The following is a 53457-nucleotide window of genomic DNA, read 5'->3' as shown; positions in this document are numbered from 1 at the left end:
TCTGATCAACCTATTCCTCATTAGTTGCTCCTCAGCAGAGCTAATTTCCGCTTCAGTTGATAACAACAAATGTAAAACTATTTTAGGACTAAAATTTAAATGTAAATTTGTACAAGGACTATCAATAAATAAAAGTTAAATCTGTAAACTTTTTTTAGGACGGGTCAAACTCTGCCACAGGAAAAATCTGGATGGACAGAAATTTAGGCGCCACCCAAGTCGCAACAAGTTCTTCAGACGCAGCGTCTTTCGGTGACCTATATCAATGGGGTCGCCTTGCGGATGGGCATCAGGTGAGAACTTTCGCAGTTATAACTACTTTGAGTAGCACAGATGTTCCGGGAAATGCAAATTTTATTGGTACTAGTGTTTCACCTTTAGATTGGCATTCACCTCAGAACGATAATCTGTGGCAAGGCGTTAACGGCATTAATAATCCTTGTCTAACTGGGTTTCGTATTCCTACGCAAGCAGAGTTTAATGCTGAAGCAGCATTGTTCACTTCCCAAAACCAAGCAGGCGCATTTGCCTCACCTCTTAAGATACCTGCTGCTGGTAGTAGAAGGTACGATAATGGTACTAATATAGCAACAAATTACTAGTGGACGAGTACTAAAACAAGCACATACTCAGTAGTCTACAATTTAATTAATATTAATACCTCTGCAGCCCATAGCTTTGGAATGGCTGTCCGGTGTATTAAGGATTAAAAGATGTACTATGCGCTTTGAATAAAAATATAGCGGTTCAGAGATGAGCCGGTTTTTTCGGAAATTGCTTTAGAGATAAGGCAGAAGAAAGCCACTTCAAAATAAATTGAAGTGGCTTTTTCTACGATTAAAGTCAAATTAATTCTTCAAAAAATCAATCAGAATTTTATTTAATTCATCTGCATGCGTAACATTTAAACCATGTGGCGCATCTTTTATTATTTTGAAAATATTATTTAAAATTCCTTCTGCAGCTTGTTTTCCCGCAGTTTCAATAGGAACAATTTGATCTGCGTCTCCATGAATGATCAAAGTTTTTACAGTTACATTGTTTAATTCTGGTCTAAAATCTGTTCCTGACCAACTTTCAGCAGTTTTTACCGTTGCAAGTGGAGATGCATGAGAGGAAATACTCCAATCGTAATGCAATTGCTGCTCGCTTACAGAATGTTTCAACAAGCCAAAATTGTAGAAGTTTTTATGAAAACCTGCCAGAAAGGTCACCCGATCTTTTTTCACCTGCTCCAAAATTCCCATCAGATCCTTTTCCGGAACACCTTCTGCATTATCATCTGTCTGTTTCACAATGGGAATAATTGAAGAAATTAAAGCCACTTTATCTACATTGTCCGATCCGTAATTTGTTAGATAACGCACAACTTCACCACCACCCATGGAGAAACCGAAAAGAATTACGTTTTTAAGTTGAAGCTCAGTGATGATTTCATGCAAGTCTGCAGTTAAGCCGTCGTAATCGTAACCCTTGTTTGAAACTGACGATTTGCCGAACCCTTTTCTGTCGTAAGCAAGGACTCTAAAGCCTGCTTCCACAAGTACAGGAATTTGTAATTCCCAGGATTTTCCACTTAATGGCCAACCGTGAATTAAAATGATCGGCTGTCCTGAACCGAAGTCTTCATAATAAAATTGTTGATTGGTTTCACTTTTTGATTGAATGTATGGCATTTTTTAAATTTTTATTGCTAATATTACAATCAAGATTTACGCCACCAGATTTTTACTTGCGATCTTACAGAATTTTATTGATTTCGTATCAGTAATTGTCTGATTCCTTCTATTATAATTTCTTTTATCAAGCAAATAGTCGTACATTTGCAGTCCTGTTTGAAGCCAATTATCATATTATCTATTGAAAATCAATAACTTACTCTTTTATTCATTTAAAAGGGTTTTGTCGTTTTCTCACTAGATATTTATAATTCTCTTCTTTCAGAAAAAATATTTTGCACTACCCCGTGAAAAGATATACCGGTGTTGCAGTTAGAGCTCAGATTAGAGACTAACAGATAATAGATAATAGACTGATATATTGCAATATAGAAAATACGGTGCTTCAAACGCTTATTCAACTTCTATTCCGCACGTTATCATCGTTACTCTTTTTGTCTTTACTCTTTTTTCTCCTCTGATATTTTTTAAACAAAATATTTTTTAACCCTTCATTCTTAAAAATTTTTATGAGTAAATCTAAAGCAGTCGCTAAAACTCAGGGAACCGAAAGAATCAACTTTTCCGTAGCTAAAGGAAAAATTGAAACTCCTGACTTTTTGGACATTCAGATCCAATCTTTCAAAGGTTTTTTCCAGTTGGATACCCTTCCGGAGCAGAGATTAAACGAATCTCTTTACAAAACCTTTCAAGAAAATTTTCCAATCACCGATTCTCGAAACAATTTCGTTTTAGAATTTTTGGATTATTTGGTAGATTCCCCACGTTACTCTATCGACGAGTGTGTGGAAAGAGGTTTAACTTATTCAGTTCCTCTGAAAGCTAGACTTAAATTGTATTGTACTGACCCTGAACATGAAGATTTTCAGACCGTTGTACAAGACGTATATTTAGGTCCGATTCCTTATATGACGCCTTCAGGATCATTTATTATTAATGGTGCCGAACGTGTTATTGTAACCCAGTTGCACAGATCTCCGGGGGTGTTTTTTGGTCAAACTTACCACGCCAACGGAACGAAATTGTATTATTCCAGAATTATCCCTTTCAAAGGATCTTGGATGGAATTTACAACCGATATCAACAACGTAATGTACGCTTACATTGACCGTAAGAAAAAATTACCGTTGACAACCTTATTAAGAGCAATCGGATATGAATCCGATAAAGATATCCTTCAGATTTTTGACCTTGCCGAAGAAGTGAAAGTTTCTAAAGCAGCGTTGAAAAAAGTGGAAGGGCGTACTTTGGCTGCGAGAGTTTTGAACACTTGGTTTGAAGATTTCGTTGACGAAGATACTGGTGAAGTAGTTTCTATTGAAAGAAATGAAATCATCTTAGATAGAGAAACTGTTCTTGAAAAAGAACATTTAGACCTTATTCTTGATGCTGGTGTGAAATCTATTTTGATCCACAAAGAAAACAGCCACGAATTCTCTATTATTCAGAATACTTTACAAAAAGATCCAACCAACTCTGAAAAAGAAGCGGTTGAATATATTTATCGTCAGTTGCGTAATGCAGATCCACCCGATGAAGAAACAGCAAGAGGAATTATCGAAAAATTATTCTTCTCTGAGCAACGTTATTCACTAGGAGAAGTTGGTCGTTACAGATTGAACAAAAAATTAGGATTAAATATTCCTGCGAAAACTGAAGTTTTAACCAAAGAAGATATCATCTCGATCGTAAGACATTTGATCGAATTGGTAAACGCTAAAGCGGAAGTTGATGATATTGATCACTTGTCAAACAGACGTATTAAAACTGTTGGTGAGCAATTATCAGGACAGTTTGGAGTAGGTCTTTCCAGAATTGCAAGAACAATCCGTGAGAGAATGAACGTTAGAGATAACGAAATCTTTACTCCGATTGACTTGGTAAACGCAAAAACTTTAACCTCTGTAATTAATTCATTCTTCGGAACGAATCAATTATCTCAGTTCATGGATCAAACCAATCCATTATCAGAAATCACGCACAAGCGTAGACTTTCTGCTCTAGGACCTGGTGGACTTTCAAGAGAAAGAGCAGGTTTTGAGGTACGTGACGTTCACCATACGCACTACGGAAGAATTTGCCCGATAGAAACTCCAGAGGGACCAAACATTGGTTTGATTTCTTCTCTAGGAATTTATGCAAAAATTAATACTTTAGGTTTTATCGAAACGCCTTATAGAAAAGTAAACAACGGTAAAGTTGATCTTAAAACTGCTGCTATTTTCTTGAATGCTGAAGATGAAGAAGATAAAGTAATTGCACAGGCAAACGTTGAGATGCTTGATGATGGTACTATTTCTACAGATAGAGTAATTGCTCGTTTAGACGGTGATTATCCAGTAGTTGAACCACAACAGGTTGACTTGATTGATGTTGCACCAAATCAGATTTCTGGTATTTCTGCTTCATTGATTCCTTTCCTGGAACATGATGATGCGAATAGAGCGTTGATGGGATCGAATATGATGCGTCAAGCAGTTCCATTGTTGAAACCAGAAGCTCCGATTGTTGGAACAGGTTTAGAAAAACAAGTTGCGAGTGACTCCAGAATTTTAATTAATGCTGAAGGAAACGGAACAGTAGAATACGTTGATGCGGTAAAAATTACCATTAAATATGAAAGAAGTGAAGATGCTGATTTAGTATCATTCGATACCGCTACGAAATCATATAAATTAACCAAATTCCGTAAGACCAATCAGGGAACGACCATTACTTTAAGACCAAACGTAAGAGTAGGTGATAAAGTAGTAAAAGGACAGGTTCTTTGTGATGGTTATGCAACTGAAAACGGAGAATTGGCACTTGGACGTAACTTAGTTGTTGCCTTCATGCCTTGGAAAGGGTACAACTTTGAGGATGCGATCGTTATTAACGAAAAAGTAGTTCGCGAAGACTGGTTTACTTCGATCCATGTTGATGAATATTCTCTGGAAGTTCGGGATACCAAATTAGGTATGGAAGAATTGACAGCAGATATTCCAAACGTTTCAGAAGAAGCAACCAAAGATTTAGATGAAAACGGAATGATCAGAATTGGAGCCGACGTAAAACCTGGTGACATTATGATTGGTAAGATTACTCCAAAAGGAGAATCAGATCCGACTCCGGAAGAGAAATTATTGAGAGCGATTTTTGGAGACAAAGCCGGAGACGTAAAAGATGCTTCATTGAAAGCAGATTCATCGTTGAGAGGAGTTGTAATCAATAAAAAATTATTCTCAAGAAATATCAAAGATAAAAAGAAAAGATCGGAAGAGAAATTGAAATTAGAAGAAATCGAAAATACCTACAAAGGGAAAAATGATGACCTTCGAAATCTGCTTCTTGAAAAATTAGGAACACTTGTAAACGGTAAAACGTCTCAGGGTGTAAATAATGATCTTGATGAAGAAATCATCGGAAAAGGCGTGAAATTTACTACAAAATTACTTCAATCTGTTGAAGATTATGTGAATGTAAGTGGAGCAGACTGGACGGTTGATGCTGAAAGAAATGAGTTGATCAAGCAATTGATCCACAACTTCAAAATTAAGTCTAATGACTTAAATGGTGTTAAAAACCGTGAGAAGTTTGCTATCTCTATCGGAGATGAATTACCTGCAGGAATCATCAAATTAGCGAAAGTATATGTTGCTAAAAAACGTAAACTGAACGTTGGTGATAAAATGGCGGGTCGTCACGGTAACAAAGGTATTGTATCAAGAATTGTACGTGAAGAAGATATGCCGTTCCTTGAAGATGGAACTCCGGTTGATATCGTATTGAATCCACTGGGTGTACCTTCTCGTATGAACATTGGTCAGATCTACGAAACCGTTTTAGGATGGGCTGGTAAAAAATTAGGTTTAAAATTCGCAACGCCGATTTTCGATGGTGCTAATATTGACCAAATTACAGAATATACCAAGCAAGCAAATCTTCCGGAATTTGGTAGTACTTATCTTTATGATGGTGGTACTGGTGAAAGATTCTCTCAACCTGCAACCGTTGGAATCATTTACATGTTGAAATTAGGACACATGGTTGATGATAAAATGCACGCACGTTCTATCGGACCTTATTCATTGATTACGCAGCAACCTTTGGGTGGTAAAGCGCAGTTTGGTGGACAAAGATTTGGTGAGATGGAGGTTTGGGCGTTGGAAGCATTTGGTGCTTCGAATATCCTTAGAGAAATCTTAACTGTGAAATCCGATGACGTGATTGGTAGAGCTAAAACTTACGAAGCAATTGCAAAAGGAGAAGCAATGCCTGAACCAGGTATTCCGGAATCCTTCAATGTATTGTTACATGAGTTGCAAGGACTTGGTCTTGATGTAAGACTGGAAGAATAATTTTAAGTTTTAAATTAAAAGTTTTGAATGTTTATTCAGAAAAAAATCTAAAATCTAAAATCTTAATCTAAAATCTAACAAATGTCAAATAAAAATAAAACAAGTAATTTTACTAAAATTACGATCGGTCTTGCTTCTCCGGAAAACATCCTACAGGATTCCCGTGGTGAAGTTCTAAAGCCCGAAACAATTAATTACCGTACGCACAAGCCGGAAAGAGATGGTCTTTTCTGCGAGAAAATTTTCGGTCCTGTTAAGGATTACGAATGTGCGTGTGGGAAATACAAAAGAATCCGATACAAAGGAATCGTTTGTGACCGTTGTGGAGTAGAAGTTACTGAGAAAAAAGTGCGTAGAGAAAGAATCGGACATATTGGTTTGGTTGTTCCTGTAGCTCACATTTGGTACTTCCGTTCTTTACCAAACAAAATTGGTTACATGTTAGGATTGCCTTCCAAGAAACTCGACATGATCATTTATTATGAAAGATATGTCGTGATTCAGCAAGGTATCGCAAAAAGAGCCGATGGTGCTGATTTCGATGATAAAGAATTTTTAACAGAAGAAGAATATCTTGATATTTTAGAAACACTTCCTGCTGAAAATCAATATCTTGATGATTCCGATCCGAACAAATTCATCGCCAAAATGGGTGCTGAAGCGGTTGAGCAATTATTAAGCAGAATCGATCTTGATGCATTGTCTTTCGATCTACGTCACAAAGCACACAACGAATCTTCGAAACAAAGAAGAACAGAAGCATTAAAGAGACTAAACGTGGTAGAAGCAATCAGAGGTGCAAATACCAGAATGGTTAACCGTCCGGAATGGATGATCATGCGTGTTCTTCCTGTAATTCCACCAGAATTGAGACCATTGGTTCCATTGGATGGAGGTCGTTTTGCAACTTCAGATTTAAATGATCTTTACCGTCGTGTAATCATCAGAAACAACCGTTTGAAAAGACTTTTGGAAATTAAAGCTCCGGAAGTAATTTTAAGAAACGAAAAAAGAATGTTGCAGGAATCTGTAGATTCATTATTCGATAACACAAGAAAATCATCAGCGGTAAAATCTGAATCAAACAGACCATTGAAATCACTTTCAGATTCATTGAAAGGTAAGCAAGGTCGTTTCCGTCAGAATTTACTTGGAAAGCGTGTGGATTATTCAGCACGTTCCGTAATTGTTGTAGGACCAAACTTGAAATTACACGAATGTGGAATTCCAAAAGATATGGCGGCAGAATTATACAAACCATTCATCATTAGAAAACTAATTGAAAGAGGAATTGTAAAAACTGTAAAATCTGCAAAAAGAATCATCGACCGGAAAGAACCTGTTGTTTATGATATCTTAGAAGGTATTATGAAAGGTCACCCTGTACTTTTGAACAGAGCACCTACTTTACACAGATTAGGAATCCAGGCATTCCAGCCAAAAATGATCGAAGGAAAAGCAATTCAACTTCACCCATTGGTTACCACTGCATTTAATGCGGATTTTGATGGGGATCAAATGGCGGTGCATTTACCTTTAGGACCGGAAGCTATTTTGGAAGCACAACTTCTAATGTTAGGTTCTCAGAATATCTTGAATCCTGCAAATGGATCTCCGATTACCGTTCCTTCTCAGGATATGGTTTTGGGTCTATATTTCATGACCAAAGAATTGGCTTCAACAGAAGATAAGAAAGTATTAGGTGAAGGCTTAACTTTCTATTCTCCGGAAGAAGTTGAGATCGCTTATGCTGAAGGAATGGTAGCATTGAACGCAAAAGTTAGATGTAGATTACCAATCAAGACAGAAGAAGGAATCGTTACTCAACTAACGGAAACGGTTGTAGGTAGAATTTTATTCAACCAGATCGTACCGAAAGAATCAGGTTACGTTAATGAACTTTTAACGAAGAAATCATTAAGAAACGTAATTGGACGCGTTTTAGCAGACACCGATTTCCCAACAACTGTGCGTTTCTTGGATGATATGAAGGATCTTGGATATGCAAATGCATTCAAAGGTGGACTTTCATTTAGTTTAGGAGATATCGCAATTCCTGCTGAAAAGAAAGGAATGATTGCAACTGCAGTAGAGAATGTAGACGAAATCAAGGCCAACTATAACATGGGTCTTATTACAGATACTGAAAGATATAACCAGGTAATTGACGTTTGGACCAATACCAACGCAGGATTAACTGAGATGATCATGAGCAGAATGAAAACCGATCAAGGTGGGTTTAATTCAGTTTATATGATGCTTGATTCCGGAGCAAGGGGTTCCAAAGAGCAGATTCGTCAGCTTTCAGGAATGCGTGGATTGATGGCAAAACCTCAAAAAGCGGGTTCTACAGGAGCTGAGATTATTGAAAATCCAATTGTGGCCAACTTTAAAGAAGGTCTATCAATTTTGGAATACTTTATCTCGACTCACGGTGCTCGTAAAGGACTTGCGGATACCGCTCTAAAAACTGCCGATGCTGGTTATTTGACCCGTAGATTGGTAGATGTTGCACAGGATGTGATCATTACAGAAAACGACTGTGGAACATTAAGAGGTACTGAAATTACGCCATTGAAGAAAAATGATGAGATCGTTGAAAGAATCTCTGAGCGTATTTTAGGTAGAGTTTCTCTTCACAATATTTATGACCCGGAAACGGATGAAATTATTGTTGAAGCAGATCAGTTGATTAACGAAGCATTGGCTAAATTAGTTGAAGCAGCAGGAATCGATATGGTTGAAGCTCGTTCACCGCTAGTTTGTGAAGCGAAAAAAGGAATCTGTGCGAAATGTTACGGACGTAACCTAGCAACAGGTAAACCAATTCACATGGGTGAAGCAGTAGGAGTTATTGCAGCACAATCCATTGGGGAACCAGGAACTCAGTTAACATTGAGAACTTTCCACCAAGGGGGAACTGCAAGTAATATTACCGAGAATCCATCAATTGTTGCAAGACGTGATGGTATCGTTGAAATGGATGAGGTTAGAACTGTAACTTCAGAAAACGAAGAAGGTAAAAAAGCTGAGATCTTAGTTTCACGTTCAACAGAATTCCGTTTGGTAGCAGACAATGCAGCACGAACACCTTTAATGGTTGCCGTGGTACCTTATGGTTCTGAATTATTAGTGAAACCAGGTGATAAAGTGAAAAAAGGAGATACCATTGCGAAATGGGATCCATATAATGCGGTAATTATTGCAGAATCTGCTGGTAAAGTAGAGTATGAAGATATTATTCAGGGTATTTCATTCCAGTTGGAAATCGATGAGCAGACAGGTTTCGAGGAGAAAGTAATTTCTGAATCCAGAAACAAGAAAGCTGTACCAACGTTAAAAGTTGTTGATTCCAAAGGAGTAGAACAAAAAGCTTATAACCTTCCAGTCGGAGCCCACCTTATGGTAAACGACGGGGAGAAAATTAAGTCCGGTAAGGTAATGATCAAGATTCCACGTAAATCTGCAAAATCTGGAGATATTACAGGGGGTCTGCCAAGAGTTACCGAATTGTTCGAAGCGAGAAATCCTTCAAACCCAGCGGTCGTTACAGAAATCGATGGTGTTGTATCTTACGGAAAAATCAAAAGAGGTAACCGTGAGTTGATCGTTGAAGCAAAAACTGGAGAGATCTCTAAGTATTTGGTGAAACTATCTAACCAGATCTTAGTACAGGAAAATGACTTCGTAAGAGCAGGTTCCCCACTTTCTGACGGATCAATTACGCCGGATGATATCTTGAAAATTAAAGGACCAACTGCAGTTCAGGAATATATCGTTAACGAAATTCAGGAGGTTTACAGACTTCAGGGGGTGAAAATTGATGATAAACATTTCGAAATTATTGTTCGTCAGATGATGACCAAAGTTTCAATTGTTGATGGTGGAGATACTCATTTCTTAGAAGGAGCTTTAGAGCACAAATATGATTTCTTATTAGAAAACAACAGGGTGTTCGGCTTGAAAGTAGTTGTAGAAGCAGGTGATTCGAAAGATTTCAAACCTGGTCAAATGATTACGACCAAAGAATTAAGAGACGAAAATTCTAAACTGAAACGTGAAGATCAAGCGTTAGTAGAAGTTCGCGAAGCATTATCTGCAACGGCAACACCGGTATTGCAAGGTATTACAAGAGCGGCACTACAAACTAAATCCTTCATGTCAGCAGCATCGTTCCAGGAAACTACCAAAGTTTTGAACGAAGCAGCAGTTTCAGGAAAAGTCGATTACTTAAGCGGTCTGAAAGAAAACGTAATTGTAGGACACAGAATCCCTGCAGGAACGGGTCTTAAAGATTACCAAAACGTGATCGTCGGTTCTAAAAAAGAATTCGAAGACATTAATTAATACAGACACAAGATAATAGACCGATAGATAATAGATTTTAAAATGCTTTTTAAGGCACCGTCTATTATCTATTCGTCTATCATCTATTATCTAAAATTTATAATTTAAAAATATTTCAAAAAAATGGACAACAATCAAAATCAAAATCAGGATCCAAACAACATCAACATTCAACTAAATGAAATGATTGCTCAGGGAGTTTATTGCAACCTTGCATTGGTTAATCATTCCCCTTCAGAATTCGTTGTAGATTTTATCCAAATGATGCCGGGAGTTCAACAGGCGAACGTAAGATCAAGAGTAATTCTTGCTCCACTTCACGCAAAAAGAGTAATGGCTGCATTGCAACAGAACTTAGCAAATTACGAACAACAATACGGCGAAATCAAAGAAATCGAGCCTTTCGTATTAGGACAAAATAACGTACAAGCGTAAATTGATCACTTTGTCAAAGTTTAAATCTTTGACAAAGTTTTTCAAACAGAAATCCCGATTCATTCATTTGAATCGGGATTTTTTATTTTTCGGATGGTAACGTTTTGCGTATTGGCGATGGTGCGGATTTAACGCCGAAACTTTCTTATTATAAATTAATTTTCTAAATATCTAAAATGGTTAAACTTGCGATTCCTCCGCACTATTGCCAATACGCTGTTATCTGTAGGCATCTTTATTTAAATAAGGATTTGGTATATAATTTATTCACGACTTTATCTCGAAGATCTGCTTTGTTTGTAAAGTTTCGAGTAATATTCTTAATTATTTCACTATAATTGTCTTTTTCATCATCAATCTGTCTGTAAAATGGTTTTATCGATGCACAATTTTTGTTCTCGAATAATGTATTTAGTAGTGTTCGATCTGAAATCCCGCAAGAATGTCCAAATACAAATATTTGATAATCATCAGAATTGATAAATTCAAGTAAAGATTTATAAGAATTGCTTTCTAAATATTTTATTGATTTTATATTTTCAAGATAATGATTGTCATTCAAATCTTCAATCGTTTTGTAGTTGTTGTCAATTTCATCTCCGAATCCAAAAATAATTTTATTATTTCTTTTATTACCAAGTATGCCGTGGATATGAATAGTCAATGTAGATATTCTTTTACCGGTCTCGTAATCATTAGGCGCTTGGTTATATTCGTATTCACTTTGTGTATAGTTAAAGTTTAAGAATAATATTAGTTTGGGTTGAAAGCGAAAATAGTTCGGAGCGGTTTGTGAAACTAATAACTCTCTTATTTTTTTTCTTTTATTGACTGTATTTGTAAGAGACGCAATTAACCTCTGCTCTCTTTCATTATCTTGAAATTCTTCTAATGTAATAAGATCTTCTTCGATACCTTTTACATGAGGTAAAACTCTTTGAAATTCTTCTTCGGTCAATTTGTTAATTGAGGCTTCTGAAAAATCTCTGATTTGAAAATCAGAATAAATCTCTTCATAAATATTCCTTTTTAGATCTCGATCATATGAAGTAGATGGAAAATTATCGATAAAATCCTTTTCTATATTTTTTAAATAATCTTCCAAAAGTTTTTTAATATCTAAAAATTCTTCATTAAGAGTTTTTATTGAGTAGTTTTCTGTAGGATTTTGAAAACACTTTTTTAAAAATATATAATAATCACTTTCTATATCTACCCAATTCAGATCTTCATTGCTTTTACTTAAATTTTCAAGAAATTTATTTTTAAATCTTAAAGTTGTTTTAGAATTATTTAAAGAATCTTTAATTGTCTTAAATCCTTTTCCAACATTCCAATTTGTTGGAACCTTATCAATAATTATAAAATCATCTTCATACTTTTCTTCATAAAAAATTTCATCTTGAATTTTTACCTGTAATTCTTCCCAGAAATAGTTGAGGAAATCACGATAACTAGTTTTCATTCTATGTGCTAAATCAAAACCGTTACCCATCAATATAATTCGATTCATATATGTAATTTTTTGGTGCTTGCAGATAACTTATATATATGTCCTACTTCGTCAGACAAATACAACATGTTTCGTAGGGATTCGTCTGTTTTTCGTAAAACATATTTCTAAGCACTAAGATATATTTTTTTATTTATAAATAATCACAGCAAGATGTATGAACATCATTTATGTACCGATGGTAATCCTTATTTCTTACTGCAAAAAAATCCCAACTCATTTGAATTGGGATTTTTATTAAGGTGAAAATGGTTAGAATAATTTTTTAAATAACCGGCACTTCCGCAGGCATTCCACTTGGGGTATCGTAGATCACATAATCATTGTACTTCGCTTCATTGATCTCATAGAAAATATCCTGACCAATTCCTGCATATTTTGTCAACAAACCGTACAGCGCATTTAAGGTTTCTATACGACTTTCGGTCGATATATCACGGTCAGTAATTCCTTTTGCCATCGCATCTATGCTGTCATCCAGCACTATTCCCTGTGCGGTAAGATTGTCGATCATGGCTTGCGAAAGTCCCTCATCACCCAGTACAGCTAAATATTGATTTGCTGCGGTCACCATAACTTTGTACGTTCGCGCCAATTCGGCATCGGGTTTTCTGCTGATGTCTGCCTCGCCAAATGCACGGTATTGTGCAGATTGGGAACCGAAATGATTCGATGCCATATTAAAAATAGTGCGCATCGATTTTTCCAGCGCGCTACGTGCTGCATCTTTGTTTGCGGTCAGTTCCATTTTCAGGGCTTCCAAAGTTTCGTCAGTCGGAAAAGTATCTACGGAATCCCGTGCATTTTCGAAATTGGTTTTTGCGGCTGCATTATATCCACGTTCGGTAAATTCTACAGTATCGCGGTCGAGAAGATTGATAAATTCATCTGCCTTTTGCTTCAGTACTGCATCTGCTAAGTTGTAATTGCGTGTTACGGTTAATTTTTTCATGGTATATGTTTTTAAATTTGTTTTAATTACCCTACTAAATTATAATTTTTTCTCCCCAAAACATTCATCGAATAGAAAAATGGGTTAAAACACCCAAGTGCTTACTACGACTGGTCAAATTTCACTTCAAAGAGCCCACTAAGTGAATCATAGAGGTCACTAAGTGAATCAAAGCCTCCACTAAGTTCTTCACAGCCTCCTCTAAGTTCTTCACAGACCTCCCGAAGTTCTTCAAACTGTTAACGGAAGTCTTCGTCAAACCAAAAAAATTCTTCAAACACCAATAGTACAACTTCCTCGGAGCAACTGACTGATTTTTGAGGAATTTCAACTTTTTCAAAGTTCAGCACTTTGACAAAGTTTAATCGGTTTACACTAAACAAACAATTCCGGCGATAGAAAATAAAACTTCTAATTGTCCCTTATGCAACCTCGGTCATGATGCCAATAAAACAAAGATTTATAAATTAGCAGAAATGGATGCAGATCATGTCGCCGCCTGGAGCAAAGGTGGCGCAACAGATTTGAAAAACTGCGAAATGCTTTGCAGAACCCATAATCGCGCGAAGGGGAATAGGTAGTTGTTCTTTGATCAAAATTTAATTTTCATAAAAAAAACCTTACTTATTCAAGTAAGGTTTTTGATGTTTTAAAATTTTCTTGTTTAATAAGAGCATTATCACTTATTAAATTCGAAATAAATTTACTTTCATCATTTGTGTTAGAGTGCAAATTTAAGATAAAATATCATGCCATTTTTGTACAATAGTGTACAAAAATATCAAGATTATGACTATATTTGATAATGATTTAATACTATGAATAAAGAAAATACAATCGTCGGTCAACTTCAAAAAAATGTAGTAAGACATTACGGAAAACAAATAAATAACGCCACAGATTGTATCAACTTAGCCAGTTTACTTACAGAGAAATTTAATACAAACATCAGTGCGCAAACGCTGAGGCGCTTTTTCGGTTTGATAAAATCTACTTCAGGATCTGGTCATTTTACATTAGATCTTCTTTCCAAATTTTGTGGCTACAAAGATTTTAAGCACTTTAGTCATTCTTACAGCAATACCGAACTCGAACTGTTCTTTGGAAATATAGAAAATACAAATCAAAATTACTGGGAAAAAAGTGAACAACTTTGTAAACAGATCGCCAATTCGCCAGGACTTTTGGTGACCACGCACCGTCGTCTCATGTCATTTCCAATGGCCAGAAAATATTTTATTGAAAATCATCCTTTGCGCGATATGCTTGGGACGGTTTATTCCCAATATTTCTCAGCTTATCTGAAATTCAGTACAAGCAATGAAGCAAAAATTTTTGCGTACGGATTTCTTTTCAAAAGTGCATTCCTTCTTCAGAATAAAGAATTGATGGAATTATATATCAAAAAAGTGCGGGATACTGAAATTACTGATGACGTGTACTTAATTCCCGCAGGTTTAAAATATGGGGTGCAACTGCTTTATGCTGATTTTACAGGCAACGAATATCTTTTCAGAAAGTATTTTGCTGAAATGAAAAAAGTAAGATTACAGTATATCGAAGCTTCAGAAAAATCGGTCTGCAGTTTTGAATATACCGTTTTAGAGTCTCTCATTTTCACGAACCGAACCAAAGAAATGAAATTTTTGATAGAGAATAATACGGTTCAAAAAGATAGCGATAAAGATTTTATCCCAGCAAAAAGAAAGAAAATACATGATGAAGTTTGGAAAATTCTTTGTGCTACAGCGTATCAGAAAATGGATGATCAAAAGAATAGTGATTTGTATTTGAGTCGTGTGAATTTAGAAAATTTAGGGATCGGCTGGGAAAAATACTATTCGATGATGTATTATTTTGTGCAGTTAAAGAGTACCGATCAACATGAACGATTAAATATTATTTCAAAAATTAAAATATTAATTGATGATACGTATTTCAGTTATTACGAGGATTTACTAAGCGATTATCTCAATGTTTCAGAGAAAGAACTAGTACTAGTAAGTAAAAAATAATAAATAAAATCTTCCTTTAATTTAGAAATCTTGATTCATTAGTTTGAAACGGGATTTTTTTAAAGTTTATAAATTGAAGAGTATCGATACCAGAAAACCGAGAATTGGAGTTATTTGGAGTGAATCTTGTGAATTTGCCAAAAGCAACATTTTAATTAGATAAAATCAATTAAACATTCAAAAATTGTTGGTTTAATAGTTCTAAATTTATCATTAATAATATTAAACTCATTCAAATTTAAAATAAATATGAAAGCAATTTGGAACGGAAAAATTATAGCAGAAAGCAATAAAACGATTGTGGTAGAAAACAATCATTATTTCCCGGAAGACAGTATTGACAAAGAATATTTTATTCTAACCAATCACCACACTTCCTGTCCCTGGAAAGGTCAGGCTTCATACTACAATATTGAAGTTGACGACAAAAAGAACGAGAATGCCGCGTGGTTCTATCCAAGTCCAAAAGATGCGGCGATGAATATTAAAAATTATGTTGCGTTCTGGAAAGGTGTTGAGTTGAAAGATTAACTTTCAAGCATACGTGTCTTTTAAAATATAGAAATCCCGATTCATTAGTTTGAATTGGGGTTTTTTTATTTGAAAAATCTTTTTGTATGAAGAATTTTAAGTACAGTAATCATATTTTCATCCACTACGTAATGGATTCCGAAAGGAAATATTTCGGTGAAAGCGATTCGAACTTCCTTATATCGATTCTGATAATGCAGAGGATTTGCCTTGATCAGATCTACAGTCTTCCAAAATTCGGTATGGAATTTTTCAGCTAAACTATCCGATATCTTTTCATAATAAGCAATTCCCTCCAAAAAATCAGTTAAAGAGTCTTCCTCAAATTTGATATTGTATTTCATTTCCGAGCGCTTGATTTGCGAAAATCATCTTCAGAAATATACTGCGATTCACCACCGTAATGTTTCTCGAGTTTTGCATCAATCATTATTTTGTATTCACTTGTCAGTTCAAAATCATTGGCTTTTTCTTTTAGAATATACTCTAAATAATTTTTAAGCTTTCTGCCTTCTTTTTCTGCCTGAATTTGCAAAATAGCAATAGTTTGATCATCCAAACTTATTTCTTTTCTATTTTTTGTAGGTATCATTTATCTAAAGTTTCGATAAAGATACGTATAACTTACGAAATTATTTTTTTTAATCTCAATTTATCTATTGGATATTCATTTTCCTTGTTAATTAATGTTTCCGTGTAATCTGATAAAATTTAAAGTCTTTCATCTATTATCTTTTCTCTACTCAAAAAATCTATTTTTTAAAATTAAAATGATTCAGCAACAACCGAATTTCATTAAATTCAAATTCGTTCGGCAGAACTCTTTTCCAGTCATTTAAGGTTTCATGCGACGTTTTTTTGAATTCCTTTTCGAAGGTTTTAATTTTTTCTTTGTCAAAAATTCTTTTAATATCAAGCAAACCCTGTTCGGCGAATTTGGCTAAATGTCCGTAAATGGTTTCCGTGACCAATCCTCTTTCCTTTGCAATTTCTGGAATTGTTTTTCCGTCTTCGAATAACTGAAACGTCAAAATATGCGACGGAATTTTAGCAATTTTTGAAGTTACCGGAACGTCGATCGTTTTGTCGAAAAGTGGCGTTTCTAAAAGGTGAACGGTTTTAAGATCATTCAGATAATCTTCCAGATCATCCAGAAATACACGGAAATCTTCGTTATACTGCTTCAAACCTTTTACACCTTTGCTTTCGGCATAAAACTCTTTTAATGGGCTAAAAACTTTTTCATTGATATTGCTGAAAAAGAAATTGACCGCACCTTTCGCTTTGGTTTCAATTTCACTCCATTCTTCCTTGCCGTCGATGAATTTATGTGTTTTCTGTTGAATGATCTTATCGAATTTTTCAAAAATCTGACCAAATTTTGCAACATCTGGTTTCAAACTTCCATACACGAATTTGGCTTTATCCTGATCCAAAAATTTGCTGAATTTTGCACTGTTATACCACATTTCCAGGGAAGCTGTAATCCATTTGCAATCTAAACGACTCGCAATTTTTTTGATGCTGTAATCATATTTCTCTGTCTGAAGAATTTCTTCAACGCGATCATTTGCGTGGGTTTCATCTTGAAATTTTGAAACTCTTTTATCAGAGAAAATAACTTCGGGCGTAATTTTAGATTTCAAAACAATTCCTTCCAAAGTTCGGCACCGCGAAAGTGCTACATAAACCTGTCCGGAAGCGAAAGATTTCCCGGCATCAATAATGAGACGGTCGAAAGTTAGACCCTGCGATTTATGAATCGTAACCGCCCAAGCCAAACGAATAGGGAATTGTTTAAAACTTCCCAAAACTTCTTCCTGAATACTTTTATCATCGCCCAAGGAATATCGTTTTTGATCCCACGTTTCTTTTTTAAGGTGAAAAAGTTCATCTTCACCATCAATGATTACAGAGATTTCTTTCTCCCCAACTTCAATGACTTCAGCTAGTTTTCCATTAAAATATCTTTTCTCGCCACTTGCATCATTTCGCAGAAACATAATTTGACAACCCTGTTTCAATTCTAAAACTTCCTCGTTAGGATATTGATTTTCATTAAAGTTACCAGTGATCTCCGCTTTATAGAAATAAGATTTTCCCTTAAGTTCTTTTAATTTCTTCAGATTAATTTCGTCCGCCATTTTGTTGTGCGAAGTCAGATAAACATAAGGTTCATCGGTCGGTTCAAAATCTGGAATATGTCTTTCGTTCAGCGTTTCAAAATCAATATCTGAAACTGCACCGTCTCTGATTTCATTCAAGATCTCTAGAAATTTTTCATCTTTCTGGCGATAAACCGTCGTTAATTCTAAAGTGATCAAAGGCAATTCCTTTAAAGCATAACTGTCGAAAAAGAAAGGCGAATTGTAATATTGTTTGAGAACATATTCGTCACGAACAACTGGCGGTAACTGATATAAATCTCCGATAAATAACATTTGAACACCGCCGAATTTCTGCTGATTCCTTCTTACCGAACGCAAAGAAAAATCCATCATATCGAGAACATCGGCTCGAAGCATAGAAACTTCATCGATGATGATAATTTCGATTTCCCGAAGCAGTTTTAGTTTGTCTTTTCGGTATTTAAAATGATGCATCAAATCAGCTATATTATTCGCCGTATCGCTGTCAACTCTTTCTGTCGTTGGTAGAAAAGTTCTCAACGGAAGTCCAAACATCGAATGAATCGTAACGCCTCCCGCATTGATCGCCGCAATTCCGGTTGGTGCAACAACGATATGTTTCTTGTTGGTTTTGCTCACAAAATCATTCAGGAAAGTCGTTTTTCCAGTCCCGGCTTTTCCGGTAAGAAAAATACTGCGGTTCGTATGTTCGGCTAAATTGAAGAGAGATTCATTCATTGTTCAAATTTAGGGATTTTGGTTTGAATGAAAAGTGGGAAATTGTGCTCGGTTTAATTGATTTGGGAGATTTATTTTCAAGTAAGTTTTAGTATTTTTATCTGATGAAAAGTAAATTAAAAGAAATAGATGTGGATTTTATCGGTGACCGAAGACCGCTCACAAAGAAAGAAGAAGCTAAAATAAGTGCGTTTATTCGTGAACTAAAAGCAAAGGAAGCCATTTTAAAAAGCATAAATATATACAAAACCTTAATACTAATCTTGATTGTAGTTTTTACCTTGATTGTAATGTATGTTTTTAAATTTAATAATTAAATCTCAACCAGATAGTTGGGCTGACTTTGTAAGTTATTTTGAAGGTCTATTAAATCCGATATTGACAATAATTAATATTGTAATATTCATTAAATTAACTTTATCAATACAAAAAGCGAGTGAAAATAAATCATGGGTTGAAAAAACTGAAAGTTTAACCTTCGATTACATACATTCATTCTCTGATTTTGCTTCTGAAATTATGTTTGTTGCAGAAGAAATGGAACAGAAAATACTAAGTAATCAACAACAAGAACAATTAAATGCGGAATTAAATAAGAATAAGAGCGAAAAAAAGCGAGAAATTTTCAAAAAGCATTTCGCCTTAAGAATTTATGCTGAAAGTAATTTGTTCTCAACTTGCAGTTCGAGAAACAATTTCATAACTAAGAGTCATCATTTAATTAAATCAATGAATTCTTTTTTAAATTTACTTGATGGAGAAAGTGAAGTAAATAAAATGGATATAATTACTGAAAAATACAGAAATTTTGAAAATGAGTTAAAGGAATTTATAGAATTGGGGAAAAAATTCTCTGATGAAATCTACAAATTATAAATGCCCCAAGAACTTAATTTTAATGCAAAAATTAAGTTAAAAACCTAAAGATAACCCATATACAAAAACAAAAAAAACTCTACTTCATCACTTAGGAGTGGCTTTTTTTATAAGTGAACAATTCCTTTTCTTCAAAAAAGTATTTTCATGCAATAAAATATTACTCCGAACATATATTGTATCACTTTAATGAAGCAACGTATCATCCCAAACACTTATCGTATCATTTAGAACATCCATGATATTATTTCGAACAGGCAACGTATCATTCCGAACATATAACTTCAATGAATCTGTTGTAATAATATTGATCAATAAGGTGTTTTAACCCAATTTTTAGGCTTTTGATGAATATTTTAGACAATTACAATAATTTTGTTTCTCCATTAAAACACATTTTTCCATGAGAAAGCCAAAACTTGTTCGAAATAATAACCTTACCGATGCAGTACTGAAACAAAAAGCAGATGAATTGATCAATCTTCTGGATCGGGATTTTGTGAATTTTGCAGAACGCGGATATGATGCCGCAGCGAAAACTCAATTTGTAGAAAAACGGGATGCCGTGGATGTTTTTCTGTCCGACGAAATTTTGGAAGCCGAGAAAATGATTGCTACCGAAAAGAAAGAGGCGGCAAGAAGCGCACTGGAGAAAACCATGCGCACGATTCTGAATATGGCGGCGAACTATTTTGGGTCACAATCTGCACAATACCGCGCTTTTGGACCGAGCGATCTCACCCGACAGCGAGAGTCTGACTTGGCGCGGAATTACAAAATTATGGTTGTCGCAACTACGCGAAATTTGGCAGAGATGGTGGAAGAAGGTTTAAGCCAAACCTTGATCGACCGACTTATTTTGCAGGGTGAAACATTTGATAAGGGTATCGATGAAGTTACAGAAGCCATTATTAATCGGGATATTTCTACAGAAAAACGAATCGAAGCGCTGAATGCTTTGTACCGATTGGTTGCAAAATATGCCGGAATTGGGAAGGATATTTTCTATGATACGAACGAGGCAAAATACAATGATTACGTTATTTACGACACCCCAAGCGAAACGCCGGAGGAAATTACTGTCTGATTATCGATCATTTCTGCTTAATACAGTTCAGACCACATAAATTTACTGTTTACAATGTTCGAAGTTTCCTTTTTCAGGAATTCTAAATACGCAGCAGAAACTAAGGTTTGCTTTTTGCCTTTCAACCAAATTAAACTCCAGGTTGTTTTGATGGGCAATTCTTTGATTGGAATAATTTGTAATTCTTTGTTTTGCAATTCATTTTTAATCCCGATCAAAGGCATAATAGAATAACCCAAACCCGCTAATAGAGATTGTTTCACGGCTTCATTGGAAGAAAGTTCCATTCTTTTGAGCACGGAAATATTATTGTCAGCAAAAAATTTCTCCATCGTTTGTCGCGTTCCGGAACCTTTTTCCCGAAAGATAAGTGGAAGATTTTCGAAGATTTCTTTTGTGGAACTTCTTTTTTTAATGTCCAAATTGCTGCTTCCGACCAGGTATAATTTATTTTGAAGCAGATCTAACTTTTCAATATTTTGAGTCGTCGGTAAAATAGAAACGAGGGCAAAATCAACCGTATTATTTTCCAGACTTTCCAGAACCTGGTATTTATTGGTGACATCCATATTCAGTTCGACACCGGTGTGTTCTTTCATAAATTCCGACAGAAAATAAGGCATCACATATTTTCCAGTTGACACGACCGAAATTTTTAGTTTACCTGTTAACCGACCTTTATAAGCTAAAGTTTTGTAATTAATAGCATGAACTTGATTGATGATATTTTCTGCAGCTTCTGCAATTTCTTTTCCAAAATCGGTGATATAAATTTTTCTTCCAACAACTTCGGTCAAAGGAATATCAAACTGATCCTGAAAATTTTTCAGCTGTATGGAAACTGCAGGTTGTGTCAAATAAAGTTCTTCCGAAGCTTTGGTGACGCTTTCGGTTTGCACAACTTTTAAAAAAATCTTCAATTGATTTAAAGTGTAATTCATTAAATATATTTATGGATAGTATTACAAATATAAATAAAAATATATGAATTAGAAACTCCAAATTTGTCCCATCAAAAAAAATAAAATGACAAGAATTACAGTAGCAAAAGGAGACGGCATTGGACCAGAAATTATGGATGCCACTTTGAAAATTATCATGGCGGCAGGAGCTCAAATTGAAATCGATGAAATCGCCGTGGGTGAAAAAGTGTATTTAGCCGGAAATAACAATGGAATTGCCGCTGACTCATGGGACACCATCAGAACAAACAAAGTTTTTTTGAAAGCGCCGATCACTACTCCTCAAGGTGGTGGTTATAAAAGTTTGAATGTAACGACCCGAAAATTTCTGGGATTGTATTCTAACGTAAGACCTTGTATGAGCTTGTATCCTTTTGTTGAAACGAAACATCACGAAATGGATATTGTAATTATCCGCGAAAATGAAGAGGATCTTTATGGTGGAATTGAGCACCAACAAACCGATGAAGTAGTACAATGTTTAAAATTAATTAGCCGCCCTGGTTGTGAAAAAATCATTCGATATGCCTTTGAATATGCTAAAGTTTATGGCAGAAAAAAAGTGACCTGTTTCACCAAAGACAATATCATGAAACAAACCGATGGATTATTCCACAAGGTTTTTGATGAGATCGCTTTAGAATATCCGGAGATTGAAAACGAACACTGGATCATTGATATCGGTGCTGCAAAAATGGCAGATACGCCGGAAATTTTTGATGTAATCGTTACTTTAAATCTTTATGGAGATGTGATTTCAGATATTGCGGCACAAATCGCAGGTTCTGTTGGTTTAGCGGGTTCTGCAAATATCGGAGAAGAATGTGCGATGTTTGAAGCGATTCACGGTTCTGCACCAAGACGTGCGGGACAAAATATGGCGAATCCTTCAGGTTTATTGCAAGGAGCGATCATGATGTTAAACCATATCGGACAAACTGAAGTGGCAGAAAAAGTTCAGAATGCCTGGTTGAAAACGATCGAAGATGGAATTCATACTTATGATATTTTTAAAGAAGGAGTTAGTAAAGAAAAAGTTGGAACAAGTGAATTCGCAGATGCGGTCGTCAAAAATTTAGGTCATGAACCTTCTGTTTTGAAACCCGTGAAATTTGTGAAAGATGCGGTACTCAATTTACCAAAATATGTGAAGAAACCTGCAATGAATAAACAATTGGTTGGCGTTGATTTATTTGTAGACTGGAGAGGAACTGATCCGAATGAACTGGCAGAAAAATTACAGAGCATTAATACGGAGAATAAGCATTTAACCATGATCACCAATAGAGGAATTAAAGTTTGGCCCAATGGATTTTCGGAAACTTTCTGCACCGATCACTGGAGATGCAGATATGAACATAATGAAGGAAAAACACTCTACAAAAATAATATCATCACGCTTTTAGCCAAAGCTTTAGATGCGAAAATTGATGTGGTAAAAACTGAAAACCTCTATGAATTTGATGGTAAAGCAGCGTATTCATTAGGTCAAGGACAGTAATTTCAAGTTTTAAATAATTGAATATTAATAAAGTCCGATCGTGTATTGGACTTTATTTTTAAAACCTAAAACTGCTTTGTCTCCTCAAAAAAATCTTCAATTCAAAATTATCATTAATGGATCATCAAAATACTTTTACCTTAATTGAGGGTGAATTTTTAGCCAAAGAAAGCCGTGAAATATTGTTCAGTATTTACAAAAGCAAAATGCGTTTTCACCGGATGAAAAATTTCAGCTCCCAAGAACGTTTCGGAAAGGAAGATGAAGCGGCATTAAAAAGAATTGCACAATTAAAAGAAACTTTGGAGGCGATTTCAAAGGTGATTGACTTAGCAGAGAAAGAGGGTAAGATTTTAGAAATAAAGTCGAAAATATCTTTAAGTTTTGTTGAGGAAGATTAAAATTTAATTGAGATAAACTTTAATCATTAAATGTTGATGGTAAAATTAAATCTAAATAAAATGTTTTGTAATGTTAATTATAATTTTTACTTTCTAATCGCGTCTTTTCTAAAAGGTCTTATTTTTGCAGCTAAGTTTTAAAATAATTCAAAATGAGAACTGTTCTAACTCTTGTAATTGCCACTTTATCTTTGTTCGCCTGCAAATCAAAAAATACGGTAGAAAATGCCGAAAATCTCCCAAAAGATATTACTTTAAAACCTGAAAATAATTTGACACAACAGGCAGATCAGCAACAGTTAAGTTCGCTCATCAAAGAAATTGATTCGATGGCTCAAAGAGAAACTTGCGACGGTTCAGCCAACTTCGCTTTTGCCGCAATTGGAGCAAAACCTTGTGGCGGACCGAGCTCTTACATCGCTTATCCAAAAAAAATAGAATCAGAAATTTTACCTCAAATACAAAAATTCACCGCAATGCAGTCTGCGTTCAACAAAAAATATAATTTAATGTCGGATTGTGCAATCGTCCCTGAACCTACGGAAATAAAATGTGAAGGTGGAAAAGCGGTTTTGGTGAATGGTAATTCTTCAGTCGCTCAAGCGCAATAAATAAATATAATAACAATTTAATAATACTTTGTCGAGGATTTTACATTTCATAAAGTAAATTTACTATTCACCATTCATTTTATTTATACCAACTCGAATATTTCACATAATTATTGGCGATCCGATTCACTTCGCCTTCCAATAATTCAGAAGAAATATCTTTAATTTTACGAGCAGGTATTCCGGCCCAGACTTCTCCAGATTTAATGTGAGTTCCTTGAATTACAACTGATCCTGCACCAACAATTGAGTTGCTTTCTACCAAACAATCATCCATCACAATTGCACCCATCCCGATTAAAACATTATCGTGGATCGTGCAACCATGAACAATTGCATTGTGACCTATGGAAACATTGTCTCCTATGATTAGCGGAAATTTTTCAAAAGTACAGTGTAACATCGCATTGTCCTGCACATTTACTTTGTCGCCCATCGTGATATAATTCACATCTCCCCGAATTACAGCATTGTACCAAATGCTGCATTCTTTTCCCATCTTCACATCTCCAATAATTGTTGCCGTTTCCGCTAAAAAAGTATCTGCTCCGATTTGAGGAGTTTTTCCTAAAAGTTCTTTTATTAATGCCATGTTGATTGTTTTAAGTTGATAATTGATTCTCGAAAAATCAATTCTGTATATTTCTAAATTAATTTTGGATAAAGTTTTCAATTTGTACTAATATGACTCATTGATAAGGTCTAAAACGTCACTAATAAAATCTAAATTCTTATCCGTATTTTTGTACTCAAATTTAAGGAAATAAAATGAGACCAATTATTATAGAGCCTACCGAAAACCCAAAAGTGATGAAGTTTGTCGCAGATTACAACTTGATGCCGGGTTCTTTGGAAATAGACCGAACTTCTGATATTTCAGAAATTCCTTTGGCAAAAAAGCTTTTTGTTTATCCTTTTGTTGAAAGAATTTTTATCACGGCTAATTTTATTGCTGTTGCAAAACAAGATGGTGTCGATTGGGAAAATGTGGTTGAGCCTTTAAAAGGAATTATCGAAGAGGAATTAGAAGCGAATCCAAGAGTTTATATGCAGAAGAAAGCAGAAGTGGAGCAGATTTTTGCAGAAATGACTCCAAATCCAATGGTGATGAAATTTGTTTCAACCAAAGTATTGATGGATGGTTTTGTGGAAGTTAAAAGTAAAGAAGATGCAGAAGAAGTTCCTTTAGCAAAAGCGATTTTTGATCAATTTGATTTTACCAAAGAAGTATTTATTTCAGATAATTTCGTGGCGGTTACCAAAAATGTTTCGGTAGAATGGCATGAAGTAATGATTGCAATGCGAACTTTCATTACTGAATATTTACAAAATGGAGGTAAAATTTCTAATGCAACACCGCAGAAACATGAAAGTCCCGTTGAAAATTTAATCAACAGAGAATATACGGAAACCGAACAGAAAATTTCTGATATCTTAACCGAATATGTTGCACCGGCTGTAGAAGCTGATGGTGGAAAAATTTCATTAATGGAATACATTCCTGAAACCAAAACTGCAAAAATGTTATTGCAAGGCGCTTGCTCAGGTTGTCCCAGTTCGACGGCGACTTTAAAAGGGGGTATTGAAAATCTTTTGAAACAGTTCGTTCCAGAACTGGTTGAGAAAGTGGAAGCGGTGAATGGTTAATTAATTAACCACAAAAGTCACAAAAGGTAAATTTCTAAAGATCTTATAAAGCTTTTTAAAGTGCAAATAATGATAACGCAATCTTATCTAACCGATTTGACCTATAAAATTAATGGAGCTTGTATTGAAGTTCATAAAATTTTGGGACCTGGTTTGTTGGAAAAAGTTTATCATGAAGCCTTGAAGGAAGAATTTACTTTAAGGAAAATTAATTTTCAGTCGGAACTTAATGTAGAAATTTCTTATAAAGGCAAAAGATTAAATTGTGATTATAAATGTGACTTTTTAATTGAGGAAGCAATTGTTTTAGAAATAAAAGCTGTAAAAAGTTTTGACGATATTCATCGGGCAAAACTTTTGAATTATATGGGTATTTTAAAAATTCCGAAAGGAATCTTGATCAATTTTAATGTAAAAAACATCTACCACGAAGGACAGGAAACTCTTGTAAATCAATATTATAGTCAATTAATGTAATTATTTGAACTTTAAGCAGTATTGAATTCAACTTAAAACAAGCTGCTTTTGTGACTTTTGTGGTTTAAAAATATTATATGGCAAAGAAAGGAATTTTATTAGTGAACCTCGGTTCGCCACGATCGACGAAAGTAGCAGATGTAAAAGAATATCTGGATGAGTTTTTAATGGATGAAAAAGTTATCGATTTTCGATGGTTTTTCCGTGCTTTACTGGTGCGTGGAATTATTTTGAATACGCGTCCGAAAAAATCTGCTGCGGCTTACGAAACTGTTTGGACGGATGAAGGTTCACCTTTAATTTTCATCACCGAACGAATTAAGAAAAAGCTGCAGAAAATCGTTGATGTTCCTGTAGAAATTGGGATGCGTTATGCCGAACCAAGCATTGAAACCGGAATGCGAAAACTAAGGGAGCAAGGTGTTACCGAAATTGTTCTGTTTCCCCTTTATCCGCAATATGCGATGAGCACTACGGAAACGGTGATTGAAAAAGCCGACGAAGTTCGTAAAAAACATTTTCCTGATATTAAAGTCAATTATATTCAGCCTTTTTATAATCGTGAAATTTATATTGATTGTTTAGCAGAAAGTATTCGGGAGAAATTACCAGAAAATTTTGATGCCCTACAATTCTCTTATCACGGTGTTCCGGAAAGACATATCTACAAAACGGATCCTACAAATACCTGTAATCTAAACGATTGCTGTTCGAGAGATGAAAATCCAAGTCATCAGTTTTGTTACCGTCATCAGTGTTTCAAAGTGACCGAAAAAGTGATTGAAAAATTGGGGTTACCGAAAGAAAAAGTCATGGTTACTTTCCAGTCCAGGTTAGGAAGTGACAAATGGATGGAACCTTATACCGATGAGACTTTAGAAGGTTTAGGCAAAAAAGGAATTAAAAATCTGGCAATTGTTTGTCCTGCTTTTGTGTCTGACTGTTTAGAAACTTTAGAGGAAATCTCTGTGGAAGGTAAAGAGCAGTTCGAACATGGCGGCGGAGAAAACTTCCATTATATTCCTTGCTTGAATGATGAAGACCGTTGGATTGAAGTAGTTAAAACTTTGTGTGAAGAGAAGTTACACGAGTTTTATTTGGTTTAGAAAAATTCAGGAGATGGAATTCCGGTATGCGAGACACACCCAGAATATTGAAAGTGTAATTGATTTTTACACTTCTGTTCTAAGCTTTGATATTCTCGGTCGATTTAATGCTCATGATGGTTATGACGGCGTTTTTCTGGGATTTGAAGGAGAAAACTGGCATTTGGAATTCACGCAAAATAGCGAAAAACCTCAGTCTAAATTTGATGAAGATGACGCCTTAGTTTTTTACCCAGAAAATCAAAAAGACGTTGACGAAATTTTAGAGAATTTGAAAACACTTAAAATTCCTTTAATTGAAACAAAAAATCCTTACTGGAATAATAAAGCCTTTTGTTTTGAAGATTGCGACCACTATAAAGTTATTATTTCTACTGAAAAAATACAGAAATAATTTACCGGACCGGAGTTCTAAATTCTCCGTAACCAATTAAGCCATCGTAATTTCTACCGAATGGTTGGTAATATAAAAAAGCTTGGTATAAATTTTCTGTCTGCCAAAAACTTCCGTTAATTTCTCCAAAATTTAAAGTTCCATCGGTGTTTTTTGTGGCCAGAATATAATTGTAGAATCCCTGTTTCAAGTAAATTTTTGCGATAAATCTTTTTGATTTTTCATCATAAGTCATTTGGTTTTCTTTGCTTGGGATAAAGTCATTAAAACCGCCCAAAACATAAATTTCCTGACTGGTTTTTTCAGATTCTAAAGAGAAATAGACCCAGGAATAATCACCTTCTTTATCGGCAATACGCTCAATTCCTAAATCATTTCTTCTGAAATAAAAGGCTCCATTCACATCGGGCTGGAATTGATAATTTAACGGAAAAGCCCAAACCGGATACAGATACGTATAATTCACCCCGTCCGAAGTTTCTGCCTGTGCAACCATATCGAATGGTTGATTCATATTTTTATTATCGAAATAATAAAACTCATTATTTCCCGGAAAAGATAAATTCAGTTGTTGAAAAAGTAATTTGTTTCCTAGCGTTGAACTTGGTTTTTGGTTATTAACTGCAACATTCCAGTTATTATTTTGAACCACATTTAAACTGGTTGAATTTGCATTTTGGATCAACGAAGAATTATTTCCCACGACCTGCACTTCAACTCTCTGATTGATATTGGGATTTCTGGCGTCGGAAGTTCTGCTAATATTTAAAGCCACATTTGCAGCATCTTCAACCACACAAAATCTTTTCGTGAAAAGAGGTGTGCTCGGAGAATCCAGATAAACGACAATTTCAAAATTACCCGAAATCTTGGGTTGAATTTTACTATTTGGAAAAGTCAAAGTGTAATTGGTGTAAGCTTGCAAAGTGTTGAACGAATATTGATACTGGTCAATGAGTGCATTCAAACTTCCATTCGCAAACTCTGTAAAAAACAAACCGTCATCTTGCCAGTTCCGGTCAAAATGTTTCAACGTATAGCGATAAACGGTACTCGAGTTAGAGAGGTCATCAAATTTTAGAATAAGTTGCTCATTGAAACCGATCACCGCAGTTTCATCGTTTGTTTTTGGGTTAAAAAGCTGAATGCTTCGAATATCCTGACCGAATAAAATAGCGGTAAAAAACAGGAGTAAAAATTGTAAGTTTTTCATTGAGACGAAGATAATGAATTTTGATGTTGCTTGTTCTATTGATTTGAAAATACCAATTTAGTCTTCGTAACTTAATATGATTATCATTATTGCTTCCTTTAAATTTTTTAATTAAAAATTAGATTCTAAATTTGTAAAAAATTAGATGATGCTCCAAATCAAATCCTTCGCTTTCAACCCTTTTTCTGAAAATACTTACATCGTTTTTAATGATCATAAAAATGCATTTATTATTGATCCGGGAAATTTTAGTGATGAAGAAACAGAAATTTTAGAAAAATTTATTTCAGATAATGATCTGAAGGTTCAGAATATTCTTTTAACGCATGCTCACATCGATCATGTTTTGGGTTTGCAAAAAGCCTTTGACAAATACAAAGTTCCGGTTTTAATGCATGAACTCGAAAAAGAAATGCTCGACAGAAATCCGATGGATGCGAATAGATTCGGTTTTTTCTTTAAACCTTTTGAGGGCGACATTTCTTATTTAAAGGAAAATGAAATCATTAGTTTAGACGAAGATGAGTTTAAAATCCTGCACGTTCCGGGACATTCGCCGGGACATATTGCTGTTCACAATGAACCGCAAAAATTGATGATCTCCGGCGACGTTTTATTTGAAGGAAGCATCGGCAGAACCGATTTGTACAAAGGCAACTCTGAAGAACTTCTTAAAAGTATCAGAGAAAAACTATTTGTCTTAGATGATGAAACCAAAGTGTACAACGGCCATGGAAATCCGACGACAATTGGATTTGAGAAAAATCATAATCCTTTCTTTTAAAGAAAAAAAGAGCCCGGAATTAACCTGGCTCTTTTTACTTTTTACTTTGCTCTTATTTAAGCTTTCCACTTAATATTACAACCCATACTTGGTAACTGCATTTCTTCCTGCGGTTCACCTGCCAGTAAATTTTCGAAAGCGATAATCAGATCTTCTCCCGTAATTTCTTTAGTGTTTCCCGGTCTGGAATCATCCATTTGTCCACGATAAATTAGATCTAATTTTTCATCAAAGAAGAAGAAATCTGGCGTGCAGGCTGCATTATACGCTTTTGCGATCGCCTGACTTTCATCGTATAAATAAGGGAAATCGAATTTTTTTTCTACCTGAAATTCAGCCATTTTTGCTGGCGAATCTGCGGGATATTTTTCCGCGTCATTTGCATTGATGGCGATAAATTCGATACCGCTGTTCTGATAATCTTCGTACAATTCTGCCAGTTTATCGATGATATGAAGGACAAACGGACAATGATTGCACATGAAAATAACAAGCGTTCCTTTTTCGCCTTTTAAATCTTCCAAAGATTGCATTTCATTGCTTTGTGATGGATTTGGAAGTTCAAAGAAAGGTGCTTTTGTTCCAAGCTCGAGCATATTTGAAGGAGTATTTGCCATAATTTTTAAGGAGTTAATTTGATGAGGTGAAGATTTGATAATTATTGATGCAAATATAATGATAAACTAATTCATTGAAAAAAATCAAATTTTCGTATTTAAAAGTGATAGTGATTCTTCTACCGAATTTTCAAAATTTACCCAATTGATATTTTCTTCTTTCCGATACCATGTTAATTGTCGTTTTGCAAATCTGCGGGAGTTTTTTTTGATTTCTTCGATGGCAAAATCCAACGTCCATTCCTGATCAAAATATTTGAAAAGTTCGGAATAACCAACTGTTTGTAAGGCCAGATTATTTTTAAAGGGAATTAAAGATTCAGCTTCCTGAAGCAAACCATTTTCCAGCATCAAATCCACTCGCTGATTGATCCTGTTGTAAATAATTTCCCGCGGTGCCTGAATACCAATTCTGATCACTTCGAAATCACGTTTTTTTACCTGATCTTTAATGTTTTCGGTATAGGTTTTTCCAGTTTGCCAGATGATATCGATCGCGCGAAAAAGCCGTCGTGGATTGTCTTTATCAACGAATTCAAAATATTGCGGATCTAAATTCTGCAGGATTTTCTGTAAATTTTCGATGCCTTCTTCCTCAAAAATTCTTTCTAATTCTTTTTGGTTTTTTTCGTCGGCTTCGGGTAAATCATTGAGGCCTTCAAGAACTGCTTTTTCGTACATCATGCTTCCACCGACCATAACCACAATATCGTGAGTCTTGAAAAGTTCCTCAATTTTTTGGATGGCTTCTTTCTCGAACTGACCGATGGAATAATAATTTTCTACGGACAGCTGACCAATAAAATGATGTGGAACTGCAGCGAGTTCTGCAGAAGATGGAGTAGCAGTACCGATTTTCATTTCTTCGAAAAACTGTCGGGAATCACAGGAAATAATCTCGGTGTCGAAATGTTTCGCAATTTCGATGGCGAGTTTTGTTTTACCGATTCCGGTCGTTCCGATGATGGAGATGAGTTTTTTCACAGCGCAAATTTCCTCATTTTTTTTGAATTAATGGGAAGTGATTTAGTTTTTAGTTGTTATGCGGAATTCCGAGCTCTTGGAATGAATTTTTTTAATAATTATTGCAAAGTAAGTTTTGGCTAAAGGCGGCTTGGAATTTTTCTTTTTTAAACGGGCTAAAGCCCGTTCCTATTGATGGATATTTTTCGGGAAATTATATTTGAAATTGCATTTGAAATTATATGTAACACTAATGATCAAGGAGGAATTAATAGGATAAAATTTCCTTCGAAAAAAGTAAATATGGGTAATGTTTGTGTTTTGGAGAAACCTTGTCAAGGTTTGTAACCTTGACAAGGTTAATTGCAGTGAAATTTTCTGTAGCAGATTTGGGAGATAATGCAGATTAAAAATTCAATTTGGATGACAAAATACCTGAAATTCTAGCCCCGATTGCAATGAAAATCCTTTTACGGAACGATGTGGAGTAAAAGATTGTAGTGGAAAGCGGGAACAATCTTGTGATAAGCTAAAATCTCGTTGCTCCCAATAAAAAAACCACTCAATTTCTTGAATGGTTTTCTAATTTTTAAAGTTTATCCGACAATTTCGGCTTCTGTTACTCTCAGATCAGTTGATTTCATTGAAACTTCCCATTCTATGAATTTTTCTGCCTCTGCAATCAACATCGGCATTGCCAATGCGAGCAGCGCCAGATCGTCTAAAACGCCGATAACGGGGATCCAATCTGGAATGATGTCTAATGGCGAAATTAAATAAACCAGCACCAATGCGGGTAAAATTACGTTTTTGAATTCAGGTTTGTAACCGCCTTTTGCCATGGTAGATTTCACCATTCTGATGATTACGGGAATCTTCCTGATGAATCCTTTGTGTTTGAATGCTTCTTTCGCTAATGCTATTTTTGATACTTTCATTTTTGTGTAATGTTTAGATCATACAATTCGCAAATTCTATACCACGATTTCTTAAATGTAGTTAAATTATTTGGTGAAATTATCGATGAATTCGTGAACCGATTTGCTGTTCCAGTCTTTCGATGCATCTTCTTTTAATAAAATTCTGCCAGTTTTGTCTAAAAGAAAAGTCGTAGGAAATACTTTTGGAAGAACGTTATTTGAGATCGGACTTTGTGCAATATAAACGGGAACGGTGTATTGATTGTCTTTCATAAACTTCCGAACTTTGTCCTCCTCATCCTGCATTGCGATGAGTACAAAATCAACTTTATCTTTTTTAGTGTCGTATAATTTCTGAATTGTTGGCCATTCTTCGCGACAAGGAGGACACCAGGTTCCCCAAAAATTGAGAAAAATGAGTTTGTTTCCTTTTAAACTTTTCAGATTAATATCGGGAGCATTAATTCCTTTCAGCTGAATATCCATATCTGAATCTTGAAGCGTGATGGCGTTTTCGATTGCTGCAATTGGAAAAAACAGATCTTTTAATTTCAGTTTTACTTCCGGGAAAATAAAAAGTACCGCAATAAATGCGATGACGATCATGTTGAAAATGTTTTTTTTAAGAAAATTCATTTAGATTAAATTTATAATTTCTTCGATGGCATCTTTGCCTCGGTTTTTCGCATAATACACCTGCAAGTCGTTGTAAAATTCTTCTCTTGGATAGGCTTCTTCGTTTTCTTTGAATTTTTTCAGCAAGTCATTTCCGTATTGTGGTCTTGGTCCCCAAACATTTTTTACAGAAAGGTCTTCATTTAAAATAAGAACTCTCGGAATTGATTGGGTTCCGTTGGTTAAATATTGATCAATTAATGAGGTGTCGGAATCTCTCAAAAATATTTTGACTTCTTTTCCGGCTGCTTCAAAAAATTTAGAAACCGCAGGAACAGTCGCACTTGCATCGCCACACCAAGGTTCAGAAATGATTAAAATTTTTCCCTTAAAATTTTTTTCTTTTATTTTGGAAAGTTGTTCTGTATCAACTTTATAAGTTTTGATGGTGCGATTAAGTCTTTGCAATCCCAGTTCATAGTAATCTTGATGTTCATCGTTTTTGTCAGGATTGTTGTGAAAACGTTCGTCTGCAATTTTCATGTATTCCTCGAAAGTGATGGCTTTTTGCCAGTAATTTTTCATTCTTTTAAATTTTATACAAATTTCCGTAAAAACCTTTTATTATAAAGTGATTATGATCACATTCAATATTTTCTAATTTGATTAATTAAAAATAAATCTGCGAGTACAAAAGCTGCTAAATTTTCTACAATAGGAACAGCTCTTGGCAAAACGCAAGCATCGTGTCGTCCTTTTCCTTCAACGGTGATGGGATTTCTGTCTTTATCAAAACTTTCCTGCGGACGTAAAATCGTGGCAACTGGTTTGAATGCTACGCGGAAATAAATATCCATTCCATTAGAAATTCCACCTTGAATTCCGCCTGAAAGATTGGTTTTCGTGGTAAAATCCTCATTGAATAGATCGTTGTGATCTTTGCCCGTCATTTTTGCGCCACAAAATCCGCTTCCATATTCAAAACCTTTGCAGGCATTGATGTTGAGCATGGCTTTTCCTAATTCTGCCTGTAATTTCCCAAAGACTGGTTCCCCGATCCCAATGGGTAGATTCTTGATGACGCACGTAATCGTTCCACCGATGGTATTTCCTTCTTTCTTAATTTCTTTGATTTTTGAGATCATTTTCTCCGCAGTTTCAGCATCCGGACAACGAACATCATTGGAATCTATTTTCGAAAAATCTAAATGTTGATAAGGTTTCTCGCAGAAAATTTCGCCAACGGAAGAAACATACGCGTTGATTTCTACATTTTCCGGAAGGAGTTGTTTTGCCAAACTTCCCGCAACGACCCAATTGACTGTTTCGCGCGCAGAAGATTTTCCGCCTCCGCGATAATCCCGGATTCCGAATTTTTGATCGTAAGTAAAATCGGCGTGACTTGGTCGGTATTTTTGTGCGATATGATCGTAATCTTTTGATTTTTGATTTTCATTTTCGATAATGAAACCAATTGGTGTTCCGGTCGTTTGTCCTTCAAAAATTCCGGAAAGAAATTTTACAGTGTCGCTTTCTTTTCTTTGAGTAACAATTGCAGATTGCCCTGGTTTTCTGCGATCGAGTTGATGTTGAACTTTATCTAAATCGACATTTAGACCGGCCGGAAAATTGGTAATAATTCCACCGTAAGCGATTCCGTGGCTTTCGCCAAAAGTAGAAAGAGAGAGAAAATTTCCTAAATTGAACATGTTACAAAGTTAATGAGATAATTTGGTAATGTGGCGATTTGTTGTTGATATGATTGGTGTAGATAATGATTATTCTTTATTTAAAGTCCTTTAAAATAAATCGAAGATCTTCTTTTTCTTTTTCTGAAATTTTTCGCCAGATGAAGCCTTCTTTTAGGGTGTTTCCTTTCAATTGAGGGAAAATTCCGGCATTTAAATCTTCCTGAATAAATTGAGGTGAAATTGCAGGTAATGGCGTATCAAAGCTAAAGGGATATTTCTCCACGACATTAAATTTTAAGTTACCGATTTGATGGGTTTTGTATTTATATAATTCAAAGTGAGAAGGTTTGTAAAACTGATTTTCAGTAAAACCTGTCAGGAAATTTCCCAGTTTAAAACTTGGTAAAAGATCCTTCACCATTGAAGGGAATGATAAAAACCCAGCGAAAAATAAGGATAGAACTGAAAAAATTAGTATTGAAATTTTCTTGGTCAATAATTTATTAAACAAAACAAAGAAAATCACAAAAAACACATCCAAAAAAAATCGGTATTGGGCGGAAAATAGTAGAACCAAGATACTTTTAATCAAGATTGAAATGAAAAGAATCCAAATCAATTTCGAATTTTTCTTTAATGAATAGATAAAGAAAACCAAAAGGCTTAATACAAATAACAGGTGAATTTTACCTTTGATTCCAGAAAGGAAAAGCCAATTTTTAATATAATCGAAACCTGAAAACTTTTGAATCTCCGCAAATTGATACTGCATATCATAAGTTTTCATGATCGCAATTTCCGAGGAATTCTGTAATAATTGAGGATTTGGTTTCCAGGATAATCCTAAATCTAAAAATTGTACTGGGAAAACAGGAAATCCGAAAGTCCAGATGTTTTTAAATATGAACAAGATCAGTACGAAAATTCCTAGAAAAATGAATTTAAAATTGCTCTTTAAAACTAATAAACTGTAGGAAAAAGCGAAAATCGGTAACCACGTGATAGTGGGTTTTATCGCAAAAACGAACATGGAAAGTGCAAAAAGCAATGCGCAGTTTTTGTTGAAATTAATTATTTCATTGAGGATGATCAGGGAGAATGCGATCACCGGCAGATCGGGACTTGGCGATTGGGACAGCAAAAATAATACTGGCAGAAATAGTAAATGAATCCACGATTTTTTTTCTAAAATATAAATTAAATAAACGATTAAAACCAGCACATTAATCCTTAAAAAAGGATCAGCAAAATTTGAGAAACCCGCCTGTAAAATATGCCAAACCGACATTTGACCCAACAAGAGGTCGAGATTTGAAATTCCCTGCACCAAACCAACTTCAGAAATCCATTTCACCGTCGGAACGTAGTACCCAAAGTGATCTAATATAAAAGGGTAAAAGGAACCGAAAAAGATAATGATGAAAGAGAGTAGAGGGAAAAGCCTTTTGTTCTCGGCGATAAAACTCCAAAATTGGTTATAGATCTTAAAATAAAAAAAGAAAAATAATCCTAAAATAATAAAAGTACCTTCTACAAAGATATTGAGCGGAATGAAGAAAGCGAGAACTGAATAGACGATTGAGATGGAAAAAATACCCATGATTGAATTGATCGCAATTCCCTCTGATAAATTTCCAGATATTTTGCTGAAAAATTGACCAAACCCGCTGAAAACAGGAAGTAAAATCACGAGCATAAAGAAGATAGAGACCATAAAAAAAGATTGCTTAAAAATAAGCAATCTTTTTTTTATATTATTTGAGAATAATTAATTTCTTGGTTTAACCCGACCGTCTTTTCGATCGCCGGCTCTACCGATGGTATAACCTGTTGCGCCACCTACGACACCACCGATTACCGCACCTAGACCACGGTTGTTTTTGCTGATGATTGCACCTGCAGCGGCTCCACCTACCGTTCCAATAATGGTTCCTTTTGCAGCTTTACTCATTCCTCTGTTCTGCTGAGTAGTTCCTTGCGATGTTCCTCCAGAATTACCATTGTTTGAACCGGAGTTTGAATTATTTCGCGGAGTATTGTTTACATAAACTGTTCTCGTTTCTCTGATCACTTCAGGTTTTGAGGCGATTCTTGCTTTTTCTTTTTCTTCTGAAACTTTAGCAACGCTATCCGCTTTTTTCTGAGTTTCGTAAGCCATTTGCTCTTTCTCAATTGCTAATTTTTGTTTTTCAATCTCTAGTTGTCTGGATTGAAATTCTATTTTTTGCTGATCTAAAGATTTTTCAGCAACTGAATTATCTTTTGTACATGCAGTCAATAATAACATCGACATTGCACCTGAAAACAAGAAACCTTTGATAATTCTTGTCTTGTTCTGTATCGGTTTTAATTGATTGGATGATTTCATAATTTTAAATTTTAAAATATTATAGATTAACAATTATAAGTGCAACATGCCAAATACGAAACCAATGTACTGTTAAGGAAACGTTAAAAAACTTAAAATGTTTTAAAAAAAGAAGCAAGTGTCTGAAATTTAGACACTTGCTTGCTTGAGGTTCCTAGCGGATTCGAACCGCTGTAGATGGTGTTGCAGACCACTGCCTAACCACTCGGCCAAAGAACCATTTGGGTTTGCAAATATAGGAATTTTAATTTTTGGAGAAAAATTTATTTAAAGATTTTCTTTCACACCAATCAATTCCAGTTCATTTTCGAGGCTTTTTTCCTTTTCGAAACTTCTTATTCTTACAACAGCAGTGTCAGAGAAGTTGTCGTGCCATCCTTTACTTCCTATGAAAGACAGCTGGTCAAAGGGTACTGCTCTTATAAAATTTCTCTTTAGCAATTCGAGCATTGTAAGTTTGCTCCCATCAGTTTTTACCACTTTAGTTCCGGTGATCAATTTCCCTAAACTTCTGCCTTTCGTTGCAGTTTCTGCTAAAAACATAATAAATGCGTAGACTAAAAGAGTCACGATTCGATCTATTAATGGGTTCATATTTTCTAGTTCATCCGCTGATTCTTCTATATCTACTCCAAGAATAAATATTTGAGGACTCCTAAAACAGCTAATAAAACCACATGATGAGCAAAGAAAATGCAAAATCAACGAGATAATTAATAAAACGATAGATTTTTTCCGCCTTGTTGCGTTCTATAATCTGTAAAGTTCTTGCCATATTATTTATTTGATTGATCTTTTTTTTAGTACTAAATACCCTGGACAAAAAGCTTTAATTGCGCTTCTGTATCTATAATTGCTGTGATTCCGAAGGGATTAAGAAGGATTTTTGAAGGTGTCAGTTTAAAAACTCTTCCCTGCATTTTCAATCCCTTGTAATATTCTTTATTAAAGGTTTCTTCAATGCTTTTCTTTGAAGAATCTTCCAGTTCTGCAGTAGGAATTCCGTATTCGTCTTCAATCATTTTGACGATTTTTCTTTGAAACAAAAGCGTCGCCGTTTTATACAAAATATTCTTTGTTTTCAGTTTGAAATGGGTGTCGCTCAAAACAATTTTTCGTTTAAATGCATCATAGACAGGAATTCCCGAGATGTACGAAATTCCCTCAACTGTGCCTTCAGTCTTTGCTTCAATCATAATTTTTTCATTCTCGCTGGAAACCTTTATGGCTGTAATTTTAATCTTGGACTTTCCTTCCCGAAAATCAAATTCTTTGCCCAAAAATGTTTTCTCTGCAATGGCTGTAGCTTCCGTGAAAGGAATATTGGCGGTAGTTTGCAATAGAAATTTTGGTGGTAAATTTTGCAACGAATTAAAATTTGCAATCGTTTTTATTAAAGGAGAAGCGGACGGCTTTTCTCCCGAAAAGGTTTCAGAGAAAGTATCGATTCCAATTTGTGCTTCAATCTGATTTCCATAAAAAATTAATGGGGTGATGTTAATGCTTATTGGCGTAATTTTTAACCAGGTATTGTATTCTTCGGAAATGTTGAACGGCTGCGAAAACTGATTCCACGCCATAATTGCATACTTTTGAAAGTTCAATTGAGTAAGCATCATATCATCAATCGTTTTGCAAAAATCGTTTTGCTGTTTCTGCAAACTCGATTCTACGAGAGAAGTAATAGGAACTTTTATTTGACCAAAATCTAAAACAGGTTTCGTCACCCATCTAAAACCCATCGGAGTCGTTTTCGTCACCATCGTCCAGTTATTATTGAAGGTGAGTTGCGAATTAAAATACATCACGGTTTCAAACGTCGTATTTTGATAGGTGTAAAATCCAAAAGTTCCAATGCCTTTTTCTGCCCAGATTTTTAAAGGAACTTCGATAAGAAGATTTTGTTTTGTGCCGCCGACAAGTCTGATTGGACGCGTTTTCCAGACTTTCACTTTGAACTGGTCATTATTATTATCGGTAAAGGAATTGTCTTCAAAAATCAAATTTCCGACGGAGGCATTGATGATATTTCCAATTTCTGCCAAAGGAATTTTTACCGGCATCGAAATAGAAGATTTAATTTTCGGGAAATTATAGTCAGCTTCAGAAGTCATTGTTGCAGTTTGCTGAGCAAAAAGCTTCGAAATTAAAAGAAGGAGAATGAGTACTAAAAAATTTCGCATGATTATATTTTTCATTGAAACGCAAATTTGCATAAAATTTGGATAATAGATATCAATTATTTGCATCATATCTTTTTAAGGAGCTTTAAAATTTTTCGATCTTGCTTAAAGGCGTAATTTTGCATTATTAAATAACGATTTTCATATCTTACAACAATGAAAAATTTTGAAATTTCTGTGCTTGATTTAGCACCCGTCAAACAAAATAAAACAATTAACGATACTTTTAAGGACAGTTTAGAATTGGCTAAAACCGTTGAAAAACTGAATTATAAAAGATTCTGGCTTGCCGAACATCATAATATGGCAAGTATCGCAAGTTCTGCAACTTCAGTTCTGATCGGATATATCGCGAATGGAACCGAAAAAATTCGCGTGGGTTCGGGCGGAATTATGTTACCGAATCACAGTTCGCTGGTCATCGCGGAACAGTTTGGGACTTTAGAAAGTTTATTTCCGGGAAGAATTGATCTCGGAGTTGGAAGAGCGCCTGGAACAGATGGAATCACAGCGAAAGCTTTGGGAAGAAATCCGATGAATATTAACCAGCATTTCCCGCACCAAATTCAGGAATTGCAAAGATATTTCTCCGTAGAAAATGCTCGAAGTGCAGTCCGTGCAATTCCAGGTGAAGGTTGTGATATTCCGATTTATATTTTAGGTTCGAGTACTGACAGCGCCTGGCTCGCTGCGAAAATGGGTTTGCCTTATGCGTTCGCCGGACATTTTGCGCCAGATATGATGGCAACCGCTTTTGAAATTTACCGCAGTAATTATGAACCGAGTGAAAAGTTTCCGAAGCCTTATATTATTGCCTGTGTTAATGGTATTGCAGCTGAAACTGATGAGGAAGCTAAAAAATTATCCAATACGCTGTATCAAGCTTTTATTAATATTATTCGGGACGACAGAAAACCTTTTTCACCGCCGGTTGATGATATTGAGGCAGTTTGGAATCCTATGGAGAAAGCCCATGTTTTGAAAATGTTGCGCTATAGTTTTATTGGAGGTCCAACAACCATCAAAAGAAAACTGCAGGAATTTCAGGAATATTTTAATGTTGATGAATTCATGATTACTGCTCATATTTACGATCAGGCCGAGAAACTAAAATCTTATGAAATTTTTCGGAATGCTGTTGACGAACTGAATTTGGTGTCTGAAAACCAAAATATTGTTTAAATAAATAATCTTGCGTCCCGGCTTGAGTGAAGCTCTTTTTGCGCAACGAAGTGGAGGAAAAAAGCGGGAACGGAAGACGGATGAAGACGCCCAAATTAGAATTGTCGGTTGCGCTAAATCTCAGTATCTTTGCAAAAATCTAAAAGTAAAATGTCAGATATTCAACTTAATACGATTCCTGAAGCGATTGAGGATCTAAAAAACGGAAAAATAATCATCGTAGTTGATGATGAAAACCGGGAAAATGAGGGAGATTTTCTTTCTGCGGCCGAATTAACGACGCCGGAAATTATCAATTTTATGACGATTCACGGTCGTGGATTAATTTGTACGCCACTGCCAGAAAAACGTTGCGATGAGCTCGGTCTCGATATAATGGTGACACGAAGCAGTGATCCAAAAGAGACGGCCTTTACGGTTTCTGTGGATTTGTTGGGAGCCGGAGTTTCTACAGGAATTTCTGCGGGTGATAGAAGCAAAACGATTTTGGCTTTGATGGATAAAAATACGAAACCGACTGATTTTATGCGTCCCGGACATATATTTCCGTTGCGAGCAAAGAAAGGCGGCGTTCTAAAAAGAGCTGGACATACTGAAGCAGCGATCGATCTGACCAAATTAGCTGGTTTGAAAGAAGGCGGTGTTATTTGTGAAATTATGAATGATGACGGTTCAATGGCGAGACTTCCGGAGTTAGTTAAATTGGCAAGAAAACACGATCTGAAAATTGTTTCTATTGAAGATTTAATTCAGTATCAATTGCGAAAAGGCGATTTGATCGAACGTTTGGAAGAAAGAAAAGTGAAAACGCATTACGGTGAATTCGACTTTTTCGCTTTCAAGGAAACGAGTACTGATCAGATCCACTTTGCTTTAACGAAAGGAAAATGGGCGGAAAATGAACCGATTTTGGTGAGAGTTCAGGCGTCGAATTCTTATTTCGATGTTTTGAGCAGATTGACTGCAGGTGAAAAACCTTTGCTTGAAAAAGTGACGACGATGATCAATGAGGAAGGAAAAGGAGCGATTATTTTTATTAATAATGTTTCGAATTCTGAAAATACGATGCGCAAATTGCAGCAGTTTTTAGATTTCCAGGATGGTCAGGAAAAACGTCCGACTTTGGCTTCTAACTTTCATGATTATGGAATTGGAACGCAAATCTTGAAAAACTTAGGCATTAATAAATTTAGAGTGATCACTCAGAATACTGCTCAAAAACCGCTTGTTGGTGGTTATGATGTTGAGGTGACGGAAATGGTGGAATTGTAAAAGAGCCAAGTAAAAAGTTTAACGAGCCAAGTGAAAAGTGGCTTCGAATATAAAAGAAAATCCCGAATCATTAATTTGAATCGGGATTTTTTTGTTTTGAACAAGCCTTGAAATTTGAGTGATTATTTCGTCGCTTTCTTTCTATTTTGAAATTTCTTGATCCAGTTATAGAAAATTAGAAATCCAAATACAAAAATTGAAAATCTGCTTAATAAATCGCCTGCTTTGGTGTAAAAAGTAATTTTATCATAGAGATTAACTTTCGCGAAAAGGGTTGTTTTATCGCCATAAAAAGTATCTGCAACAACATCGCCTTTTGCATCAATATGTGCGGAAATTCCACTATTTGCTGCTCTTGCAATTTCACGATGGGTTTCAATCGCGCGCATTCTCGCATACGCCATCAATTGTTCGTGTCCCTGCGTTTCGCCCCACCAGGAATCGTTCGTCATAATTGCTAAGAAATTGGCGCCTTTTTTCACGTATTCGGTTACATATTCGCCGTAAATACTTTCGTAGCAAATAATCGGGGCAACTTTTCCATTATTAAAAGGGTTTGTGAAAACTTTTCTTTCTGGATCTGTTGCGAGAGAAGCCGTAGTTCCGCCCAAATTGATCATCGCATTTCCAAGAATTGGTCGAAGAATATTAATGTAAGGAAAGATTTCTACGCCCGGAACTAATTTCCCTTTGTGATACACTTCTACTTTTTGATTCGGAATAATTTGAACCGCCGAATTATAACTGTCCACAAAAATCCCCTGTGAAGTTTGATACGCCGTTTTTGATTTCTCGCTTTCAATCGGATAAAAACGGTGTGAAGAAATTCCTGTCGTAAAAACTGATTTCGGATGTTTAGATAGAAATTCTTTGATTTTATTTAAAAGCATATTCTGCTCAAAACCACTTTCCGAAATAGAACCGTAACCTGGGAGAGAAGTTTCAGGACCGATATAATAATCGATCTGCCCTTTTGAATTTTGTTCGGCTAAAGTCAATAAATCATTTAAAATAGTCAAGCTGTCTTTTGAATATTTTTCGTTGTAGGGATCTAAATCCGGTTGAAGCATTAAAACGTTAACAGAACCAATTGGTTTTTCATCGAAATTATTGTATTTCATTAAAGAGATCAGCATCGGTAAAAAAATCATTATCGCCAAAACAGAAGTGTTGATGATGAGCGATTTGCGTTTTCTACCGGCTTCCCAAATTCTTAAAGTATAAAAAATATAAACGTTAATAAGTAGGATCCAGAAACTTCCGCCGGTTGAGCCTAATGTATCGTACCACTGAATTACTTTTGGATAGTCTGCAAAAGCGTTCCCTAAATTCAACCAGGGCCAGGTAAATTCCCAACTCATGAGAAGTTTCTCAAAAACCATCCATATTGCGACGAAAAATACGAGTCCGAAATACGTTCCCTGCGCATTTTTATACCAGTGATAGCATTGAAAAATAAAGGAATATAAGAAAGCATTAAACAAAACCGGAAATACGACCGCCAGTAAAGCATGCGATCCATCTGGATTTCTCGCGCCATAAAGCCAACCGGTCGTTACAATATTCCAGATCAGAAAAGTGAGGAAAGTTAAGCCGTAAATGACTCTTCCTTTCTTTTTGATCTTTGAAAATTTAGAAATGTCGTGTTCCATGATTAGAAGAGGAACGAGGGCGAAAAATATAAAGAAGGGAATGCCGTAAGTGGGCCAGGAAATACTGAGTAAAACTGCTGAGAGTAAGGAAAGAATTATATATTTCATAGAATATTTGAACTATTGTTTAAGAGCCAAAGTTAAGCTTAATCAAATAAATGTTAGCAAATGGTGGGAATAATAAAACTGCAAATTAAAGTTTCTTCTTTTTTACCATTATGAAATTAAGATGTTCTTTCTTACAACATTCATTAAGAAAAATCAATAGATTTTTTTTCATTAGAAGGATTAAAATTTCTAGATAGATATTAAAAATTATTTTAAACACATAAGTCACATTAGTTTTAGGAAACATCTACTTTTAAAAGTACACATAAGTTACGAAAATCAAAGATTTTCAACTTTGTGTTCTAAATATTCTCAAAGAGAGAACTAATTCTAATGTGACTAATGTGTCTTACTGAACTTAAACAACATCTAAATTTCTTAAAGAACTTAATCTTAAAAAATTAAGATTGAAATTCAATTTCCACGCTTACACCGTCCATTTCGCCGGGCATTGGTGGATTTGTTTTGGTGATTCTTATTTTAATAAATGAAACTTTTGGAAATTTTAAGGATATCTTTTTTAAAATTCTTCCTGCCACGTGTTCCATTAGTTTTGACGGAATTTTCATTTCTTCATGAATGATATCGTTGATTTCTGCGTAATTGATGGTATCATTTAAATCATCGGTCCCGACCGCTTTCCAAAGATCAGCCTGAACTTCTACATTGAGAATATAGTACGTTCCGATGATTGTTTCTTCAGGAAGAACGCCATGATAAGCGTATATTTTTAGATTTTCGAGGAGTATTTTTGAGGTCATTTTTTAAAATTTGTGCTAATCATTTTTCCATTAGAATAATAAGATATACAAGAATCGCCTTTTTTATCAATGTTAAAAAGTTTTCCGTTAAGTTTCCCATTCAAGAAATTTTGACTGAAAACTACTTTTCCATCTTTTAAAAATTCATAAATTTTCTTCTTCCCGTTTTCATCAAATTCTGTTGTCGAATTTTTCTCTGCTGTCGAAAGAAATGTTTCTTCTTTTACCTTCAAATTGTTTGAATAGTATATTTTCTTGTATCGAATATCTTTATTCAGTTTTTTTTGAAAATTATAATAAAAAGATTCATTAGTAAGAAATCCATCTAGATATTCTGCTGAATAAGAAATATGACTTTTTTTAAAATCTTCCACCGTTCCTGAAAACAAATTATTATCAGAAATTTTATGTGCTAAGTTATTTTGAAAATAGATCTCATTACTACTCAATTTTTCTTGACAAAAAACTGAACAAGAAAAAATCAAATAAAAAATGATGAAAATCTTCTTCATAATTGGCGATGAATGCTCTATTTAACAGTCGTCGAAAGTTCCAGCATTGCTTCAATCGGTTTCAACGCTTCTAATCGCAATTCTTCGTCCATTAAAATTTCCGGTAATTCGTATTTCATGCAGAGATAGAGTTTTTCCAGCGTGTTTCTTTTCATATAAAAACATTCCGAGCAATTGCAGGATTCGTCGAAAACCAAAGCAGGAATCAACTTTTTATGCGGTGCGCGTTTTTGCATTTCGTGCAGAATTCCTTCTTCGGTTGCGACAATAAATTCCTGAGCATCATCTTTTTCTACAAAATTTAAAAGCGCAGAAGTAGAGCCAACAAATGCAGCCAAATCTAAAACTGATGATTCACTCTCCGGATGTGCGATGAGTTTTGCGTGCGGATTTTCTGCCAGCTGTTTTGCGATTCTTTCCATTGAAAAAGCTTCGTGAACAATACAGGTTCCATCCCAAAGAATCATGTCGCGACCTGTTTTCTTGGCTAAATATTTACCTAAATTTTTATCGGGAGCGAAAATAATCGGTCGGTCTTCTGGTAAAGCTTTAATGATGACTTCCGCGTTAGAACTCGTTACAATAATATCTGATTCAGCTTTTGTTTCTGCGTTACAGTTGATGTACGTTGCGATTAGAGCATTCGGATATTTCTCCCGCATTGCGCGCAAACCTTCGCCACTGCAGCCATCTGCTAGCGAACAACCCGCTTGAGTATCAGGAAGAACTACTTTTTTGGTCGGATTTAAAATCTTTGCTGCTTCTGCCATAAAATGAACGCCACAAAAAGCGATCATATCAGCATCGGTATCCTTTGCAGCTCTCGCCAATTGTAAAGAATCACCCAAATAATCGGCGATATCCTGAATTGCGGCAGGTTGATAATAATGCGCCAAGATCACCGCATTTTTTTCCTTTTTTAACTCCAGAATCGCTTTTACCAAATCGTCTCCCTGAGGAATGATGAGGTCATCAATTTTTAAAAATCCTCTTACTGGAAGATTGGCTTTTGCGTTATTTAAATTTTCTGTGCTCATAGCTTAAAAATATTTAGGATTCGGATGTATAAATGTATAATTAAAATCTTGAACGAAATGTGCGGAAGAAATAATTCTTTGTTTATTTTCTGTTGAAAGATCTGTGTTTTCTCCTGTTTTGATATTTAAAATTTCAGCTATCGATGGATGTTCCGGAGCGACGATATTGTAAATTTCAGATTTTATTTCGGAGTTGATAACGAGTTCTACCACCGCTAAAATATCTTCGTAATGAATATAATTGGCTTTCTTTTGAGGATTTTCCGGAATTCTGTTTTTGAACATCTTCGATAATGCCCGTTCATCGCCCATTAAACCGCCAAAGCGTAAAATAGTTGTTTGCGGAAATTTTTCTCTAACTAAATTTTCTGCGGTAAGAATATCACTTCTTAAATGGTCGGTATCTTTTTCTGTAAAAGTTCTATTTTCAGTTGGATAAATTCCGGTAGAACTGAAAAGAATGGTTTTTGGAAATTTAATTTCTAAATTTTTAAATCCTTCTAACCAACCGTCCCGGGAAATCGGCATGCTGAAAATGGCAACGTCAACATCATTTAAAAAATCGAAGTTTTCAGTCGTATTAAAATCGAGAACGTGAACTTCTGAAGCTACGTCTTTTAAAGAAGCAATTTTCTCCTCAGAAGTGGTCGTTGCAATGACTTCGTAATTTTTTTCCGTTAAATATTTGGCTAATCTTTTTCCGACCCAGCCGCAACCAATAATGGCAATTCTCATGATTTTAGGAAATTTTGAACAATTTTTGAAATGGCAAATTTTGCGTGATCCAAATCATTGTTGACCACAATTTCATCGAACTCATCTTTAAAAGCCATTTCATGAGCCGCTTTATGAACCCTTGTTTTAATGGTTTCTAAATCGTCAGTTCCGCGCGCTATCAAACGAAGTTCGAGCTCGGCAACAGAAGGAGGCATGATGAAAACCGAAAGCGCCTGATCACCGAAATATTTTTTAAGGGAAATTCCACCTTTTACATCGACGTCAAAAATTACGACTTTTCCACCTTTCCAAATGCGTTCGACTTCAGATTTCAAAGTGCCGTAATATTTATTATCATATACTTCTTCAAATTCTACAAAAGCATCTTCACCGATTTTTTCCCGAAATTTATCAGGCGAAATAAAATGATAATCAACGCCGTGAACTTCCGTTCCACGCAAATCTCTCGTGGTACAAGAAATTGAAAACTGCAACTGCGGAAAAGTATCCAGACAATATTTTACCAATGTTGTTTTTCCACTTCCAGAAGGTGCTGAGAAAATGATGACTTTGTTCATAGATCGTTGTTGGGTGTTGGATGATGGATTTTTGAAGATGGAAGAAAGATCTGGTTTTACAGTCTATTATCTATCCGTCTATTATCTTTTGATCTAATTTTATAATACATTCAACGTTTGTTCCTTAATTTTTTCCAGGTCATCTTTCATCATGACAACGAGTTTCTGAATTTCGGCGTGATTGGCTTTTGAGCCCAAAGTATTGATTTCCCGACCGATTTCCTGAGAAATAAATCCGAGTTTTTTACCATTAAAATCTTCATTGATTATGACTTCCTGATAATATTTCAAATGCTGCGTCAAACGAACTTTTTCTTCAGCAATATCTAATTTTTCAGTGTAATAAGCCATTTCTTGATAAAAACGCGTTTCATCGATCTGATCGAATTCGTTGAGTGATTTGCGGTATCTTTCCTTCACACTATCCATTCTTACTTCTTCGTAAGGTTCTACCTGAGAGAGATAGTTTTCAATTTTTTTTATGTTTCTTTCCAGTTCATCCTGTAGAATTTCGCCTTCCGTTCTGCGAAAGTTTTCAAATTTTGTGAGCGATTCATTCAAAACTTCAATTAAAAAAATCCACTCGTCTTCATTGAGTACATCCGCTTTCGAAGAAATAACATCAGGCATTCTGATGGCCATTTTCAAATATTCGAAATCTGGACCGTCGCCAGCAATTTTCTTTAATTCATTAATATAAGAAGTGACCAGATGGTGGTTGATGTTGACGTCGCTGGAATTATCTAAAGTTTCAATGTTAATGTAACAGTCTACTTTCCCGCGCAGAATTCGGTCGTTGAGCATTTTTCGGATCTCAAATTCCTTTTCTTTATATCGCAAAGGCATTTTGATGTTGAGGTCAAAAGATTTGCTGTTTAGTGATTTTACATCGATGGTCAATTTTTTACCTTCAAATACACCTTCGCTTCTTCCGAAGCCGGTCATGGATAGAATCATGGATTTTCTTTAAGCGACAAAGGTAAATATTTCAAAACTTTTAGCCTTAAAAATTTAAGATGAAAAATTTAAGCATGATTTCAGAAAAGATAATTTTATATATTTGCATTTATAATAAAGATTTAGAAATATGCTTAAATCGCTTTTCCATTGGAAAGTCTTGGTGAATGTCTTGGTTGCTGCTCTGGTTTTCACCGGGTTGGTTTGGTTAACTTTCCGTTGGTTAGAGATTCACACGAATCACGGCAAAGAGATCGCAGTACCAAATGTGATCAACAAATCGGTTCACGATGCCATTAAAATTCTGGACGATTCCGGTTTGGAATATGAAGTTGACAGTTTTAAATATGATCCCAGATATCGGCCATTCCAGGTTTTACAGATCTATCCTTCACCGGGTTCCCGTGTAAAAGACGGCCGGACCATTATTTTAAAAGTAAATCCAAAAACATACGCACAAGTTTCGGTACCAGACATTCTTGATCGGTACAAAGGATTGGCTTTCCGTCAGTTAGAACAGGTTGGACTAAAAGTAGGCGATACTATTTTTGAGCCGAGTATTCAAAGGGATGCAGTGATCAGAATGATGTATAACGGTACTGTAATTAAACCAGGTTCTCTTTTGTCGAGGTTTTCTACCATCGATTTAGTCATCGGTTCCGGACCGAAACGAAATATTGGTGTTCCGAGTTTAGTCGGTTTAACCGTACAACAAGCGAAAGCGATTATTGCTCAGAATTTATTTGAAGTAGGTTTGGTCGAATATGATGACCAAAAGAATGATGAATCCGATATTGTTTATTATCAGGATCCGGCACCATATGATGTTCGGGATCAGGGAATGCAGATCGATATTTGGGCGAGTAAGAAAACACCGGCCGAAATGGGAGCGAAAATTTCGCAGCTTAATTCTATTTACAGGATAAAAATTGATACTTCTTCAACTTACAGAAAATATGAAGAGACTGTTTACAGGGAACCAGCTCCTAGTAGAGTGGAACCATCCGTAGAAACGCCAGCTCCGGTTCCGCCTAAAAGAGAAACCGTTCAGCCTGAAGTCAAAAAGCAGGAAACTCCCAAAAAAGTGGAAGTCAAAACTAAAACCACAAATGCTGCGCCTTCAAAAACAACTCCAGCAAAACCAGTAGAAAAGCCAAAAGCCAAAAAGGTAATTGTTGAGTAGTTTTTTAATAATGATAAAATCTTAAAGCTTCAACCGAAATGTTGGAGCTTTATCTTTCAAAAAATAAAATGACCGAAGAAAGCGAAAATTTTGCCGACGAAGAATTAATTGATCAGGAATCCAATGATGCTGAATCAGAAGGGCTTTATGAGCATCTTTCGCTCAAAGTAGATCCGGGACAGGAAAAAATGAGGATTGATAAATTTCTGGTTAATTTTCGTCAGAATTCTTCCAGAAATAAAATCTCCCAAACCTGTCGCGCCGGAAATGTAGTCGTTAACGGACATCCCGTAAAGCAGAACTACCGCGTGAAACCAGGCGACGAAATTTCGGTCTTGCTGACGAAACCACCGCGGGAAAATATTATTATTCCACAAGATATTCCAATTAATATCGTTTATGAAGATGATGACGTGGTTGTTGTAGATAAAGCAGCCGGAATGGTTGTTCATCCCGGGCATGGGAATTATGATGGAACTTTGATCAACGCACTGGCTTTTCACTTCGAAAAAAACGGAATGAAATCTGACCTTGATCGCGTTGGTTTGGTTCATCGGATCGATAAAGATACTTCGGGATTATTAGTCATTGCCAAAAATGAATATGCCTTAAGTTTTCTGGCGAAACAATTTTTTGACCGAACAACGAAAAGATTATACTGGGCTTTTGTCTGGGGAAATATGGCAGACAATGAAGGAACGATCACCGGAAATATTGGGAGACATTTAAAAAACAGAATGCAGATGGCGGTTTTTCCGGAGGGCGATTTAGGGAAGCATGCAGTGACGCATTATAAAGTTCTGGAGCGTTTCCGATATATTACCTGGGTAGAATGTAAACTGGAAACGGGAAGAACGCACCAGATTCGGGCACACTTCAAACATATTGGTCACACCTTGTTTAATGATGAAAGATATGAAGGAAACCAAATTTTAAAAGGCGTAAATATGCCGAAATACAAACAGTTCATCAAAAATGTGTTCGAAGTTTTACCGCGTCATGCGCTTCACGCACATACTTTAGGATTTGTGCATCCCGTAACAAAAGAGGAAATGTATTTTGAAAGTCCAATGCCGAAAGATATGGACGAAGCTATAAATAAATGGAGAAATTATATAGAATCTTAATTCCAGTAAAAGTTTTTTTATATTTGCGGAAATTCACGCATCATTAATTATGAGAAAAATATATACGTTAATTTTCGTGGTTGTTTTTTTAGGAATCTACAAAAGCCAGGAAACACTGCCTTATTACCAACAATATTTGATTGAAGGCGACTTCCTTTTCAACCCTGCGCTTTATGGTAAAACCGACGATGTGGTGCTGAATATGAACTATCAGAAGCAGTTTTCGCAGTTTGACCAGTCTCCAAATGTGCAGTCTGTCGGAATGCATGCCAATGTTTTCGATCGGGTAGGAGCAGGTTTGTCTTTTTTCCGCGATCAAAATGGTCCTATTTCTTCCAACGGAATTTCTGCAGGAGCTTCTTATTTTATACCAATTGATGACGATGGCGAGCGAAAAAGTCAGTTTTCCTTTGGTACTAATGTGAGTTTTTACAATATGAATATCGATTTGGCGATGCTGAATCCAAAAGATCCGGGTGATCCAACGCTGGCTTCTGATACTAATTCTTTATTTTTGGTCTATGCCAATTTAGGATTGGCGATTACGTACCGAAACTTTTTTGCAGGAGTTTCTGTAAATGATATTGCCTTAACCAACGATATTCCTATTGTCAATGGAATTGAGCCAGAACCTACCAAATTTATCATCAATACCGGTTATGATTTTTATCTGAATGAGGATATATTTGTGACGCCTTCGGTATTAATGAATTTCAATACCAATTCTTCACGAATTATGGATTTAAATTTAATGGGAACTGTTTTGTCAGACAAAAATTCATTTTCCGCGGGCGCAAGTATGCGAACTTCCAGCAATCAGTTTGGCAGCCAAAACCTGGGGATTTCTCCTATCATCAAAGCTACGGTGAGTAATTTCTTTTTCGGTGCGAGTTACAATTTCGGACTTTCAGACATCCAACAATACGCCGGAAGCAGTTTCATGCTCAGTGTCGGTTACAAATTCGAAAACTTTATTAATACGAGAGGATACCGATATTAATTGCATGTTTTTGATTAGCGTGTTTTTTAATGATAAAATGATAAGTTATCGGTTGTGTTAAATATTAAAAAATTCGTCATTCACCATTCACCATTCATTTCCTTTGACTCTTTGACAAGTCGCGACTTGTCCCTACAATACTTGGCTCTTCTTAAAAATGATTTACCTCCATATTCCTTTCTGCAAGCAAAAATGCAGTTACTGTAATTTCCATTTTTCTACTTCTTTAAATTATAAGGAAGATATGATTGCTGCGATAAAAAAGGAAATTTTTCTTCGTAAAGAGGAGTTGGAAAACAAGAATTTAAAATCTCTTTATTTCGGTGGTGGAACGCCTTCTATTCTTAAAGTTGATGAACTTCAATCGATTGTTGATGAGGTTTTAAAATATTTTTCCTTTGATTCCAATATCGAAATTACGCTTGAAGCCAATCCCGATGATCTGGATAAAAACTTTTTGAAAGATTTATCACATACTCCCTTTAACCGTTTGTCAATCGGAACCCAAAGTTTCTTTGATGAAGATTTGAAAATGATGAACCGCGCCCATAATTCTGGTGAAGCAGAAAGTTCCATTAAAAGAGCTCAGGATTTTGGTTTTGAAAATATCAGCATCGATTTAATTTACGGTTCGTCAACTTCCAATTTTGAGATCTGGAAAAAAAATCTACGGAAAACAATAGAACTTCAAGTTCCGCACGTTTCGTCTTACGCTTTAACGGTGGAACCAAAAACAGCTTTAAATACCTGGATTTCGCAAGGAAAGATCGCAGCACCGAAAGAAGCTGAGCAACATCAGGAATTCTTTTACATGACGGATTTTTTGAAAGATCATGGTTTTGATCACTATGAGATCTCCAATTTTGGAAAGCCCGGTTTTCATTCCAAACATAATTCGGCTTATTGGAAATATGAGGAATACTTAGGAATCGGACCTTCCGCACATTCTTACAACGGTCGCAACGAAAGAAGCTGGAATATTGCGAATAACCAATTGTATATTAATTCTCTGAATCAAAATAAATTAGCAAACGAAACCGAAATTTTATCTGAAAAAGACCAGTTCAATGAAATGTTGATGATCGGTTTAAGAACAATTTGGGGCGTTAATTTGTTTTCATTAAAGGAAAAATTCAGCGCAGAACTTTTAGAATACTTCCAAAGTGAAATCAGAACCAAAGTCGAAGACGGATTGTTAAAAATCGAAAATGATCATCTGACGATTCCGGAAAAACACTGGTTTCTCGCGGATGGAATTGCTTCGGATTTGTTTATTGTTTAGAGAGATGCGAGATACGAGACGCGAGTTTCAAGTTTCGAGGTTAAAAATTCAACAGTAGGATTTTCGGTTAAGAAGTTAATGTTCCTAAGATTTCTTTTGAAAATTGTAGTTCAAACCAATTTTTTTAATTTTTTGCCTAACTTAAAAACATTCATCTTTTATGACTTTTGTAGTTAATTAGAAATCGCTTAAGAATCCAACATTAACTTTCTTTATTAAATAAAAGCAGTTTAAAATTCACCATTCACACTTATTGACCATTAACTTCACTTGGCTCTTTTTACTTTTTCCCTGGCTCTTCTTATTCTTGACTCTTAAATTTGTATTTTTGCATAAACTTCGTCACCTTGAAAACTAAAAAACAGGATTTCAGCCATCTTTCCGCAAAACAACCGATTGGAATTTTTGATTCCGGAGTGGGTGGATTAACCGTCGCCAAAGAAATCAAAAGATTGTTGCCAAACGAGGATCTCATCTATTTTGGGGACACCAAACATCTTCCTTATGGTGATAAATCGAGAGAAGCAATTGTCGGCTATTCCACGAAAATTACGGCTTTTCTTTTGGAAAAAAATTGTAAAGCCATCGTCATAGCGTGTAATTCTGCCACCGCAAATGCTTTAAAAGAAGTTTTAGAACTGGTGAATGAAAAAGTTCCGGTCATTGATGTGATCAATCCGGTTGCTGAAAAAGTATCCTACGAGATTCACAATAATGTCGGAGTCATTGCGACGAAAGCCACGGTAAATTCTGGACTTTATAAAAAATCCATTCGAAAACACAATAAGTTTATCAAGGTTGATGAACTCGCGACACCACTTTTAGTTCCTGCCATTGAGGAGGGTTTTAGAAACCATCCGATCACGCATTCTATAATTTATAATTATCTGAGCAACAATAAATTAAAGAATATAGAAACGCTTATTTTGGGCTGTACGCATTATCCACTTTTGATCAATGAAATCAAACAGTATTACGGAAACCGCGTTCGCGTCAT

The 53457-nt window shown here is 35.4% G+C and carries 52 protein-coding genes and 1 tRNA gene (1 of these 53 running past the window's edge); 25 read left to right on the top strand and 28 right to left on the bottom strand.

The window, feature by feature from the left end:
- Positions 1 to 191: 191 nt before the first annotated feature.
- A complete protein-coding gene (locus OA86_RS11240) occupies positions 192 to 602 on the top strand; it encodes a hypothetical protein (RefSeq protein WP_039353074.1) in 411 nt (136 codons plus the stop codon).
- Positions 603 to 848: 246 nt separating this feature from the next.
- Here the strand turns inward: OA86_RS11240 and OA86_RS11235 are convergent, their stop codons facing one another.
- Positions 849 to 1676, bottom strand: a complete 828-nt coding sequence (locus OA86_RS11235; protein ID WP_039353073.1) for an alpha/beta fold hydrolase — start codon at positions 1674 to 1676, stop codon at positions 849 to 851.
- 512 nt (positions 1677 to 2188) lie between these two features.
- On the opposite strand from OA86_RS11235, the gene rpoB reads away from it, so the two are divergent.
- The 3 genes from rpoB (at position 2189) to OA86_RS11220 (ending at position 10798) form a co-directional block, all read left to right on the top strand.
- Entirely contained in the window at positions 2189 to 6016 is a 3828-nt protein-coding gene (gene rpoB / locus OA86_RS11230; protein ID WP_039353072.1) for a DNA-directed RNA polymerase subunit beta, read from the top strand.
- A gap of 81 nt (positions 6017 to 6097) precedes the next feature.
- Positions 6098 to 10363, top strand: coding sequence for a DNA-directed RNA polymerase subunit beta' (rpoC, locus tag OA86_RS11225; protein ID WP_039353070.1), 4266 nt, complete (start codon positions 6098 to 6100; stop codon positions 10361 to 10363).
- A 123-nt stretch (positions 10364 to 10486) separates the two neighbouring features.
- Positions 10487 to 10798 (top strand): DUF3467 domain-containing protein, encoded by a 312-nt coding sequence (locus OA86_RS11220; RefSeq protein WP_039353067.1) that lies wholly within the window; start codon positions 10487 to 10489, stop codon positions 10796 to 10798.
- Between the two features lie 235 nt (positions 10799 to 11033).
- On the opposite strand, the gene OA86_RS11215 is transcribed toward OA86_RS11220, so the two are convergent.
- Together OA86_RS11215 and OA86_RS11210 are read right to left on the bottom strand one after the other, a co-directional pair.
- Complete coding sequence (locus OA86_RS11215; protein WP_039353064.1) at positions 11034 to 12311, bottom strand: AbiH family protein; 1278 nt, start codon at positions 12309 to 12311, stop codon at positions 11034 to 11036.
- Between the two features lie 265 nt (positions 12312 to 12576).
- Positions 12577 to 13263: a hypothetical protein gene (locus OA86_RS11210; RefSeq protein WP_039353061.1), complete on the bottom strand. Its 687-nt coding sequence runs from the start codon at positions 13261 to 13263 to the stop codon at positions 12577 to 12579.
- Positions 13264 to 13739: 476 nt separating this feature from the next.
- On the opposite strand from OA86_RS11210, the gene OA86_RS16185 reads away from it, so the two are divergent.
- The 3 genes from OA86_RS16185 to OA86_RS11195 all read left to right on the top strand — a co-directional run bounded on the left by OA86_RS16185 (position 13740) and on the right by OA86_RS11195 (position 15809).
- Positions 13740 to 13844 carry an HNH endonuclease gene (locus OA86_RS16185; RefSeq protein ID WP_246008035.1) on the top strand — a complete coding sequence of 35 codons (105 nt, stop codon included), beginning with the start codon at positions 13740 to 13742 and terminating at the stop codon, positions 13842 to 13844.
- Positions 13845 to 14081: 237 nt separating this feature from the next.
- Entirely contained in the window at positions 14082 to 15278 is a 1197-nt protein-coding gene (locus OA86_RS11200; protein WP_039353058.1) for a hypothetical protein, read from the top strand.
- Positions 15279 to 15527: 249 nt separating this feature from the next.
- The gene (locus OA86_RS11195) at positions 15528 to 15809 is read left to right on the top strand and encodes a DUF427 domain-containing protein (protein ID WP_039353055.1); all 282 of its coding nucleotides are present in this window, start codon (positions 15528 to 15530) and stop codon (positions 15807 to 15809) included.
- Positions 15810 to 15874: 65 nt separating this feature from the next.
- Here the strand turns inward: OA86_RS11195 and OA86_RS11190 are convergent, their stop codons facing one another.
- The 3 genes from OA86_RS11190 to OA86_RS11180 form a co-directional block, all read right to left on the bottom strand.
- Positions 15875 to 16153, bottom strand: a complete 279-nt coding sequence (locus OA86_RS11190; RefSeq protein ID WP_039353052.1) for a type II toxin-antitoxin system RelE/ParE family toxin — start codon at positions 16151 to 16153, stop codon at positions 15875 to 15877.
- A complete protein-coding gene (locus tag OA86_RS11185) occupies positions 16150 to 16401 on the bottom strand; it encodes a hypothetical protein (protein ID WP_039353050.1) in 252 nt (83 codons plus the stop codon). Before OA86_RS11185 ends, OA86_RS11190 begins: the two co-directional genes overlap by 4 nt.
- A gap of 160 nt (positions 16402 to 16561) precedes the next feature.
- Positions 16562 to 18676 (bottom strand): helix-turn-helix domain-containing protein, encoded by a 2115-nt coding sequence (locus OA86_RS11180; protein WP_039353047.1) that lies wholly within the window; start codon positions 18674 to 18676, stop codon positions 16562 to 16564.
- Between the two features lie 104 nt (positions 18677 to 18780).
- Here OA86_RS11180 and OA86_RS11175 point away from each other — a divergent pair, with 104 nt between their 5' ends.
- The gene (locus OA86_RS11175; protein ID WP_039353044.1) at positions 18781 to 18993 is read left to right on the top strand and encodes a hypothetical protein; all 213 of its coding nucleotides are present in this window, start codon (positions 18781 to 18783) and stop codon (positions 18991 to 18993) included.
- Entirely contained in the window at positions 18971 to 19552 is a 582-nt protein-coding gene (locus OA86_RS11170) for a hypothetical protein (RefSeq protein WP_039353041.1), read from the top strand. Before OA86_RS11175 ends, OA86_RS11170 begins: the two co-directional genes overlap by 23 nt.
- A gap of 186 nt (positions 19553 to 19738) precedes the next feature.
- Here OA86_RS11170 and OA86_RS16020 read toward each other — a convergent pair whose 3' ends face one another.
- Entirely contained in the window at positions 19739 to 19867 is a 129-nt protein-coding gene (locus tag OA86_RS16020; RefSeq protein WP_260241890.1) for a hypothetical protein, read from the bottom strand.
- Between the two features lie 88 nt (positions 19868 to 19955).
- Between OA86_RS16020 and OA86_RS11165 the strand changes: the two genes are divergently transcribed.
- Positions 19956 to 20639 carry a hypothetical protein gene (locus OA86_RS11165; protein ID WP_039353038.1) on the top strand — a complete coding sequence of 228 codons (684 nt, stop codon included), beginning with the start codon at positions 19956 to 19958 and terminating at the stop codon, positions 20637 to 20639.
- Positions 20640 to 20656: 17 nt separating this feature from the next.
- Here the strand turns inward: OA86_RS11165 and OA86_RS11160 are convergent, their stop codons facing one another.
- Positions 20657 to 21580, bottom strand: coding sequence for a LysR family transcriptional regulator (locus tag OA86_RS11160; protein ID WP_039353035.1), 924 nt, complete (start codon positions 21578 to 21580; stop codon positions 20657 to 20659).
- A gap of 85 nt (positions 21581 to 21665) precedes the next feature.
- On the opposite strand from OA86_RS11160, the gene OA86_RS11155 reads away from it, so the two are divergent.
- The 3 genes from OA86_RS11155 (at position 21666) to OA86_RS11145 (ending at position 24114) form a co-directional block, all read left to right on the top strand.
- Positions 21666 to 23102: an NADP-dependent isocitrate dehydrogenase gene (locus tag OA86_RS11155; RefSeq protein ID WP_039353032.1), complete on the top strand. Its 1437-nt coding sequence runs from the start codon at positions 21666 to 21668 to the stop codon at positions 23100 to 23102.
- 116 nt (positions 23103 to 23218) lie between these two features.
- Positions 23219 to 23503 carry a hypothetical protein gene (locus tag OA86_RS11150; RefSeq protein ID WP_039353029.1) on the top strand — a complete coding sequence of 95 codons (285 nt, stop codon included), beginning with the start codon at positions 23219 to 23221 and terminating at the stop codon, positions 23501 to 23503.
- 152 nt (positions 23504 to 23655) lie between these two features.
- Positions 23656 to 24114, top strand: coding sequence for a hypothetical protein (locus OA86_RS11145; RefSeq protein WP_039353026.1), 459 nt, complete (start codon positions 23656 to 23658; stop codon positions 24112 to 24114).
- Between the two features lie 79 nt (positions 24115 to 24193).
- Here OA86_RS11145 and OA86_RS11140 read toward each other — a convergent pair whose 3' ends face one another.
- On the bottom strand, positions 24194 to 24706 hold the full coding sequence (locus OA86_RS11140) for a gamma carbonic anhydrase family protein (protein ID WP_039353145.1): 513 nt from the start codon (positions 24704 to 24706) through the stop codon (positions 24194 to 24196).
- Positions 24707 to 24882: 176 nt separating this feature from the next.
- Between OA86_RS11140 and OA86_RS11135 the strand changes: the two genes are divergently transcribed.
- The 4 genes from OA86_RS11135 (at position 24883) to OA86_RS11120 (ending at position 27738) form a co-directional block, all read left to right on the top strand.
- Positions 24883 to 25761: a NifU family protein gene (locus tag OA86_RS11135; RefSeq protein WP_039353023.1), complete on the top strand. Its 879-nt coding sequence runs from the start codon at positions 24883 to 24885 to the stop codon at positions 25759 to 25761.
- Positions 25762 to 25830: 69 nt separating this feature from the next.
- Positions 25831 to 26238 carry a GxxExxY protein gene (locus tag OA86_RS11130; RefSeq protein ID WP_082017326.1) on the top strand — a complete coding sequence of 136 codons (408 nt, stop codon included), beginning with the start codon at positions 25831 to 25833 and terminating at the stop codon, positions 26236 to 26238.
- A gap of 77 nt (positions 26239 to 26315) precedes the next feature.
- Positions 26316 to 27344, top strand: a complete 1029-nt coding sequence (hemH, locus tag OA86_RS11125; protein ID WP_039353020.1) for a ferrochelatase — start codon at positions 26316 to 26318, stop codon at positions 27342 to 27344.
- Positions 27345 to 27357: 13 nt separating this feature from the next.
- The gene (locus tag OA86_RS11120) at positions 27358 to 27738 is read left to right on the top strand and encodes a VOC family protein (protein ID WP_039353018.1); all 381 of its coding nucleotides are present in this window, start codon (positions 27358 to 27360) and stop codon (positions 27736 to 27738) included.
- Between the two features lies 1 nt (position 27739).
- On the opposite strand, the gene OA86_RS11115 is transcribed toward OA86_RS11120, so the two are convergent.
- Complete coding sequence (locus OA86_RS11115; protein WP_039353015.1) at positions 27740 to 28951, bottom strand: type IX secretion system plug protein; 1212 nt, start codon at positions 28949 to 28951, stop codon at positions 27740 to 27742.
- Between the two features lie 148 nt (positions 28952 to 29099).
- Here OA86_RS11115 and OA86_RS11110 point away from each other — a divergent pair, with 148 nt between their 5' ends.
- Positions 29100 to 29735 carry an MBL fold metallo-hydrolase gene (locus OA86_RS11110; protein WP_039353139.1) on the top strand — a complete coding sequence of 212 codons (636 nt, stop codon included), beginning with the start codon at positions 29100 to 29102 and terminating at the stop codon, positions 29733 to 29735.
- A gap of 56 nt (positions 29736 to 29791) precedes the next feature.
- Here the strand turns inward: OA86_RS11110 and OA86_RS11105 are convergent, their stop codons facing one another.
- From OA86_RS11105 to OA86_RS11055, 11 genes are all read right to left on the bottom strand, one after another.
- Positions 29792 to 30352 carry a thioredoxin family protein gene (locus tag OA86_RS11105; RefSeq protein ID WP_039353012.1) on the bottom strand — a complete coding sequence of 187 codons (561 nt, stop codon included), beginning with the start codon at positions 30350 to 30352 and terminating at the stop codon, positions 29792 to 29794.
- A gap of 84 nt (positions 30353 to 30436) precedes the next feature.
- Complete coding sequence (miaA, locus tag OA86_RS11100) at positions 30437 to 31336, bottom strand: tRNA (adenosine(37)-N6)-dimethylallyltransferase MiaA (RefSeq protein WP_039353009.1); 900 nt, start codon at positions 31334 to 31336, stop codon at positions 30437 to 30439.
- Between the two features lie 575 nt (positions 31337 to 31911).
- Positions 31912 to 32253 (bottom strand): YkvA family protein, encoded by a 342-nt coding sequence (locus OA86_RS11095; RefSeq protein ID WP_039353006.1) that lies wholly within the window; start codon positions 32251 to 32253, stop codon positions 31912 to 31914.
- Between the two features lie 66 nt (positions 32254 to 32319).
- Positions 32320 to 32871: a TlpA family protein disulfide reductase gene (locus OA86_RS11090; RefSeq protein ID WP_039353003.1), complete on the bottom strand. Its 552-nt coding sequence runs from the start codon at positions 32869 to 32871 to the stop codon at positions 32320 to 32322.
- Positions 32872 to 33435: a thioredoxin family protein gene (locus OA86_RS11085; RefSeq protein ID WP_039353000.1), complete on the bottom strand. Its 564-nt coding sequence runs from the start codon at positions 33433 to 33435 to the stop codon at positions 32872 to 32874.
- Between the two features lie 62 nt (positions 33436 to 33497).
- Positions 33498 to 34559: a chorismate synthase gene (gene aroC, locus OA86_RS11080; protein ID WP_039352997.1), complete on the bottom strand. Its 1062-nt coding sequence runs from the start codon at positions 34557 to 34559 to the stop codon at positions 33498 to 33500.
- 76 nt (positions 34560 to 34635) lie between these two features.
- Entirely contained in the window at positions 34636 to 36255 is a 1620-nt protein-coding gene (locus OA86_RS11075) for an LIC_10190 family membrane protein (protein WP_246008036.1), read from the bottom strand.
- A 54-nt stretch (positions 36256 to 36309) separates the two neighbouring features.
- Positions 36310 to 36909: a YMGG-like glycine zipper-containing protein gene (locus OA86_RS11070; RefSeq protein ID WP_246008037.1), complete on the bottom strand. Its 600-nt coding sequence runs from the start codon at positions 36907 to 36909 to the stop codon at positions 36310 to 36312.
- Positions 36910 to 37057: 148 nt separating this feature from the next.
- Positions 37058 to 37128, bottom strand: a tRNA-Cys gene (locus OA86_RS11065).
- 48 nt (positions 37129 to 37176) lie between these two features.
- Positions 37177 to 37614, bottom strand: a complete 438-nt coding sequence (locus tag OA86_RS15575; protein ID WP_260241889.1) for an RDD family protein — start codon at positions 37612 to 37614, stop codon at positions 37177 to 37179.
- A 101-nt stretch (positions 37615 to 37715) separates the two neighbouring features.
- Positions 37716 to 39107 (bottom strand): DUF4403 family protein, encoded by a 1392-nt coding sequence (locus OA86_RS11055; RefSeq protein ID WP_246008038.1) that lies wholly within the window; start codon positions 39105 to 39107, stop codon positions 37716 to 37718.
- Positions 39108 to 39248: 141 nt separating this feature from the next.
- On the opposite strand from OA86_RS11055, the gene OA86_RS11050 reads away from it, so the two are divergent.
- Positions 39249 to 40274, top strand: a complete 1026-nt coding sequence (locus tag OA86_RS11050; RefSeq protein WP_039352990.1) for an LLM class flavin-dependent oxidoreductase — start codon at positions 39249 to 39251, stop codon at positions 40272 to 40274.
- 150 nt (positions 40275 to 40424) lie between these two features.
- On the top strand, positions 40425 to 41546 hold the full coding sequence (gene ribB, locus OA86_RS11045; protein ID WP_039352987.1) for a 3,4-dihydroxy-2-butanone-4-phosphate synthase: 1122 nt from the start codon (positions 40425 to 40427) through the stop codon (positions 41544 to 41546).
- Between the two features lie 122 nt (positions 41547 to 41668).
- Here ribB and lnt read toward each other — a convergent pair whose 3' ends face one another.
- The 7 genes from lnt to OA86_RS11010 form a co-directional block, all read right to left on the bottom strand.
- Positions 41669 to 43306 carry an apolipoprotein N-acyltransferase gene (gene lnt / locus OA86_RS11040; protein ID WP_039352984.1) on the bottom strand — a complete coding sequence of 546 codons (1638 nt, stop codon included), beginning with the start codon at positions 43304 to 43306 and terminating at the stop codon, positions 41669 to 41671.
- A 401-nt stretch (positions 43307 to 43707) separates the two neighbouring features.
- Positions 43708 to 44067 (bottom strand): dihydroneopterin aldolase, encoded by a 360-nt coding sequence (gene folB / locus OA86_RS11035; protein WP_039352982.1) that lies wholly within the window; start codon positions 44065 to 44067, stop codon positions 43708 to 43710.
- Positions 44064 to 44579, bottom strand: coding sequence for a hypothetical protein (locus OA86_RS11030; protein WP_039352980.1), 516 nt, complete (start codon positions 44577 to 44579; stop codon positions 44064 to 44066). Before OA86_RS11030 ends, folB begins: the two co-directional genes overlap by 4 nt.
- A gap of 17 nt (positions 44580 to 44596) precedes the next feature.
- Entirely contained in the window at positions 44597 to 45616 is a 1020-nt protein-coding gene (nadA, locus tag OA86_RS11025) for a quinolinate synthase NadA (RefSeq protein WP_039352978.1), read from the bottom strand.
- A 3-nt stretch (positions 45617 to 45619) separates the two neighbouring features.
- A complete protein-coding gene (locus tag OA86_RS15390) occupies positions 45620 to 46351 on the bottom strand; it encodes an NAD(P)-binding domain-containing protein (RefSeq protein ID WP_052257493.1) in 732 nt (243 codons plus the stop codon).
- Positions 46348 to 46911: a guanylate kinase gene (gmk, locus tag OA86_RS11015; RefSeq protein WP_039352976.1), complete on the bottom strand. Its 564-nt coding sequence runs from the start codon at positions 46909 to 46911 to the stop codon at positions 46348 to 46350. The genes OA86_RS15390 and gmk overlap by 4 nt, the downstream gene beginning before the upstream one ends.
- Before the next feature lie 99 nt (positions 46912 to 47010).
- Positions 47011 to 47868, bottom strand: coding sequence for a YicC family protein (locus OA86_RS11010; protein ID WP_039352973.1), 858 nt, complete (start codon positions 47866 to 47868; stop codon positions 47011 to 47013).
- A 130-nt stretch (positions 47869 to 47998) separates the two neighbouring features.
- On the opposite strand from OA86_RS11010, the gene OA86_RS11005 reads away from it, so the two are divergent.
- The 5 genes from OA86_RS11005 to murI all read left to right on the top strand — a co-directional run.
- Positions 47999 to 49051 carry a PASTA domain-containing protein gene (locus tag OA86_RS11005; RefSeq protein WP_039352970.1) on the top strand — a complete coding sequence of 351 codons (1053 nt, stop codon included), beginning with the start codon at positions 47999 to 48001 and terminating at the stop codon, positions 49049 to 49051.
- A gap of 68 nt (positions 49052 to 49119) precedes the next feature.
- Complete coding sequence (locus OA86_RS11000; RefSeq protein WP_039353129.1) at positions 49120 to 50178, top strand: RluA family pseudouridine synthase; 1059 nt, start codon at positions 49120 to 49122, stop codon at positions 50176 to 50178.
- Positions 50179 to 50227: 49 nt separating this feature from the next.
- Positions 50228 to 51178 carry a PorP/SprF family type IX secretion system membrane protein gene (locus OA86_RS10995; RefSeq protein ID WP_039352967.1) on the top strand — a complete coding sequence of 317 codons (951 nt, stop codon included), beginning with the start codon at positions 50228 to 50230 and terminating at the stop codon, positions 51176 to 51178.
- 157 nt (positions 51179 to 51335) lie between these two features.
- Positions 51336 to 52460, top strand: a complete 1125-nt coding sequence (gene hemW, locus OA86_RS10990; RefSeq protein ID WP_074781420.1) for a radical SAM family heme chaperone HemW — start codon at positions 51336 to 51338, stop codon at positions 52458 to 52460.
- 347 nt (positions 52461 to 52807) lie between these two features.
- On the top strand, positions 52808 to 53457 hold the 5' portion of the coding sequence (gene murI / locus OA86_RS10985) for a glutamate racemase (RefSeq protein ID WP_039352961.1). The gene runs 181 nt beyond the window's last position; 650 of the gene's 831 nt are visible here — the first part of the coding sequence; the start codon lies at positions 52808 to 52810; its stop codon lies beyond the right edge, outside the window.

The sequence above is a fragment of the Kaistella jeonii genome (assembly GCF_000812865.1).
GTDB lineage: Bacteria > Bacteroidota > Bacteroidia > Flavobacteriales > Weeksellaceae > Kaistella > Kaistella jeonii.
Note: the sequence above shows the minus strand (reverse complement) of the source record. Positions and strands in the feature narration are given on the sequence as shown.

Coding starts and splice junctions, on each gene's coding strand:
- OA86_RS11240 (WP_039353074.1), top strand. CDS start 192: ATGGACAGAAATTTAGGCGCCACCCAAGTCGCAACAAGTTCTTCAGAC.
- OA86_RS11235 (WP_039353073.1), bottom strand. CDS start 1,676: ATGCCATACATTCAATCAAAAAGTGAAACCAATCAACAATTTTATTAT.
- rpoB (WP_039353072.1), top strand. CDS start 2,189: ATGAGTAAATCTAAAGCAGTCGCTAAAACTCAGGGAACCGAAAGAATC.
- rpoC (WP_039353070.1), top strand. CDS start 6,098: ATGTCAAATAAAAATAAAACAAGTAATTTTACTAAAATTACGATCGGT.
- OA86_RS11220 (WP_039353067.1), top strand. CDS start 10,487: ATGGACAACAATCAAAATCAAAATCAGGATCCAAACAACATCAACATT.
- OA86_RS11215 (WP_039353064.1), bottom strand. CDS start 12,311: ATGAATCGAATTATATTGATGGGTAACGGTTTTGATTTAGCACATAGA.
- OA86_RS11210 (WP_039353061.1), bottom strand. CDS start 13,263: ATGAAAAAATTAACCGTAACACGCAATTACAACTTAGCAGATGCAGTA.
- OA86_RS16185 (WP_246008035.1), top strand. CDS start 13,740: ATGGATGCAGATCATGTCGCCGCCTGGAGCAAAGGTGGCGCAACAGAT.
- OA86_RS11200 (WP_039353058.1), top strand. CDS start 14,082: ATGAATAAAGAAAATACAATCGTCGGTCAACTTCAAAAAAATGTAGTA.
- OA86_RS11195 (WP_039353055.1), top strand. CDS start 15,528: ATGAAAGCAATTTGGAACGGAAAAATTATAGCAGAAAGCAATAAAACG.
- OA86_RS11190 (WP_039353052.1), bottom strand. CDS start 16,153: ATGAAATACAATATCAAATTTGAGGAAGACTCTTTAACTGATTTTTTG.
- OA86_RS11185 (WP_039353050.1), bottom strand. CDS start 16,401: ATGATACCTACAAAAAATAGAAAAGAAATAAGTTTGGATGATCAAACT.
- OA86_RS11180 (WP_039353047.1), bottom strand. CDS start 18,676: ATGAATGAATCTCTCTTCAATTTAGCCGAACATACGAACCGCAGTATT.
- OA86_RS11175 (WP_039353044.1), top strand. CDS start 18,781: ATGAAAAGTAAATTAAAAGAAATAGATGTGGATTTTATCGGTGACCGA.
- OA86_RS11170 (WP_039353041.1), top strand. CDS start 18,971: ATGTTTTTAAATTTAATAATTAAATCTCAACCAGATAGTTGGGCTGAC.
- OA86_RS11165 (WP_039353038.1), top strand. CDS start 19,956: ATGAGAAAGCCAAAACTTGTTCGAAATAATAACCTTACCGATGCAGTA.
- OA86_RS11160 (WP_039353035.1), bottom strand. CDS start 21,580: ATGAATTACACTTTAAATCAATTGAAGATTTTTTTAAAAGTTGTGCAA.
- OA86_RS11155 (WP_039353032.1), top strand. CDS start 21,666: ATGACAAGAATTACAGTAGCAAAAGGAGACGGCATTGGACCAGAAATT.
- OA86_RS11150 (WP_039353029.1), top strand. CDS start 23,219: ATGGATCATCAAAATACTTTTACCTTAATTGAGGGTGAATTTTTAGCC.
- OA86_RS11145 (WP_039353026.1), top strand. CDS start 23,656: ATGAGAACTGTTCTAACTCTTGTAATTGCCACTTTATCTTTGTTCGCC.
- OA86_RS11140 (WP_039353145.1), bottom strand. CDS start 24,706: ATGGCATTAATAAAAGAACTTTTAGGAAAAACTCCTCAAATCGGAGCA.
- OA86_RS11135 (WP_039353023.1), top strand. CDS start 24,883: ATGAGACCAATTATTATAGAGCCTACCGAAAACCCAAAAGTGATGAAG.
- OA86_RS11130 (WP_082017326.1), top strand. CDS start 25,831: ATGATAACGCAATCTTATCTAACCGATTTGACCTATAAAATTAATGGA.
- hemH (WP_039353020.1), top strand. CDS start 26,316: ATGGCAAAGAAAGGAATTTTATTAGTGAACCTCGGTTCGCCACGATCG.
- OA86_RS11120 (WP_039353018.1), top strand. CDS start 27,358: ATGGAATTCCGGTATGCGAGACACACCCAGAATATTGAAAGTGTAATT.
- OA86_RS11115 (WP_039353015.1), bottom strand. CDS start 28,951: ATGAAAAACTTACAATTTTTACTCCTGTTTTTTACCGCTATTTTATTC.
- OA86_RS11110 (WP_039353139.1), top strand. CDS start 29,100: ATGCTCCAAATCAAATCCTTCGCTTTCAACCCTTTTTCTGAAAATACT.
- OA86_RS11105 (WP_039353012.1), bottom strand. CDS start 30,352: ATGGCAAATACTCCTTCAAATATGCTCGAGCTTGGAACAAAAGCACCT.
- OA86_RS11095 (WP_039353006.1), bottom strand. CDS start 32,253: ATGAAAGTATCAAAAATAGCATTAGCGAAAGAAGCATTCAAACACAAA.
- OA86_RS11090 (WP_039353003.1), bottom strand. CDS start 32,871: ATGAATTTTCTTAAAAAAAACATTTTCAACATGATCGTCATCGCATTT.
- OA86_RS11085 (WP_039353000.1), bottom strand. CDS start 33,435: ATGAAAAATTACTGGCAAAAAGCCATCACTTTCGAGGAATACATGAAA.
- aroC (WP_039352997.1), bottom strand. CDS start 34,559: ATGTTCAATTTAGGAAATTTTCTCTCTCTTTCTACTTTTGGCGAAAGC.
- OA86_RS11075 (WP_246008036.1), bottom strand. CDS start 36,255: ATGGTCTCTATCTTCTTTATGCTCGTGATTTTACTTCCTGTTTTCAGC.
- OA86_RS11070 (WP_246008037.1), bottom strand. CDS start 36,909: ATGAAATCATCCAATCAATTAAAACCGATACAGAACAAGACAAGAATT.
- OA86_RS11055 (WP_246008038.1), bottom strand. CDS start 39,107: ATGAAAAATATAATCATGCGAAATTTTTTAGTACTCATTCTCCTTCTT.
- OA86_RS11050 (WP_039352990.1), top strand. CDS start 39,249: ATGAAAAATTTTGAAATTTCTGTGCTTGATTTAGCACCCGTCAAACAA.
- ribB (WP_039352987.1), top strand. CDS start 40,425: ATGTCAGATATTCAACTTAATACGATTCCTGAAGCGATTGAGGATCTA.
- lnt (WP_039352984.1), bottom strand. CDS start 43,306: ATGAAATATATAATTCTTTCCTTACTCTCAGCAGTTTTACTCAGTATT.
- folB (WP_039352982.1), bottom strand. CDS start 44,067: ATGACCTCAAAAATACTCCTCGAAAATCTAAAAATATACGCTTATCAT.
- OA86_RS11030 (WP_039352980.1), bottom strand. CDS start 44,579: ATGAAGAAGATTTTCATCATTTTTTATTTGATTTTTTCTTGTTCAGTT.
- nadA (WP_039352978.1), bottom strand. CDS start 45,616: ATGAGCACAGAAAATTTAAATAACGCAAAAGCCAATCTTCCAGTAAGA.
- OA86_RS15390 (WP_052257493.1), bottom strand. CDS start 46,351: ATGAGAATTGCCATTATTGGTTGCGGCTGGGTCGGAAAAAGATTAGCC.
- gmk (WP_039352976.1), bottom strand. CDS start 46,911: ATGAACAAAGTCATCATTTTCTCAGCACCTTCTGGAAGTGGAAAAACA.
- OA86_RS11010 (WP_039352973.1), bottom strand. CDS start 47,868: ATGATTCTATCCATGACCGGCTTCGGAAGAAGCGAAGGTGTATTTGAA.
- OA86_RS11005 (WP_039352970.1), top strand. CDS start 47,999: ATGCTTAAATCGCTTTTCCATTGGAAAGTCTTGGTGAATGTCTTGGTT.
- OA86_RS11000 (WP_039353129.1), top strand. CDS start 49,120: ATGACCGAAGAAAGCGAAAATTTTGCCGACGAAGAATTAATTGATCAG.
- OA86_RS10995 (WP_039352967.1), top strand. CDS start 50,228: ATGAGAAAAATATATACGTTAATTTTCGTGGTTGTTTTTTTAGGAATC.
- hemW (WP_074781420.1), top strand. CDS start 51,336: ATGATTTACCTCCATATTCCTTTCTGCAAGCAAAAATGCAGTTACTGT.